Source organism: Streptomyces sp. NPDC048248, from assembly GCF_043201875.1.
Classification (GTDB): Bacteria; Actinomycetota; Actinomycetes; order Streptomycetales; family Streptomycetaceae; genus Streptomyces.
Genome location: NZ_JBICZL010000001.1, coordinates 337,516 through 392,661, shown reverse-complemented (window position 1 = coordinate 392,661; position 55,146 = coordinate 337,516). Strand labels below are relative to the sequence as shown.

General features: G+C 69.3%; 54 protein-coding genes and 2 pseudogenes (2 of these 56 cut by a window edge). 31 read left to right on the top strand and 25 right to left on the bottom strand.

The genetic code is table 11. From position 1 onward, the window contains the following. From ACGFZW_RS01900 to ACGFZW_RS01885, 4 genes are all read right to left on the bottom strand, one after another. Positions 1-543, bottom strand: partial view of a 3-oxoacyl-ACP reductase family protein gene (locus ACGFZW_RS01900; protein WP_393891005.1) — the 5' portion only. Its footprint begins 213 nt before the window's first position; 543 of the gene's 756 nt are visible here — the first part of the coding sequence; its start codon is at positions 541-543; the stop codon falls past the left edge of the window. Further along, positions 540-1,520, bottom strand: coding sequence for an ACP S-malonyltransferase (locus tag ACGFZW_RS01895; RefSeq protein WP_393891004.1), 981 nt, complete (start codon positions 1,518-1,520; stop codon positions 540-542). Before ACGFZW_RS01895 ends, ACGFZW_RS01900 begins: the two co-directional genes overlap by 4 nt. 687 nt (positions 1,521-2,207) lie before the next feature. Next, complete coding sequence (gene helR, locus ACGFZW_RS01890; protein ID WP_393891003.1) at positions 2,208-4,373, bottom strand: RNA polymerase recycling motor ATPase HelR; 2,166 nt, start codon at positions 4,371-4,373, stop codon at positions 2,208-2,210. Between the two features lies 1 nt (position 4,374). Continuing rightward, on the bottom strand, positions 4,375-4,518 hold the full coding sequence (locus tag ACGFZW_RS01885; RefSeq protein ID WP_393891002.1) for a hypothetical protein: 144 nt from the start codon (positions 4,516-4,518) through the stop codon (positions 4,375-4,377). 329 nt (positions 4,519-4,847) lie between these two features. Between ACGFZW_RS01885 and ACGFZW_RS01880 the strand changes: the two genes are divergently transcribed. Continuing rightward, complete coding sequence (locus tag ACGFZW_RS01880) at positions 4,848-6,281, top strand: MFS transporter (RefSeq protein ID WP_393891001.1); 1,434 nt, start codon at positions 4,848-4,850, stop codon at positions 6,279-6,281. Between the two features lie 242 nt (positions 6,282-6,523). Here the strand turns inward: ACGFZW_RS01880 and ACGFZW_RS01875 are convergent, their stop codons facing one another. The 3 genes from ACGFZW_RS01875 to dctA form a co-directional block, all read right to left on the bottom strand. Next, positions 6,524-7,606, bottom strand: coding sequence for a tartrate dehydrogenase (locus ACGFZW_RS01875; RefSeq protein ID WP_393891000.1), 1,083 nt, complete (start codon positions 7,604-7,606; stop codon positions 6,524-6,526). 135 nt (positions 7,607-7,741) lie between these two features. Next, positions 7,742-8,659 (bottom strand): LysR family transcriptional regulator, encoded by a 918-nt coding sequence (locus ACGFZW_RS01870; protein WP_393890999.1) that lies wholly within the window; start codon positions 8,657-8,659, stop codon positions 7,742-7,744. 101 nt (positions 8,660-8,760) lie between these two features. Then, positions 8,761-10,179, bottom strand: coding sequence for a C4-dicarboxylate transporter DctA (gene dctA / locus ACGFZW_RS01865; RefSeq protein WP_393890998.1), 1,419 nt, complete (start codon positions 10,177-10,179; stop codon positions 8,761-8,763). Positions 10,180-10,510: 331 nt separating this feature from the next. Between dctA and ACGFZW_RS01860 the strand changes: the two are divergent. From ACGFZW_RS01860 to ACGFZW_RS01845, 4 genes and pseudogenes are all read left to right on the top strand, one after another. After that, positions 10,511-10,983, top strand: a pseudogene (locus ACGFZW_RS01860) (iron chelate uptake ABC transporter family permease subunit); the annotation flags it as partial. An 89-nt stretch (positions 10,984-11,072) separates the two neighbouring features. Then, positions 11,073-11,786, top strand: a complete 714-nt coding sequence (locus ACGFZW_RS01855; RefSeq protein ID WP_393890997.1) for a DUF2470 domain-containing protein — start codon at positions 11,073-11,075, stop codon at positions 11,784-11,786. 410 nt (positions 11,787-12,196) lie between these two features. Further along, positions 12,197-12,823: a hypothetical protein gene (locus ACGFZW_RS01850; protein WP_393890996.1), complete on the top strand. Its 627-nt coding sequence runs from the start codon at positions 12,197-12,199 to the stop codon at positions 12,821-12,823. A gap of 126 nt (positions 12,824-12,949) precedes the next feature. Beyond that, positions 12,950-13,846, top strand: a complete 897-nt coding sequence (locus tag ACGFZW_RS01845) for a hypothetical protein (RefSeq protein WP_393890995.1) — start codon at positions 12,950-12,952, stop codon at positions 13,844-13,846. Here the strand turns inward: ACGFZW_RS01845 and ACGFZW_RS01840 are convergent. Next, the gene (locus tag ACGFZW_RS01840) at positions 13,833-14,435 is read right to left on the bottom strand and encodes a hypothetical protein (protein WP_393891280.1); all 603 of its coding nucleotides are present in this window, start codon (positions 14,433-14,435) and stop codon (positions 13,833-13,835) included. The two genes, ACGFZW_RS01845 and ACGFZW_RS01840, sit on opposite strands and share 14 nt — an antisense overlap. 392 nt (positions 14,436-14,827) lie before the next feature. Here ACGFZW_RS01840 and rox point away from each other — a divergent pair, with 392 nt between their 5' ends. Both rox and ACGFZW_RS01830 read left to right on the top strand, forming a co-directional pair. Continuing rightward, entirely contained in the window at positions 14,828-16,255 is a 1,428-nt protein-coding gene (gene rox / locus ACGFZW_RS01835) for a rifampin monooxygenase (RefSeq protein ID WP_393890994.1), read from the top strand. A gap of 104 nt (positions 16,256-16,359) precedes the next feature. After that, complete coding sequence (locus tag ACGFZW_RS01830) at positions 16,360-17,940, top strand: TIGR03086 family metal-binding protein (RefSeq protein ID WP_393890993.1); 1,581 nt, start codon at positions 16,360-16,362, stop codon at positions 17,938-17,940. 157 nt (positions 17,941-18,097) lie between these two features. On the opposite strand, the gene ACGFZW_RS01825 is transcribed toward ACGFZW_RS01830, so the two are convergent. The 3 genes from ACGFZW_RS01825 to ACGFZW_RS01815 form a co-directional block, all read right to left on the bottom strand. Continuing rightward, on the bottom strand, positions 18,098-19,348 hold the full coding sequence (locus tag ACGFZW_RS01825) for a cation:proton antiporter (RefSeq protein ID WP_393890992.1): 1,251 nt from the start codon (positions 19,346-19,348) through the stop codon (positions 18,098-18,100). A 5-nt stretch (positions 19,349-19,353) separates the two neighbouring features. Beyond that, positions 19,354-19,839 carry a cation:proton antiporter regulatory subunit gene (locus tag ACGFZW_RS01820; protein WP_393890991.1) on the bottom strand — a complete coding sequence of 162 codons (486 nt, stop codon included), beginning with the start codon at positions 19,837-19,839 and terminating at the stop codon, positions 19,354-19,356. Between the two features lie 195 nt (positions 19,840-20,034). Beyond that, a complete protein-coding gene (locus ACGFZW_RS01815) occupies positions 20,035-21,297 on the bottom strand; it encodes a mannosyltransferase family protein (protein ID WP_393891279.1) in 1,263 nt (420 codons plus the stop codon). A gap of 136 nt (positions 21,298-21,433) precedes the next feature. Between ACGFZW_RS01815 and ACGFZW_RS01810 the strand changes: the two genes are divergently transcribed. Then, on the top strand, positions 21,434-21,757 hold the full coding sequence (locus ACGFZW_RS01810; RefSeq protein WP_393890990.1) for a hypothetical protein: 324 nt from the start codon (positions 21,434-21,436) through the stop codon (positions 21,755-21,757). A gap of 54 nt (positions 21,758-21,811) precedes the next feature. Here the strand turns inward: ACGFZW_RS01810 and ACGFZW_RS01805 are convergent, their stop codons facing one another. Next, entirely contained in the window at positions 21,812-22,309 is a 498-nt protein-coding gene (locus ACGFZW_RS01805; protein WP_393891278.1) for a SigE family RNA polymerase sigma factor, read from the bottom strand. 367 nt (positions 22,310-22,676) lie between these two features. On the opposite strand from ACGFZW_RS01805, the gene ACGFZW_RS01800 reads away from it, so the two are divergent. Then, positions 22,677-23,153 carry a GNAT family N-acetyltransferase gene (locus ACGFZW_RS01800; protein WP_393890989.1) on the top strand — a complete coding sequence of 159 codons (477 nt, stop codon included), beginning with the start codon at positions 22,677-22,679 and terminating at the stop codon, positions 23,151-23,153. A gap of 75 nt (positions 23,154-23,228) precedes the next feature. On the opposite strand, the gene ACGFZW_RS01795 is transcribed toward ACGFZW_RS01800, so the two are convergent. The 3 genes from ACGFZW_RS01795 to ACGFZW_RS01785 form a co-directional block, all read right to left on the bottom strand. Next, on the bottom strand, positions 23,229-23,966 hold the full coding sequence (locus ACGFZW_RS01795; RefSeq protein ID WP_393890988.1) for an SOS response-associated peptidase: 738 nt from the start codon (positions 23,964-23,966) through the stop codon (positions 23,229-23,231). Positions 23,967-24,131: 165 nt separating this feature from the next. Further along, positions 24,132-24,467: a hypothetical protein gene (locus ACGFZW_RS01790; protein ID WP_393890987.1), complete on the bottom strand. Its 336-nt coding sequence runs from the start codon at positions 24,465-24,467 to the stop codon at positions 24,132-24,134. A 199-nt stretch (positions 24,468-24,666) separates the two neighbouring features. Then, positions 24,667-26,910 carry an FUSC family protein gene (locus tag ACGFZW_RS01785; RefSeq protein ID WP_393890986.1) on the bottom strand — a complete coding sequence of 748 codons (2,244 nt, stop codon included), beginning with the start codon at positions 26,908-26,910 and terminating at the stop codon, positions 24,667-24,669. Between the two features lie 342 nt (positions 26,911-27,252). Here ACGFZW_RS01785 and ACGFZW_RS01780 point away from each other — a divergent pair, with 342 nt between their 5' ends. Further along, positions 27,253-27,699: a PaaI family thioesterase gene (locus ACGFZW_RS01780; RefSeq protein ID WP_393890985.1), complete on the top strand. Its 447-nt coding sequence runs from the start codon at positions 27,253-27,255 to the stop codon at positions 27,697-27,699. Between the two features lie 121 nt (positions 27,700-27,820). Here ACGFZW_RS01780 and ACGFZW_RS01775 read toward each other — a convergent pair whose 3' ends face one another. From ACGFZW_RS01775 to ACGFZW_RS01765, 3 genes are all read right to left on the bottom strand, one after another. Then, on the bottom strand, positions 27,821-28,282 hold the full coding sequence (locus ACGFZW_RS01775) for an SRPBCC family protein (RefSeq protein ID WP_393890984.1): 462 nt from the start codon (positions 28,280-28,282) through the stop codon (positions 27,821-27,823). Next, positions 28,270-29,166: an RNA polymerase sigma-70 factor gene (locus ACGFZW_RS01770; RefSeq protein ID WP_393890983.1), complete on the bottom strand. Its 897-nt coding sequence runs from the start codon at positions 29,164-29,166 to the stop codon at positions 28,270-28,272. The genes ACGFZW_RS01775 and ACGFZW_RS01770 overlap by 13 nt, the downstream gene beginning before the upstream one ends. 178 nt (positions 29,167-29,344) lie before the next feature. Then, complete coding sequence (locus ACGFZW_RS01765) at positions 29,345-30,811, bottom strand: membrane-associated oxidoreductase (protein WP_393890982.1); 1,467 nt, start codon at positions 30,809-30,811, stop codon at positions 29,345-29,347. 220 nt (positions 30,812-31,031) lie between these two features. Here ACGFZW_RS01765 and ACGFZW_RS01760 point away from each other — a divergent pair, with 220 nt between their 5' ends. From ACGFZW_RS01760 to ACGFZW_RS01745, 4 genes are all read left to right on the top strand, one after another. Beyond that, positions 31,032-31,523, top strand: coding sequence for a DUF3995 domain-containing protein (locus tag ACGFZW_RS01760; RefSeq protein ID WP_393890981.1), 492 nt, complete (start codon positions 31,032-31,034; stop codon positions 31,521-31,523). A gap of 220 nt (positions 31,524-31,743) precedes the next feature. Then, positions 31,744-32,343 carry a DUF998 domain-containing protein gene (locus ACGFZW_RS01755; RefSeq protein WP_393890980.1) on the top strand — a complete coding sequence of 200 codons (600 nt, stop codon included), beginning with the start codon at positions 31,744-31,746 and terminating at the stop codon, positions 32,341-32,343. Positions 32,344-32,569: 226 nt separating this feature from the next. Then, on the top strand, positions 32,570-33,385 hold the full coding sequence (locus ACGFZW_RS01750; protein WP_393890979.1) for a nucleotidyltransferase domain-containing protein: 816 nt from the start codon (positions 32,570-32,572) through the stop codon (positions 33,383-33,385). 202 nt (positions 33,386-33,587) lie between these two features. Beyond that, positions 33,588-33,971, top strand: coding sequence for a hypothetical protein (locus ACGFZW_RS01745; protein ID WP_393890978.1), 384 nt, complete (start codon positions 33,588-33,590; stop codon positions 33,969-33,971). A gap of 239 nt (positions 33,972-34,210) precedes the next feature. Here the strand turns inward: ACGFZW_RS01745 and ACGFZW_RS01740 are convergent, their stop codons facing one another. From ACGFZW_RS01740 to ACGFZW_RS01730, 3 genes are all read right to left on the bottom strand, one after another. Further along, a complete protein-coding gene (locus tag ACGFZW_RS01740; protein ID WP_393890977.1) occupies positions 34,211-34,603 on the bottom strand; it encodes a VOC family protein in 393 nt (130 codons plus the stop codon). Next, positions 34,600-34,902: an ArsR/SmtB family transcription factor gene (locus ACGFZW_RS01735; protein ID WP_393890976.1), complete on the bottom strand. Its 303-nt coding sequence runs from the start codon at positions 34,900-34,902 to the stop codon at positions 34,600-34,602. The genes ACGFZW_RS01740 and ACGFZW_RS01735 overlap by 4 nt, the downstream gene beginning before the upstream one ends. 174 nt (positions 34,903-35,076) lie before the next feature. Beyond that, entirely contained in the window at positions 35,077-36,012 is a 936-nt protein-coding gene (locus tag ACGFZW_RS01730) for a LysR family transcriptional regulator (protein ID WP_393890975.1), read from the bottom strand. A 237-nt stretch (positions 36,013-36,249) separates the two neighbouring features. Here ACGFZW_RS01730 and ACGFZW_RS01725 point away from each other — a divergent pair, with 237 nt between their 5' ends. The 4 genes from ACGFZW_RS01725 (at position 36,250) to ACGFZW_RS01710 (ending at position 40,251) form a co-directional block, all read left to right on the top strand. Then, complete coding sequence (locus ACGFZW_RS01725) at positions 36,250-37,182, top strand: ABC transporter substrate-binding protein (RefSeq protein WP_393890974.1); 933 nt, start codon at positions 36,250-36,252, stop codon at positions 37,180-37,182. Further along, positions 37,179-38,132 (top strand): amino acid ABC transporter permease, encoded by a 954-nt coding sequence (locus ACGFZW_RS01720; RefSeq protein ID WP_393890973.1) that lies wholly within the window; start codon positions 37,179-37,181, stop codon positions 38,130-38,132. Before ACGFZW_RS01725 ends, ACGFZW_RS01720 begins: the two co-directional genes overlap by 4 nt. 59 nt (positions 38,133-38,191) lie before the next feature. Then, positions 38,192-38,953 carry an amino acid ABC transporter ATP-binding protein gene (locus ACGFZW_RS01715; RefSeq protein ID WP_393891277.1) on the top strand — a complete coding sequence of 254 codons (762 nt, stop codon included), beginning with the start codon at positions 38,192-38,194 and terminating at the stop codon, positions 38,951-38,953. Between the two features lie 113 nt (positions 38,954-39,066). Beyond that, complete coding sequence (locus ACGFZW_RS01710; protein ID WP_393890972.1) at positions 39,067-40,251, top strand: NAD(P)/FAD-dependent oxidoreductase; 1,185 nt, start codon at positions 39,067-39,069, stop codon at positions 40,249-40,251. 91 nt (positions 40,252-40,342) lie between these two features. On the opposite strand, the gene ACGFZW_RS01705 is transcribed toward ACGFZW_RS01710, so the two are convergent. Beyond that, the gene (locus tag ACGFZW_RS01705; RefSeq protein WP_393890971.1) at positions 40,343-40,816 is read right to left on the bottom strand and encodes a hypothetical protein; all 474 of its coding nucleotides are present in this window, start codon (positions 40,814-40,816) and stop codon (positions 40,343-40,345) included. A gap of 55 nt (positions 40,817-40,871) precedes the next feature. Continuing rightward, positions 40,872-42,119, bottom strand: a complete 1,248-nt coding sequence (locus tag ACGFZW_RS01700) for a DUF6745 domain-containing protein (protein WP_393890970.1) — start codon at positions 42,117-42,119, stop codon at positions 40,872-40,874. A gap of 400 nt (positions 42,120-42,519) precedes the next feature. On the opposite strand from ACGFZW_RS01700, the gene ACGFZW_RS01695 reads away from it, so the two are divergent. The 5 genes and pseudogenes from ACGFZW_RS01695 (at position 42,520) to ACGFZW_RS01675 (ending at position 47,262) form a co-directional block, all read left to right on the top strand. After that, positions 42,520-43,941: a hypothetical protein gene (locus ACGFZW_RS01695; RefSeq protein WP_393890969.1), complete on the top strand. Its 1,422-nt coding sequence runs from the start codon at positions 42,520-42,522 to the stop codon at positions 43,939-43,941. Positions 43,942-44,196: 255 nt separating this feature from the next. Then, a complete protein-coding gene (locus ACGFZW_RS01690) occupies positions 44,197-44,592 on the top strand; it encodes a molybdopterin-binding protein (RefSeq protein ID WP_393890968.1) in 396 nt (131 codons plus the stop codon). A gap of 382 nt (positions 44,593-44,974) precedes the next feature. After that, positions 44,975-45,195, top strand: a pseudogene (locus ACGFZW_RS01685) (hypothetical protein); the annotation flags it as partial. Between the two features lie 161 nt (positions 45,196-45,356). Next, complete coding sequence (locus ACGFZW_RS01680) at positions 45,357-46,031, top strand: TetR/AcrR family transcriptional regulator (protein WP_393890967.1); 675 nt, start codon at positions 45,357-45,359, stop codon at positions 46,029-46,031. Positions 46,032-46,056: 25 nt separating this feature from the next. Beyond that, positions 46,057-47,262, top strand: coding sequence for an acyltransferase family protein (locus tag ACGFZW_RS01675; protein ID WP_393890966.1), 1,206 nt, complete (start codon positions 46,057-46,059; stop codon positions 47,260-47,262). 220 nt (positions 47,263-47,482) lie between these two features. On the opposite strand, the gene ACGFZW_RS01670 is transcribed toward ACGFZW_RS01675, so the two are convergent. Beyond that, positions 47,483-48,112 carry a hypothetical protein gene (locus ACGFZW_RS01670; RefSeq protein ID WP_393890965.1) on the bottom strand — a complete coding sequence of 210 codons (630 nt, stop codon included), beginning with the start codon at positions 48,110-48,112 and terminating at the stop codon, positions 47,483-47,485. A 309-nt stretch (positions 48,113-48,421) separates the two neighbouring features. On the opposite strand from ACGFZW_RS01670, the gene ACGFZW_RS01665 reads away from it, so the two are divergent. From ACGFZW_RS01665 to ACGFZW_RS01655, 3 genes are all read left to right on the top strand, one after another. After that, a complete protein-coding gene (locus ACGFZW_RS01665) occupies positions 48,422-48,712 on the top strand; it encodes a hypothetical protein (RefSeq protein WP_393890964.1) in 291 nt (96 codons plus the stop codon). Positions 48,713-49,453: 741 nt separating this feature from the next. Beyond that, positions 49,454-50,083, top strand: a complete 630-nt coding sequence (locus ACGFZW_RS01660) for a dihydrofolate reductase family protein (protein WP_393890963.1) — start codon at positions 49,454-49,456, stop codon at positions 50,081-50,083. A 121-nt stretch (positions 50,084-50,204) separates the two neighbouring features. Further along, positions 50,205-50,810 (top strand): dihydrofolate reductase family protein, encoded by a 606-nt coding sequence (locus ACGFZW_RS01655; RefSeq protein WP_393890962.1) that lies wholly within the window; start codon positions 50,205-50,207, stop codon positions 50,808-50,810. Positions 50,811-50,908: 98 nt separating this feature from the next. Here ACGFZW_RS01655 and ACGFZW_RS01650 read toward each other — a convergent pair whose 3' ends face one another. Beyond that, positions 50,909-51,361 carry an Lrp/AsnC family transcriptional regulator gene (locus ACGFZW_RS01650; RefSeq protein WP_393890961.1) on the bottom strand — a complete coding sequence of 151 codons (453 nt, stop codon included), beginning with the start codon at positions 51,359-51,361 and terminating at the stop codon, positions 50,909-50,911. Between the two features lie 112 nt (positions 51,362-51,473). Between ACGFZW_RS01650 and ACGFZW_RS01645 the strand changes: the two genes are divergently transcribed. The 5 genes from ACGFZW_RS01645 to ACGFZW_RS01625 all read left to right on the top strand — a co-directional run. Beyond that, entirely contained in the window at positions 51,474-52,100 is a 627-nt protein-coding gene (locus ACGFZW_RS01645) for a LysE family translocator (RefSeq protein WP_393890960.1), read from the top strand. A gap of 32 nt (positions 52,101-52,132) precedes the next feature. Next, complete coding sequence (locus tag ACGFZW_RS01640) at positions 52,133-52,591, top strand: PaaI family thioesterase (protein ID WP_393890959.1); 459 nt, start codon at positions 52,133-52,135, stop codon at positions 52,589-52,591. 210 nt (positions 52,592-52,801) lie between these two features. Continuing rightward, positions 52,802-53,203, top strand: a complete 402-nt coding sequence (locus ACGFZW_RS01635) for a PPOX class F420-dependent oxidoreductase (RefSeq protein WP_393890958.1) — start codon at positions 52,802-52,804, stop codon at positions 53,201-53,203. A gap of 303 nt (positions 53,204-53,506) precedes the next feature. Beyond that, positions 53,507-54,187, top strand: a complete 681-nt coding sequence (locus ACGFZW_RS01630) for a DUF899 family protein (protein WP_393890957.1) — start codon at positions 53,507-53,509, stop codon at positions 54,185-54,187. Between the two features lie 401 nt (positions 54,188-54,588). Beyond that, positions 54,589-55,146, top strand: the 5' portion of a protein-coding gene (locus ACGFZW_RS01625; RefSeq protein WP_393891276.1) for a dihydrofolate reductase family protein. 21 nt of this gene lie beyond the right edge of the window; 558 of the gene's 579 nt are visible here — the first part of the coding sequence; the start codon lies at positions 54,589-54,591; its stop codon lies beyond the right edge, outside the window.

The window sequence follows — 55,146 nt, the reverse complement described above, 5'->3', positions numbered from 1 at the left end:
CCCGCGGCCTGCCACTTCGCGCGCGAGTCCCCGGCCCAGCGCCGCGACACCGGCTTTGCTCGCGCTGTAGTTCAACTGACCGGGAGCTCCCGACACACCGCTCGTCGAGCCGATCAGGACGACGGTCCCGCCCTCGCGGTACATGCACTTCACGGCCTCCCGGCAGGTCAGAAAGGCCCCTGTCAGGTTCGTCCGCACGACGTGCTCCCACTTCTGCACGCTCATGGTGGCGAGGTAACCGTCGTCCGTGATGCCGCTGTTGGCCACCGCGACGTCGACCTTCCCCCACCGGGAACGCACCGTGTGGAACATCGCCCGCACATCCGCTTCCTCGGCAACATCGCCGCGTACGACGATGGCCCGCCGGCCCATCGAGGAGATCTCCGCCGCGACCGCCTCGGCCGCGTCCGTGCGGGTGTGGTGGTGGACCGCGACGTCATGACCGGCTCGCGCCAGGGCGAGCGCGCACGCACGGCCTATACCGCGGGACGCACCGGTGACCAGGGCCACAGGAGCGTCGGAGGAGTGGGATCGTGCCGTCATGATTCCACCGCCCGAGCGCCCCGCGAGGGCGCGGGCCGGTTGCCGGGCGAACCGGCCAGCCGGCGGGTCAGTGCGGCCAGGGACGCGGGGGAGTCCACCACCGGCACCTGCGGCGTCCCCGGCATCTGACGGGCCAGTCCCACGAGGACCCGCCCGGGGCCGATGGCCACCACCGGCTCCGGCCTGTCCAGAAGGGCGCCGGTCACCTCCCGCCAGCGCACCGGTTCGCACAGGCCCCGCACCAGGTCGGCACGGATCTCGGAGACCTCGCAGGACGGGCGCCCCCGGGAAGGCAGCCCCACCGGAACCCGCGGGTCGTGGACGGTGACCGCTGCGACGGCTTCGCTCCACCGCTCCCGCACCGGCTCCATCAGCCTGCTGTGAAAGGCGTGCGAGACGTCCAATGCCTTGGCGCGACGGCCGACCAGGTCGGTGAACTCCTCCACGCGGCGCCGGTCACCGGACACGACGAACTGCCGGGGAGAGTTGTCCGCGGCCACATTGAGCCCCATCCGGACGGACCGGGCCATGAGGGCCACCCGTTCCCCGCCGCCCGCTGTGACGGCGCACATCGCTCCGTCCCCGGGAGCCGAAGCCATCAGCAGCCCGCGCTGCCGGGCCAGTGCCACGGCGCAGGCGAAGGTGAGGCTGCCGGCGGCGACGCAGGCACTGAGGGTGCCCACGCTGTGCCCGGCCACGGCGGACGGCGCCAGGCCCTCGGCCTCCAGCCCCCTCCAGATGGCCACCGATGCGGTCACCAGTGCCGGTTGCGCGTTCTCGGTGGCCCGCAGTTCCTCCGGGCTGCTGTTCCAGCACAGCCGACGCATGGGTATACCGAGTACGTCACTCGCCTCGTCGAAACAAGCGGCGGATTCGGGGTACGCGGCGGCCATCCCTCTGCCCATCCGGACGGCTTGGCTGCCCTGCCCGGGAAACAACGGGGATACCGCGAAGTCCGGTTCTCGTTCCTGGTTCATGGCGCATCGCGCCCTTCCCGCGCCTGCCGACACAGTCGCCTCGTCGCTCGGCCGAAGAATTACCTGCGCCGACTCCGTTGGTGGAGCCGGCGGCCTGTTCGGCCACGCTAGGAAGGCAAATGCCAAACGCGGGATAGAAGGGTATTAACGCTCGCCAATCACGGAATTGATCTTGCGCCGGGTCCTCGTACGGCGGGTTCGCAGCCCTTTGGATCAACACTTTCGGCAGGTCGGTGCGGCCCGGGAAAGAAGAGGCGCGAAGGAATGCTTACCCGGCTGCACGAAGAAGGGGGAGGGCCGCGGCGGCCGAAGGGGCTCCCTCGCCGGAGGCGGGAGCCTGCATGACCCAGAACCGCTGCAAGGGCTCGCCGCCCCTCTTCCCGAACCGGATGGAGGAGGGGCGGTGGGCACCTCGCGGAATGCGAGCACGGCCGTGATCAAGCGGCCCCCGGCTGCCGGCACGTCGATGACAGCGGCTTCATTCACCAGCTGTGGGGAATGTGGCCCGGGCATCGGGGTGTGCCTGTCATTCAGCAGGCGAAAATTTCTCAAACCGAAGGTGATATTGCGTGGCTCGTCCCCCGGATCAGAAGATCGCCGACGTCCTTGCGGCAATCCCCGGGAGTCCTTCGGCGTGCCACCGAATACGCTCGCGGGCAAGGTATCCCGTTAACTCACGGCGGGAGCTCAGGAGCTGGTGAGGATGACGAGTTGCCGGGTCGCCCGGGTCATCGCGACATAGCGGTCCACCGCGCCTTCGGTGCCCTCGCCGAGCGACTCGGGGTCGACGAGGACGACCAGGTCGAATTCCAGCCCCTTCGACAACTCCGGGGTCAACGACCGGACGCGGGACGTCGCACGGAGCGCTCCGGCCTGCATGTCACCGTTTCCGATGACGCAGGCGGTCCCGTCGGCATGCGCGGCGAGCCAGTCGTCGAGGATCGAGTCCAGATCCGAGAGGGATCCATGGATGACGGGGGAGTCGCTGCTGCGAACGGAGGTCGGCACATTGGCGTCCGGGAGCACCGCCCGGATGACCGGCTCGGCCTCCGTCATGATCTCTTCCGGCGTCCGGTAATTGATGCTCAGCGAGGCCACGTTGATCCGGTCGAGCCCGACCCGCTCCAGCCGTTCCTCCCACGACTCGGTGAACCCGTGCCTGGCCTGGGCGCGGTCCCCGACGATGGTGAAGCTCCGGGAGGGGCAGCGGAGCAGCAGCATCTGCCACTCCGCGTCGGTCAGTTCCTGCGCCTCGTCCACGACGACGTGCGCGAACGGGCCCGCGAGCAGGTCCGGTTCGGCAGCGGGCAGTGCGCTCTCGTCGATGAGGCTGTCCTGCAGGTCCCGTCCGCGCAGCATCGTCACCGCGCCTTCGCCGTCGGCGTCGGCTGCGACCACGTCGTCGATGACGCGGGCCATGCGCTCGCGTTCCGCGGCGACCGAGGCCTCGTGCCGGCGCTTGCGCCGGGACGTCTCCGGGTCACCGAGCCGCTGGCGTGCCGCGTCCAGGAGCGGCAGGTCGGACACCGTCCAGGCCTGGGCGTCCGCGCGCTGCAGCTTCCGGACGTCCTCGCGGCTGAGCCAGGGAGCACACAGTCGCAGGTAGGCGGGTACCGTCCACAGGTCTCCGACGAGGTCGGCCGCTTCGAGCATCGGCCACGCGCGGTTGAGGGTCGTGACCAGCTCTTCGTCGTGCAGGAGCGACCGCCGGAACAGATCGGGCGACACGTCGTCACCGTCGTGCTTGTCCAGCAGTATCGTGACCAGCTCCGCCCAGATCTGCTCGCGCGCTTCGTTGTGCGGAGTGCCTGGTTCCGCTGCTTTGAACGCCTCGACCCAGTCGTCGGCGCTGAGCCAGATGTCGGACCAGGAGGTCGTGACCGTCATCCCCTGGGTGGGCGGCTCCTCGTAGATGCTGACTGCCTTCTCGATCGCCTTCACCATGTTCGCGGACGACTTCAGGAGTGCGACGTCCGGGTCCGGCTCGATTCCCGCTCCGGCTCCCTCGGCGACGAGGTCCCGCACCGTGCAGGTCTGCACCCCCTCCTCTCCGAGGCTGGGGAGGACGTCGGCGACGTAGGCCAGGTAGGGCTGGTGCGGACCGACGAACAGCACCCCGCCCCGCCGGTGGCCCAGGCGAGGGTCGGAGTAGAGCAGGTAGGCGGAGCGGTGCAGGGCGACCACGGTCTTTCCCGTACCGGGACCGCCGTCGACGACGAGAGCACCGCGGGAGCCCGCCCGCACGATGGCGTCTTGATCGGCCTGGATGGTGGCGAGCACGTCTCGCATCCGGTCCGACCGGTTGCCGCCGAGACCGGCGATGAAGGCGGACTGGTCGTCGAGCGCGGCGTGCCCTTCGAGCCCGTCGGCGGTGAACACCTCGTCCCAGTAGTCGCTGATCCGGCCGCGAGTCCAGCGATACCTGCGGCGGCTTGCCAGACCCATCGGGTTGGCGTGGGTCGCCGCGAAGAACGGCTCGGCCGCGGGCGAGCGCCAGTCGACCAGCAGCCGACGGCCCGCGCTGTCGGTGAGGCCAAGTCGTCCGATGTACATGAGTTCGGAGCCGTCCGCGCTGACGATGTGTCCGAGGCACAGGTCCAAACCGAAGCGACGCAGGGCGCGCAGACGACCGGTCAGCCGATGGATCTCCAGGTCCCGCTCCATGGCCTCCCGGCCGATGCCGCCCGGCGCCCTGCGCTCGGCGTCGAGGCGGTCGGACAGCTCGGCGATCGTCTGGTCGAGGCTCTCCGCGATGGCTGCGAAGTGCCGTTCGTCGTCTGCGATCAGGATCGGGTCGGCCTTGGGGGAGAGGCGGTCGGGAAGGTCGAACGCGCTGGTGATCACGGGGTTCATGTCAGCGGCTCCGATCTGACGTGACGCCTGCGAAGTCCGTCGCGCGGCCCGGCACCTCGGCGGCGAGTGCCTGCGGCCCCAGCGCCGCCGCCACCAGCGGTTCGACGCCACCGCACAACTCAAAAATCGACAACAGCACACGCACTTCGTGAATCTCCGATTTCCGCAGGTTCTGGCTTTGGCCAGCGATTCTGCAGCACGACCAGGGCCTTGCCACAAGCCCCCCTGTGCGCTATACGTTGAGAGTGGAAAGGAGTGGGTACTCCTCTTTCCCTCACCGTCCGGTCCGGACGGACACCCTCCTCAATCTCCTGCTCACGAAGCGGCAGCGCGTGCCATGTACGGCGAACCCACCGCGCACGCGTACGGGGGAAACGCCCCCGAGCCGCGGCTGCCTGCCCGTTCCGGCAGCACCGCCCCGCCAACCGGCCCACACGGCTCGCAGCCCGGCCGCATCGGGGATGTGCTGGGTGGATGGGAGCGAAGACCGCCGATGCGCCACCGGGGGCCGCCGAACGGGCCGGGGTCTTTATCGCGGCCTCCATCGCGCTGTTCTGCATTCAGCTCGACTTCTTCGCGCTGAACCTGGCGATCCCCGGTATCGCCGCCGAACTGCGGGTGACCGTCTCCGCCGCCCAGTGGGCACTGTCCGCCTACATGCTCGCCATCGGCTGCCTGTTCATCGTCGGAGGGCGTCTGGGTGACCTCCTCGGCCGCCGCCCGGTCCTGCTCACCGGTACCGCGCTGTTCGCGGCGGCCTCCGTGGGCTGCGCCCTCGCCGGCACCCTCGGCGTGCTCGTGGTGGCCCGCGTCGTCCAGGGCATCGGTGCGGCGCTGATCTTCCCGGGCTCCGTCTCCGTGATCACCAACGCCTTTCCCGACGCCACCAGGGCCCGCGCGCTCGGAGCCATGTTCGCCATCGCCAACGTGGGTACCGCGCTCGGGCCGTTCGTCGGCGGAGGCTTCACCGACGGCCCCGGCTGGCGGTGGATCTTCTGGCTGCTGGCGCCCCTGAGCGCCCTCGCGCTGCTGCTCGCCCTGCTGTACGTGCCCGACTCCCGCGACGACACCGCTTCCCGCCAGGTCGATCTGCCCGGCTGCCTGGCCGTCGTGACCGGCCTCGCCGCCCTGACGCTCGCCGTCGAACGCGGCAGCGCCTGGGGCTGGGACCACGCCCGCACCCTCACTCTGCTCGCCGTCGCGGTCGTCAGCGGCGCCCTCTTCGTGCTGCGCGAGCGCACCTGCCGCCACCCGCTGGTCGACTTCCGGCTCTTGCGCAACATCCCCTTCGACCTGATCACGCTCATGGGATCGGTCGCCAACATGGGGTACGCCGTCACCGTCTTCCTCGCCACCCTGCAACTCCAGCAGGAGCGCGGTCTGTCCGCCCTGCTCGCCGGGACCGTCTTCCTCGCCCCGGCGCTCATGGTGGCCTGCTCAGGCCCCCTGGGGCCCTGGCTCGCGACCCGGTTGCGCCCCACCACCGTCATGGTCCTCGCCGGGGCCGTCGCAGGCTCCGGCATGATCGGCATGAGCCTGGTGTGGGCCTGGTGGCTCTATATTCCGGTCTTCACCTGGTGCGCCCTCGGCCTCGGCCTCGGCTGGACCTTCGCCAGCGTCGCCACCCAGCAGGTCATCGCGCCCGCCCGCGCCGGGGAAGCCTCCGGTGTCGTGCTCACCGCCCTCGTCGTCCTCGGGGCGATCGCGCTGGCCGCGACCGCGGCCGCGATCACCGCGCTCACCCCGGAAACCGGACCGGAGGAGGCCTACGACGCCATCCTGCGCACCGGCGGGGTGCTCAGCCTCGCGGCCGCAGCCGCAGTGCTGCTGCTCAGCCGCCGCTTCGGCACCCGAGGCGCACACCAGGACGAACCCGTTGCCGGCCGCCCTGGGGAAGGTCCTCCGTGAGGGGGGCGCGTTCCGAAGGGCAGCAGGAAATCGCCGTGGCCCTCTTCAGCCGGTGCCGCTCGTCCGTCGCCGAACGCGGCATGCCCGGTCGTTGCCCGGGCTCGAAGCGCACCTCGCGCGGAACGAGAGGTCGGGCCCTGCATCCGGCAGGACCCGACCTCTCGTTGTCGTACGCATCGATCCGTACGACGGTCCCGAGCCGCTGGCGCGAACAGGAAACGGCTCAGGAGGCTCGGCGGACGTCAGCTGTGCAGCGCGTCGACGAGTGCCTTGGTCACGTCCTCGGTGGACGCGGTTCCGCCCACGTCGCGGGTCAGTACGCCGGCAGCGGTCGTGGCTTCGATGGCCTTGTGCAGCCGGGCGGCCTGCTCGGCAAGCCCGAAGTGCTCAAGCATCAGGGCCGCGCTGCCCACAGCTCCGATCGGGTTGGCCAGGCCCTGACCGGCGATGTCGGGTGCGGAGCCGTGCACGGGTTCGAACATGCTGGGGAAGCGGCGCTCGGGGTTGAGGTTGGCGCTCGCGGCGAGGCCGAGACTGCCGGCCAGGGCACTGCCGAGGTCGGAGAGGATGTCGGCGTTGAGGTTGGAGGCGACGACGACGGAGAGGTCCTCGGGGCGGAGGACGAACTTCGCCGACATGGCATCGACGAGGACGCTCTCGGTCTCCACGTCGGGATAGTCCGCGGCGACGCGCTTGAAGACGTCGTCCCACAGGACCATGCCGTACTGCTGCGCGTTGCTCTTGGTGACACTGGAGACCTTGCGCCGGTCGCGGGTCCGGGCGAGTTCGAAGGCGAAGCGCATGATGCGCTCGCAGCCGACTTCGGTGAACAGGGCCGACTGGACGGCGACTTCGCCGCCGGGGCCGCGGCCGGAGAGGTTGCGTCCGCCCAGGCCGGCGTATTCGCCCTCGCTGTTCTCGCGCACCACGACCCAGTCGAGGTGGGTGTCGTCGGCCTTGCGCAGGGGGCTCCGGACCCCGGGTAGGAAGTTGACGGGGCGGACGTTGGCCCACTGGTCGAAGCTCTGGCAGATCTTCAGCCGCAGCCCCCACAGGCTGATGTGGTCGGGAACGGTGGGCCAGCCGACGGCGCCGAAGTAGATGGCGTCGAAGTCCTTGAGGCGCTCCAGACCGTCGTCGTCGATCATCTTGCCGGTCCTGGTGTAGTACTCGCAGCCCCAGGGGAACTCTTCCCAGTCGAAGGAGAAGGCGCCGCCGGAGTCCTGGGCAAGCGCGTCCAGAACAGTGCGTCCTGCGGTGACGACTTCGGCGCCGACGCCGTCCGCGGGGACGGCGGCGATCCTGAAGGTCTGGGGTGCGGTCACAAGGGGCCTCCGGAAATGAGCGGGTGCGGCGGGTACTTCGTTCGACACACACGAGTCAACACGGGGGTCCTGCGAGGCGTCCAAGACCTGCTTCCGATACGACCCATAGGCGGTGTCGATCGGTATGGCGGCAGGTCAGGAAGTGTTCCTGGCCCGGCTTTCGGCGCTGCGCTGCCTGGCCAGGGAGCGGGTCAGGTCAAGGAAGGAACGGGCAGCGGGGGCCAGGTGCGCGGGCAGGCTGATCATGGCGACGTGCAGATGTGCCGTGGGCTCGATGGGCGCGACGGCGGCTCCGCACCGGTGTGCCAGCCGCGTCCAGGACGCCGGGAGTACGGCGATCCCCACGCCGGTCATCACGAGGGGCAGGATGGAAGTGCGGTGGTCGACGATGGCGACGATGTCGGTGTCCGTGCCGGCTGCGGTGATGTCGTCGACGATGGTGCGCATCAGGCTCCCGGGGCGGGAGGCGATGAGTTTGTGCCCCGCGAGATCCTCCGGGCGCAGAGCGACCCCGTCCTGGATGTCGCCACCGGGCGCGGAGACCACGACGAAGGGCTGGGCCTCGATGGACAGGACATCGATCCCGGGGGCGTCGACCGGGGTGGCCGCCCCCAGCAGCCCGAGTTCGCAGGCGCCACTTCGGACCAGGGCGACGACCTCTTCCGGTGTGAAGGCGGCCCGGGTGCTGACCGTCAGCGAAGGGTGCAGTTCGGCGAAGCGCTGGATCAGGGTCGTCAGAGGCTCGATGCCGGGTGAGGGCATCACGGCGACCTCGACACTTCCGCCGTGCAGGCCGGACATCGCTGCCGCCTTCTCCCGTACGGCGTTCAGATCGCGCAGCACACGTCGGCTGGGTTCCAGGAGTTCGGTCCCGGCCTCGCTGAGCACCACACCGCGGCCCAGCCGGTGGAAGAGGGGGACGCCGAGGTCGGACTCCAGGTTCGCCATCGCCTGTGAGAGCGACGGCTGAGCGACGTGAAGAGCGGCTGCCGCCTTGCTGAAGCCGCCGTGCTCCACGATGGCGAGGAAGTATTCGAGCTGCCGGGCGTCCATGGCGCCTCCCGAACCGCGAGGAGAAAATAGATAGCCGCAGCCTATCGATGCAGGCTGCGGCAGTGGAACCGGGTACGGCCGCAGCCGTACCCGAGACACCGTCAGGCGCGGGGCGAGGCCGCCTCCGAGGTCGAGTGGCGAGCGGACTCCTCGGTGTCCGCCACCGGCGAGGAGCGCACAGGACTTTCCGCTGCGTGTGTCGCGGGCGCCGCTGCGGTGACATGGCCTGCCAGCACCTGCCGAGCGCGCGCGAGGTCGACGCCGTTCTCCCACTTGGCGATGACGAGCGTCGCCACGGCGTTGCCGTAGAAGTTGACCAGGGCGCGGCACTCGGACATGAACTTGTCGATGCCGAAGATGAGCATGATGCCCGCGGCCGGGACATGGCCGACGGTCGACAGGGTGGCGGTCAGTGCGATGAAGCCGCCGCCCGCGACTCCGGCCGCCCCCTTGGAGGTGAGCAGCATGACGGCGAGCAGTCCGAGCTGCTGTCCCACCGAGAGCGCGGTGTCGGTGGCCTGGGCGATGTAGAGGGTGGCGAGGGACAGGTAGATGGCGGCGCCGTCGAGATTGAAGCTGTAGCCGGTCGGCACCACGAGACCCACCGTCGAGCGCTCCACTCCCATGAACTGGAGCTTGCGCATCAGGCCGGGCAGGGCGGGTTCGGCCGTCGAGGTGCCCAGCACCAGGAAGAACTCCTCCTTGAAGTAGCGGAAGAGCTGGAAGATGTTCAGCTTCACGTAGGCGGCCAGTACCGACCCGAGTACCACGACGACGAAGAGAACCGACGTGACGTAGAACAGCAGGATCAAGGAGCCCAGGCTCGTCAGGGTGGACAGGCCGAACTTCCCGATGGCGTAGGCCATCGCGCCGAAGGCTCCCAGCGGAGCCGCCTTCATCACGAAGGACAGCACCTTGAACACCACTTCGGTCAGACGATTGACGCCGGCGATGAGCGGTTCACCGATCCTGCCGACCGACTTGATGGCGATGCCGAAGATCACCGCGAGGAAGATGACCTGAAGGATGTCGCCCTCGACGAAGGCACCGAAGAAGCTGTGGGGCACCAGGTTGGTGAGGAACTCCCACCACTGCTGGTGCTCGCCCTTCTCGATGTACTGGCCCACGTCACCGGAGGTTGCCAGCCGGGAGGTATCCGCGTGGACCCCGTCACCGAGACGGAAGACATTGATGGCGACCAGGCCGGTGGCCAGGGCCGCGATCGTGCCCACCTGAAAGTAGGTGAGGGCCTTCAGACCGGTGAGCCCGACCTTCTTCAGGTCGGCCACTCCGGCGATACCGCCGATGATGGTCAGAAAGACGATCGGCCCGATCAGCATCTTCATCGCGGCGATGAAGGTCGTACCGATCGGCTCCATCGAGGTGGCCAGATCAGGCCACCGCCACCCCAGCACGATGCCGACGACGATCGCGGCCAACACCTGGATGTACAACTGCCCGTACCAGGGCTTCGCCTTCGTCGCTGCGCTCGTCGCGGCGTCGTGCGGGGTGTGCGTCATTGCAACCTCCATCCGGGGGGAGTGGTCCCGCCTGCACGCGCTGCGGGCACGGCGAAGCTGCCGTGCTGCGCGGTACCTTCGCGGATGCCGGCTCGGCGGAGACCGTGCGACGCCGAGCCCGTTCGACGTCCCACTCACTAGCAGGACAGTGAAGCCGGTCACACGACATGGGGTCCACGACCAAAAATCGATGCCCCGCATAGGACTCGCCTATGGAAGGTGCCGCCAGGCTCCGGCGGATCGCCGACGTACTCGGCTGCCGCGAGGTCACCAGCACGGGCGGAAGGGGAGGCGGTTCGTCATCGCCCAGGGCGCCGGCCTGCGACGGAGCGCCCGCCCCCTGTCCGCACTCGGCCTGGGCGACGACAGCGCCCGCTCTTTGAGTCATCGCCCCGGCCTGGTCCGCGTGGTCGTCGCGGCGGTCGTCTCGCTGCTGTCCGGCTGCGCGGTCGCGGGTGGCCGGCCCCATCGCCTTCCTCGGGCTGCTCGCCCCCTATGTCGCACGGACACTGGCCGGGGCACACATGACGGCCCAACTCGCCCTCTCCGCGGTCCTCGAACTCGTCCGCGAAGTCGTCGCGAGCGGCCGCACGGTCGTCATGGTCCAGCACGACCTGGCCGCAGCTGCCCGCTACTCCGACACCGTGATCGCCATGAAGGACGGCCGCATCATCGCCCAAGCCCCCCGCACGACACCGTTGACGAGGCTCTGCTCAAGGAGCTCTACGCCCTGGACGCCGACATTCTCCGTGACCCTGCGACGCCTCGCCGGTGGTCGTCCCGCGCGCCCGCACGGTGATCTGACGCCGCGCCGTACCGATGGCACGACGGGCTGGCCCTCACGGCGTCAGGCCAGTAAGGTAAGGCTTACCTAATGAAGGGGAGCGCTTCTGATGAAGGTGAGCCGTCGCACGGAACCCACCACCGCGGAGCGTGCCCGCTCGATACTGGCGGCGGCTTCTTCGCTCACGGTCACCACGGAGGGCGGGCGCAACAAGCTGGTCGACGCGCACACGGTGCAGTCCTCGGGCCTGCTGACGCTGGATGAACCCCGGGCGAGCCACTGGCGATCCGATCTCGCGCAAGCGTCCCGGGGGGAGCTCGCAGCGGACCTGGAGTTCACCGATGTCGCACCGATTGCCGTCCGCCGGCGTGTTCGTGCGCGGCTGACGCTGCGGGGACACCTCGCCGCACGCGGACCTGCCGGCAGTTGGCAATTTCGACCCTTTCGCGGCGCACTCGCCCTGGGCGGCGACATCACGCGCATCGATCCGGAAGAGCTGGCCGCTGCCAAGCCCGATCCGCTGGCGCCGTATGAGGCGGACCTGCTCGCCCACCTGGACGCGGCGCGCACCGACACCGCGACACGGCTGGCAGCCCTGCTCCCCGCCGGACTCCTTCTCGGCGTCACCCGGATCCGTCCGGTGCGACTCGACCGCTACGGCCTGGTGCTGCGGCTCGAACACACCCGCGGGGGAACCGATGCCCGACTGCCCTTCTCGGCGCCGGTGAGCCATTGCGGCCAGGTGAGGCGGGAGCTCCGCGCCCTGCTCGCGCGCGCCGCCGCCCCGGGCCGCCCCGGCCGGCGGCTCCGCGCATGCTCATGACTGCGCGCCCCGGCCGGTCGCCCGCGACGCGGGCCCACGCCGCACTCACCGGACAGGTGGCGGCGATCATCGCCGCCACTCCGGCTGCGATCGCCCTCTACACGCCTCCCTCACCTCCCCACCCCGAACCGGATCGGCAGGGCGACCCGCGCCGACGGTCCGCGGGTGAGGAGGCGGAGTCCGCCGCCGACGAACCCAGGGCCCCAGCCGGTCCCTCCGGTGGCGCGGAAGGGGAGTGGCGCAGAGCCGGTGGTCCCGGCGAGCGGGAAGCGCGGGACCGTGCGGGCGACCGCGGTCGTCCATGACGGCGGCGGCGGTCCGTTCAACTGCCCGTCGACATGCGGCCAATGGCACCGGCTCGTTCCCGAAAAGCACCATCGTCCGCAGCGCGGCTGGTCCAGAATCGAGGCATGGACGTCCCCGAGCTGTTGGAAGCCGCGTCCCTCCTGGTTCCCGAGGAGAGCGCCACCGAGAACGACATCACGGTGAGCGACGTCTGGGAGTACCTCACCCAGGACGAGTGGGAAGTGGCACTCGGGCTGCTGGAGGAACTCGGAGACGTCGAGCCGCTTCCGCTCAGCTTCTGGGAGAACCTGGCCACCGCCGCCGGACAAATGCAGCTGAAGAAGAGTGCGGCCTGGTGCCGTTGGCGCTGCTACGAGGCCCGTTGCGGCGTCATTCGAGCTGACCTCACCCTCCGCCCCGCCGCCGAGGCCCGACGACAGACGCCCCTTGCCGGCGCCGGCGTCCTGCGACCGATGTGGGACATCGGAAACCGGACGTCCACCGGCGCACCGGCTCTCGACATCGGCGCGCTCCGGGTGGAGTTCATCCCTGCCCTGGAGCCCGGCGAGCGCGCCTCGGTGCGCCTTGCCCCCCACGATCCTTCGCAATGGCAGCACCTGCAGGTCGGCCAAGTGATCACCATGCACGAGGACCGTTCCGTGGCCGGAACAGCGGTCGTCCTCGAGATTCAGCGACCTGCGCCCAGTGCCGCGGCACAACTGCGGGGCAGTTCTCTCCGCCACCCGCCGTGACCGATGCCGGGCATTGTTCACGGCCGCGGAACGGGTGGCAGAACAATCCGTGCCGCGTTGAACTGGACCCACGGTGCCGCCCGGCCCGCGAGGATGAACGGGTCACCACACGGAGAGAGGTCTTTGATGTTCAAGAGGGGGAGCGTCGCCGTGGTGGCCGCCGGCCTTGTACTGGCCGTCGGCGGCTGCGGGGGAGGGTCGGACGAGAAGGCCGGCGCGTCGGACAAGGAGCCGGCCGAGCCGGCGCGGACACGGCCGCCGTCCGCGGAACTGGTGGAGTGGGCAGGGGACATCTGCGCGTCGGCCACCGTGCTGAAGAACGTCCGGACGGAGAGCGCAGCGGACCTGAAGGAGATCCGCAACCCGGACGAGGTCGGCCCCTCCGCCGAACAGCTCGCCGTCGGCTACATTGCCCGCACACCGCTGTCGGTGGATGACGTGGAACGCGACCTGAAGGACCTCGATGCGTCGGGTGTGCCCGCTGCCGACCGCATGCTCCACGCCTGGCTGAAGAAGCTGCACAAGGTCGTGTCCGAGCTCGACAAGGTGTCCCCGTCCGCTGCCTTCGACGACGCCGAGGGCAGTGCCGCGGGCGTCGACGAACTCGTCCAGTCCCTCACCCCGCCGAAGCCGGACCTGCCGGCGCTGACGAAGAAGGAGCCACAGCTCGCGGCCGCGTACAAGCGCGCAAGGCAATGTGCCCCGGGCTGGAAGCCCGCAGCGGAGACGGCCTCACCTGCGCCCGACCCCTCAGGCCCGTTGCCAGAGGCCGCGGACGGCAAGAACACCGGCGCCTGCGCGGACGGTGAGTGCGAGGTCCTGGTGACCTCGCCGGTGAGGATCACGGCGAACGGGCTGACCGTGAACGTCGCCGTGACGAACGAATCCGTCACCTTCCGGACGCCGGGCACAGTGATGCGGCTGGGCGGCTCGGGCGGTGTGGCCAAGTTCGGCGACGACCTCACCGTGACCGTCGTCGCGCAGAACGAGGACGGTGCCGTGCTGAAGTTCACCGCCCCCTGAGTCGCTGCCCCGCCCGGACCCCGCCCAACTCGCCAGCGCGCTTCGCACGCTTCCCGGTAGCCGAGTTGCGGTATGCGCTCCTTCCATACGGCGCGGGTGAGGACACAGCCGGTGCGGTCGCAGATGTATCGCGCGGCGTGGTCCGCGTCCAGGGTGTCCACACCCGGGCTGTCAGGTCGTAGCCGGCGGAGGCGAGGGAGCGGCCATCCGGGCTGAGCGCCACGGAGGTGACGGTGTCGAGGTGGCCCGTGAGCTCCCCGCCGAGCGGCTCGGCGTGGACCGGGTCGGCCACGTCCCACAGACGGACCGTGCTGTCGCACTGCCGGTCGCCGGCGTCTCCCCGCCCGGGGGCGAAGGCCACGTCGTTGACCGGCTCTTCGTGCCCGGTGAGGGGCTCACCGGCCGACCGTGCCCGCGCCGGATCGCGTACCTGCCACAGCCGTGCCGTGCCGTGCCGTGCCGTGCCGTGTCGTCCTCGCTGCCGCTGACCAGCGTGCGGCCGTCCGGCGCGAAGGCCACGGAGCTGATGGCGTCCATCCGGCCCGCCCGGCCCAGAGGGTCCGAGTGGCGCGTCAGGGACGGCGAGCATGTTCGTCTGCGTCGTACTGGCTCGCAAGCGCCGCACCTGGGTCCGCGTGGTGCTCGTCGTGTGCCTGGCCTTCATGGCGTTGCGCCGACCGACAAAAGAAAAAGGGCCGGGAGTTCGCCACTCCCTGCCACTCTCAACCTATAGCACGTAGGGGGTCTTGTGGCAAGGCCCCCTACGTGCTGCAGAATCGTCGGCCCAGGCCAGAATCTGCGCAAATACGTGACGAGCGAAGTCCGTGTCCTGTTGTCCCCAAGGGGGCGCGCGGGACGTCGAACCACGGGTGGGACTCGTGGTGCGACTGCGTTGCGGGGTTATGGGCGCGGGGGCGCTGGTAGGGGGCCGACGGATTCACGGGCGGCCGGCTGAATTCAGCTCGTTGACAAGGGATATTCATGATTGACGTGATCATTGCCGGCGGCGGTCCGACCGGCTTGATGCTGGCCGGCGAGCTGCGGCTGCACGGTGTGCACGTGGTCGTGCTGGAAAGGGAGACGGAGCCGACCCGGGTCGTGCGCTCGCTCGGCCTGCATGCGCGCAGCATCGAGGTGATGGACCAGCGAGGTCTGCTGGAGCGGTTCCTCGCGCTCGGCAAGCAGCACCCGGTCGGCAGCCTCTTCGCCGGTATCGCCAAGCCTGCGCCGGACCAGCTGGACACCGCGCATCCGTACATCCTCGGTATCCCGCAGCCCCTCACCGATCGGCTGCTGGCCGAGCACGCCGCCGAGGTCGGCGTCGAGATCCGGCGCGGCCGCGAACTGGTCGGGCTGAGTCAGGACGAGCACGGGGTGATCGCCGAGCTGGCCGACGGCACCGAGTTGCGCTCGCGCTACCTCGTCGGTTGTGACGGCGGCCGGAGCACGGTGCGCAAGCTGCTCGGCGTCGGCTTCCCCGGCGAGCCCGCCAGGATCGAGACGCTGCTGGGCGAGATGCAGGTGGCAGCGACCCCGGAGACGCTCACCGCCGTGATGGCCGAGGTCCGCAAGACCCAGATTCGCTTCGGTGCCATGCCCCTGGGGGAGGAGGTGTACCGCGTTGTCGTGCCTGCCGCGGGGGTGGCCGAGGACCGCTCGGTCCCGCCGACCTTCGAGGAGTTCAAGGAGCAGCTGCAGGTGACTGCCGGCACCGACTTCGGCGTGCACTCACCGCGTTGGCTGTCCCGTTTCGGCGACGCCACCCGGCAGGCCGAGCGTTACCGGGTCGGCCGTGTGCTGCTGGCCGGCGACGCGGCGCACATCCACCCGCCGGTCGGCGGCCAGGGGCTCAACCTCGGTGTCCAGGACGCGTTCAACCTCGGCTGGAAGCTGGCCGCCGAGATCGGCGGCTGGGCGCCGGAGGGGTTGCTGGACAGCTATCACACCGAACGGCACCCGGTGGCAGCCGACGTGCTGGAGAACACCCGCGCGCAAATGGAGTTGATGTCCACCGAGCCGGGCCCCCGGTCGGTGCGGCGTCTGCTGTCGGAACTGATGGACTTCGAGGGGGTGAACCGTCACCTCATCGAGAAGATCATCGCGATCGGGGTCCGCTACGACTTCGGTGAGGGGCACGAACTGCTCGGCCGACGACTGCGGGACGTGCAACTGAAACGCGGTCGCCTCTACGGGCTGATGCACGGCGGCCGCGGCCTGCTGCTCGACCAGACCGGCAGCCTCTCGGTTGCGGGCTGGGCGGACCGGGTCGACCACGTTGTCGATGCCAGTGAGGAACTGGACGTGCCCGCGGTGCTGCTGCGGCCGGATGGGCACGTGGCATGGGTCGGTGAGGACCAGCAGGATCTGCTCGGGTCGCTGCCCCAGTGGTTCGGCGCCGCCACCGCCTGAGCGGTTCACCTGACGCGCCGGAATCGCTCCGTCGGTTCGGCGCAGGTCAGGTGGGTGGCCGGGTGATTGACTCTCCCACCGTGGGAGAGTCGAGGGTGGGGCACATGTGCGTCCAGGACGAGGTGCTGTGGAGCATCGGTGAGGTTGCTCGGAAGACCGGGCTTTCGGTGAAGCTCATCCGGCACTGGTCCGAAATGGGGCTGGTGCCGCCGGCCGGGCGGACCGCGGCCGGATACCGCGTGTTCGCACCTGAGTCCCTGGCCAGACTGGAGCTGGCGCGGACCCTGCGGGACCTCGGGCTCGGACTCCAGGCGATCCGTGACGTTCTCGACCGCGAGCACACCTTGGCGGAGGTGGCCGCGGCTCACGCCGACGCGCTGGAGGAACAGATCCGCACGCTGCGCTCGCAGCAGGCGGTGCTGCGCTCCGTCACCCGCCGCGGAACCACTGCGGAAGGACTCGCCTTCATGAACCGAACTGCCCGCCTGACCGCGGTCGAACGCCGCACGATCATCCACGAGTTCGTGGCGGAGACGCTCGGGGACCTGGATGTACCGACCTACCGCCGCGGCCTGCTGGCCGCCACCCCCGAACTTCCCGATCACCCCACCGACGAGCAGGTCGATGCCTGGATCGAACTGAGCGAGCTGGTGACCGACACCGGTCTGCGCTCCGCAATGCGCCGCATGGCGCAGTACGCCGCCGAGCACGCCCCGGGCGAGCACGACGACGACGCGCTCCGGGCCGCGCAGCAGGTCACCGACGACTGGACGGAGCGGGTGCACGGAGCGATGCGTGAGGGTATCGCCCCGGATTCACCGGCGGCCGACGCGGTGGTTGCGGCCATCGTCGCGGTCTGGCTCCCCACACAGACACAGATCCGGACCCGTGACGAGGTGCACGCCGACGGCGGACCGGCACGGCGCCTGCTCCTGGAACAGCTCGAAGTCGCCTCCGATGTACGCGTCGAGCGTTACTGGCAGCTGCTGTGCTTCATCAACGGCGCTCCTGTGCGGCCGAGTTTGGCAGCGGCAGGCAACTGGTTGATGACTGCGCTGCGTACCAATCCCGAGCCCGGAGCCCGCAGCACGGAACTCGGCGCGCTGTACGACGCCGGGGCCGACGCCTGGGAACCGGAGGGCCTGCTGGACGCCTGCGAGCGCGTACTGCGCACGGTGGGCGGCCTCGTCTCCGTCGTGGACCCAGGCATGTTCGCCCGGCCGACGCCATGCGCCGACTGGGACGTTCGCACGCTGCTCGACCACCTGGTGTGGGAGAACCTGTTGTGGTCCGGCATGGCCAACGGCTCCCCGCCCTCCGACTTCGCCGCCGACCACCTCGGCGAGGACCACGTCGCGGCCTTCCACGCCGCCGCGCACAGCGCACTCACCGCCTTCCGCCGCCCGGGAATGCTCGAAGAGCGGTACGGCCCGGCCCCCGGTCGGCGTCTCGTCGAGCAACTGGTCATCGAGATGCTGGTCCACGGCTGGGACCTGGCCACGGCCATCGGACATCCGCGCGACCTCGTGCCGGACCTCGCGGAGGCCGCGCTCCCGGTGGTACAGCAGATCTACGGCAGCCTGCCCCGTACCGCAGGCGGCTCCTTCGCCCCGCCCCAGCCGGTTCGCTCCGACGCGACCGCACTCGACCGTCTGGCCGGCTGCCTCGGCCGAACGGTCACCTGAGCCCGACCACCTCGGGAATTCTCCTGGGTATCTCCTGCGCGGGGTTCGCCGCAGTCATGCCGGTCGTCCCCAAGTGGCCGGGCTCTTTGACGCCACCCGCGGCCGCATTGCCTGGGTCGCGTGTCACTCTTGCTGACGGCTGCTCAGGCGCCGTCGCTCACGACCGGCCGACGGAGCCGTCGTCCACCGGCTCCAGAGCCTCCTGCGTGGGCGCCTGGACCTGGCTCGATCGAACAGCGCGAGCCCGCCGGCGGCGCCCGGTGAGGTAGGAGGCAACCGGCTGGGTGTAGCGGGCGGTGAGCGGCCCGATGACGACCAGCACGAGCACGTAGGCGGTGGCCAGGGGTCCGAGGGCCGGTTCGATGCCGGCAGTGACGGCGAGGCCGGCGATGACGATGGAGAACTCGCCCCGGGCGACGAGTGTGCCGCCGGCCCGCCAGCGGCCCTTGACGGAGATTCCGGCTCGGCGCGCGGCCCAATAGCCGGTGGCGATCTTCGTCGCGGCCGTGACGAGCGCCAGGGCGAGGGCGGGCAGGATGACCGGCGGGATGCTGGCGGGATCGGTGTGCAGGCCGAAGAAGACGAAGAACACGGCGGCGAACAGGTCACGCAGCGGACTCAGGAGGTTGTGCGCGCCCTCGGCGACCTCCCCGGACAAGGCGATGCCGACCAGGAACGCGCCCACGGCGGCGGAGACCTGAAGCTGCTGAGCGATGCCGGCGACCAGCAGGGTCAGTCCGAGCACGACCAGGAGGAGCTTCTCGGGGTCGTCGCTGGAGACGAAGCGGGAGATGACCCGGCCGAAACGCACAGCGAGGAAGAGGACCAGGCCCGCGACGCCAAGGGCGATGGCGAGGGTGAGGCTGCCTGCTGCCAGGCTCACCCCGGCCAGCAAGGCGGTGATGATGGGAAGGTAGACGGCCATGGCCAGGTCCTCCAGCACCAGCACGCTGAGGATGACCGGGGTCTCCCGGTTGCCGAGGCGGCCCAGATCGCCCATCACCTTGGCGATGACACCGGAGGAGGAGATCCAGGTGACGCCCGCCAGGACGACGGCTGCGACCGGACCCCAGCCCAGGAGCAGGGCCATCCCCGCGCCGGGCAGGGCGTTGAGGGTGAAGTCGACAAGGCCGGCCGGGTACTGGGTTTTCAGGTTGGAGACCAGGTCACTTGCCGTGTACTCAAGGCCGAGCATCAGCAGGAGCAGGATGACGCCGATCTCGGCACCGATGGCGACGAACTCCTCGCTCGCCCCCAGCGGCAGCAGCCCTCCCTCGCCGAAGGCGAGACCGGCGAGCAGGTAGAGGGGTATCGGGGAGAACTGGAAGCGTCCGGCGAACCGGCCCAGCAGCCCCAGCGCCAGGATGATCGCACCGAATTCGATCAGGAATATCGCGGAGGAGTGCACGCCGTTCACTCCCGGCCGAGGATCGTTGCAGCGGTCTCGACACCTTCACGAGTGCCGATCACGATGAGGGTGTCCCCACCGGCGAGGCGAAAGTCCGGTGCCGGTGACGGGATCGCCTCGGCGCGCCTGAGGACGGCCACGATGGACGCCCCGGTCTCCGTCCGCATCCGCGTCTCTCCCAGCACCCGCCCGTTCCAGTACGAGGTGGACGAGAGCTCGATCCGCTCCGCGACCAGCCCCAGGTCCGTCGTCGAGAGCAGGTTCGGGCTGTGGTGGGACGGCATCAGCGCGTCGATCAGCGCGGCGGCCTCCGACGCGCTGAGCTTCGCCGACAGGGCGCACTCGTCGGGGTCGTCCCTGTGGTAGGTGTTCAGCGTCCGGTTGCCGTCGCGGTGCGCAATCACCGACAGGCGACGGTGCTCACGGGTGGTCAGGTCGTAGCGGACCCCGATTCCCGGTAGCGGAGTGCTGCTCAGACGTGGAACGGGCATGGGAAACCCCCAAAGGTGTGCTGTCACGAACCAAAGGCGGGAACGCGAGTTCTGCCTCCAGCAGCCACCCTATCGACACGTAATTCACTGTGATTTGCGGTGAATTGTTCACCGCGGCGGCACATCACTTCAGTGGCGCGGCACGAGCCGGGCGGAGCCTGAAGGCCGCGCCCGGCCGCCGCCCTCGCACATCGGTCAGCCCGCCCAGCGCCCCGTCAGGAAGGTCAGGGCGAAGACGGTGCTCAACGGCGTGACCAGGCAGAGGTAGGCGGTCTTGATGCGGGGGCTGCGCAGGCTCCAGGCTGCCAGGGCGATCCACAGCGGCCACCACAGGAGGGCGGCGCGGGGGACCGAGGTGTACCAGTAGGACGTTCCCAGCGCCCAGAGGCTGAGGGCGACGTAGACGACCTCGGGCCAGCGGCGCTTGCGTGCCAGCACGATGAGCAGAACCAGGCCGGTGACCATGGCCGCGAGTTCCGCCTGGAACATGAAGGCGTACCCCGTGCTCTGGGCGTGGTCGAAGGCGTTGTGCCAGGTGTTGGCCCAGGCTTCCCACGGGGCGTGGAAGGTGCGGTACCAACCACGCTCCTGCGCGTGCTTCCAGGCCATCCAGTCACCGGTGTGGGCGTGCAGATACCAGCTGAAGAGGGCGAGGGGGAGCGCGGGCAGGGCCAGCCACGGCAGCCGGCGCAGATCCCGGGTGCTGCGGGCGGTGAGGAGGAAGTGGGTGACGAGTGCCGCGGCGAGGAACAGTCCGCTGACGCGTACGGCTGTGGCCGCAGCGGCCAGTGTCATGGCCAGGGGCCAGTTGCGGCGTTGAGCGGCGAGCCACGCGGGCAACGCAAGAGCCAGGAAGAGTGCCTCGGTGTAGCCGACGGCCAGAAAGACGGCGCACGGGGAGAGCAGGAAGAACAGGACGGTGCGCCGTCCTGCCCCGGTGTCGGGCAGGTGGTGTCGGGTGATGCGGGCCAGGGCCAGCACGGCGACCGCTCCGGAAAGGAGGGAGATCAGCAGTCCGGCCAACGTCCAGTGCGGCACGATGAGGTGGACCGCGCGCAGCACGAGCGGGAAGCCGGGGAAGAAGGCCTCCCGGTTGTCCCAGCCGGGCTGCCATGGCCCGGCCCGGCCGGGAAAGTAGCCGTCGCGGGCGACATTGAGGAAGTGGTCCCAGTCCCAGTGCTGAAAGGGCGCGAGCGGTGGGCCGGGGTCGTGGGCGGCGGGGTCGGAGGGGAACAGCAAGCGGGCGCAGTAGGCCGTGATCCAGATCGCTATTCGGGTCAGCAGATACAGCCACAGGATGTCGCGGTCGGCCGGGCTGAGGCGCCATGACGCCGGGCCGCGCACCTTCCAGCGCACTCGGCCGGTGTGTGGGGCAGGCCCAAGAAGACGCGGTAGGCGGCGGGGTGGCGCCGGAGGGTGGGGGGAGGTGTGGGGGCGCTCGCGCACCTCGAAGCGCATAGCGGGCATAACGGACTCCTGTGGGTGTGCGCAGGCACGCCGGATCGCCCGGTGACGGTCCGTCGGGGTGGGGGAGAGCGAGCTGGATCAGGGCGGCGACGTGGCCGTTCCTTGAGCAGTGCTGGAAGGCGGTGCCGTGGCCGTCCTCGATGCAGTGCTCGAAGGTGGTGCCGTACCCGTTCCCGGAGCGGCGTCCGAAGGAGAGACGCTGCCCGTGGACCCCGGGGTGGGCGACGTCGAGGAGCCGGGCTCGGTGGGTACGGGAGACGGCAACCGGTCGGGAGACGGCCTGGGAGTGACAGCCGGGCCCACAGGGGCTGACGATCCGGGGAGGAGCGCCACAGCGGCGACGCCGCCGCCGAAGGCCAGGCACGCCACGGTCACCAGCGCGCCGATGCGTCGCCGTCGCGCCCGCCGCCCGCGCGCGGCGATCCGGCTCACCGGCGCGGTCACGGCGTGATCCTGCCCGGTGCCGGCCGCTTGCCGGAACAGGGACCGCAACGGGTCCTGGAACTCAGACACCTGGCGCCTCCTCGATGCGCGGGTCGTGCAAGCGGTGAGCGAGTGCCTTGCGGCCACGGCTCAGATGCGTCTTGACCGTGCTCGACGACAGCCCCGTCTCGCCGGTGATCTGCTCGACGGTGAGATCGCACAGGTAGTGCAGGGTCAGCGTGCGGCGCTGCTGGACGGGTAGTTCACGCAGCGCCTCGACCAGCGCGACCTGCGCCGGTTCCGGCCCTTCGACGTGCGGCGGCGCACCACTGCGCCGCCACGCGTCGGCACTGCGGCGCACGTACCGCCACCGGCTCACCGCCAGTCGCCAGGCGACCGTGCGGATCCACGCCTCCGGCTGTCCGTCCCGGTCGAGCTGCCGACGCCGGCTCCAGCCCTTGACGAACGCCTCCTGCACCACGTCCTGCGCCTCATGAAGGTCGCCGAGCATCACGTACAGCTGTCCCGTGAGCCGCGCGACCGTCTGGGCGTAGAACTCCTCGAACTCCTCGACGGTCAACTGCCTCTCCCGGATCTCTCGCTTCACCTGCTATACGCCCCGCGGGAGGCATCCGGTCGACACGCAAGGCGAGGAAAATGCGTGAGCGTTGTCACGGAACGAAACCGTCCCGGCGTGCATCAGCGGGAGTGTTCGCTTCGAACTTCGAGGTGAGCGAAGCGCTTTACACCGCCACCCTCGGCCGGCTGGGAATCACCGTCGGATCGGGCCGACGGTGTCGCCGAGTACGGGGATCCGGAGCGCGACACACCCTCGCTGTCCCTTGAACGTGCCGAGAAGGAGCTCGGGTGCCGTCCTCGCCGCGAGACGGATTGGCATCGCCGGGTGGCCACATAACTCACTTGATCCACCGGCTTATCGTTCCTGCATGACGAGCGCACCCCGCCTGGAGAAGATCACCCCGGACAACCTCGACCTCGCTGTCGACCTGAGAGTCCGTCCGGACCAAGGGCACCTGGTGGCACCGGTCGTGAAGTCTCTGGCCGAGGCGTACGTCCATCCCGGCACAGCCTGGCCCCGCCTCATCCTTGACCAGGACCGGGCCGTCGGCTTCCTCATGGCCTTTTTCGACATCGACTGGGCCGGCGACGGCACGACCACCGACCTGCGCTCCGGCCTCTGGCGTCTCAACATCGCAGCCGGCGAACAGGGGCGGGGTTACGGCCGCTTCGCGGTCGAGTCCGTCGCAGCCGAGATCCGACGCCGAGGCGGCGGCCGTCTCACCACGACCTGGCATCCGGGCGAGGACGGCCCCGAGGGCTTCTACCTCGGGCTCGGGTTCCGGCCGACGGGCGAGACGAGTGGAAGCCAAATGGTCGGTGAGTTGAACCTGCGCCAGGAGTAGCGCCTTCGGACAGCCACTGGGCGGGCCCCGAGCCGTCGCGATTCTCGTAGCCGCTGATACTCGCGGCCAGAGCGATCACCCTGCGTCCGCGGCGTCCAGGAGGTGTTCGCCGTTGTTACGGACGTCGTTGACCGCTGTGGAGACGGCGCGGGCGTCGAGATGCCCGTGTGCGGGGGTGGTCAGGAGCGCACGTAGTTCGTCGGGGTCGTGATGGGTCGGGTCGAGCCACTCGTCGTAGTGGTCGGACGCGATGGCCAGGGGCATGCGCGGATGGATCCGGCCGGCGGCGTCCCGGGCCTCGGTGGTGATGATGGTGCACGACACGCACCAAGCGGCCGGATCGTCGTCCGCGGCGACCGCGGGGTCGCGCCAGAACTCGTACAGTCCCGCCATCGCCATGACCTGGCCGCTCTCGGGGCTGATGAAGTACGGCTGCTTGCGGGGCTTCGCCTTTCCTTCCGCGGGCAGCTGCTGCCACTCGTAGAAGCCGTCCGCGGGCAACAGGCAGCGTCGCTTGGCGAAGGCGCGACGGTAGGCCGGCTTCTCGTGGACCGTCTCCACCCGCGCATTGATCATCTTCGCGCCCACGCCGATGCTCTTCGCCCAGGAGGGCACCAGCCCCCAGCGCAGCGGCCTCAGCCGCCGCTCGATCTCGCCTGTCCCGCGGTCGGGTCGCTCCAGCACCGCCCATACGTTGTCGGTGGGGGCGACATTCCAGCTCGGAGCGAGGAGTTCTTCCGGGTTCCACCGGCTGACGTGGAAGAGGCCGGCCAGATCCTGTGGACTACGGGTGGCAACGTATCGACCGCACATGAATCCACCCTGCCACTGCGGAGGCGGAATGGTGGATCAGTCGGCGCCCGAAGTGCTTCGGCGTCGCGCAGGAGGCGGTTGCCCAGGCACGGCGCACCGTCTCCGTGCCAGGTATCTCGGCAGAGGGGCGCCGGGCCTCATGAGCGCGAGGCCGGTCCTTCGACATCAGCCCACAGCGTTCGCCGTCTCGTGGGCGTGCTTGAGGGCGGATCGCGCCGCGACGACGCCCCCCGGGCACGCAGCCCAGTAGTCGTGGCACGACACCGTGACCACCAGGTCCAGCTGCCGGGCTCGTAGTGCTGCGACCTCGGCCTTTTCCTCCGCCGAGTAGCCGGGGGAGTCCGCGCGCAGGCCGGGACGCCAGAAATCGGCGCCGTGGCCGGCCAATGGTTCGGCCGACCAGGGAAGCTGCTCGTACAACGCGTGCAGGTCGGCCTGGACCTGGTGCAGCTCCTGTTGGGCATCCAGCAGATCCTGAGGGAAATCGAAGGTGTCGGGCACACCCGGAGAATGCGCTCACCCGTTCGAGTTCGGCGGATTGCGCCCCGCGCGTCGGACCGGCTTCACCCGTCCAGCCGTTGAACGCGGTGGGTGCGGCAGCTCTGCCGCGATCGCTGGTGCGACGCGTCAGCTGCTCCCGTCCACCACGGAAGGCATGACAATTGCTGATGACCGGCTGTCCCGCTCGGCGGCGGGTGCGTCACAGCTCCTGGTGGATGCGGTTCAGGTCGGCGGTGAGCGCATCGAGCCAGATGACCGAGTCGATGAGGAGCGCGGCGGCGACCGCACGCGGGTCGTGGTCCGAGCCGTCACGCGGAATGGGTGGGGCGACTTCCAACAGGCCCCGGATGTCGAGGTGTTGGGGGCGTTCGTGTGGTGAGCCCTGGTGTCTGCGCAGGTGCTGGGCCAGGGCGCGGTAGTCGGCTGCCGTGTTGCCGGCCGCGTGCCGTAGCCAGGTGCCGACCTCGTGATGGGTGATCCTTCCCGGGCGGCCGGGCAGCAGACGCTCGCCGCGCCGGGCGTCCGCCGCGGCGACCAGGACCGCCGGCCAGTCCGGCTGCCCGGCCACGTCGTGCCTCGGCTCGCATTGGTACTGGGCCAGGCTCTCCCGAGCGAGGCCCAGGGCGCGATTGACCATGAGGACGGTGGTGTCGGGCGTCCCGACGACGTCACTGTGCTCGACGACCCGCGTGGTGGTCTGTCCGATGGCGTCGGCGATGGCCGAACACAGGGCCGCCATGCTTCTGCGCACCTCGCTCCCCGCGCCCCGTGGCCAGGCCAGCAGGCCGCAGGTCAGTCCGATGACGCTGCCGACCAGAACGTCCAAAAGCCGTACCGGGGCGAGCTGCCAGGTGACGGGGGCGACCTGCGCGAACAGCGTCGCCACGACCAGGGTGAATCCGCCCTGTGCCCAGGCCAGCCCGCGCAGCGGCCCCGCGGTGAAGGCCGTCAGCATCACGACCGGAAGCACCAGCGCGTACACCGTGATCCGGTCGTGGACCAGTGCCAGCAGCCCGCCGGCCAGCACCGCGCCGACCAGCGTCCCGATGAGCGCCTGCCGGACCGCGGACCAGGTCTCCAGGCTGGTCGTACGGGTGAGCGTGAGCGTGGCGAGCAGCACCCAGAAGCCGTGCTGGAGGTCGAGGAGCCCCGCGATCGCACGGGCCGCGGCCAGGCCCAGCGCGAACCGGCAGGCGTTCTGGAAGATCACCGAGCGGGGGGTGAGATGGGCGCTGAGCCGATGCCACCACAGTTCGAGGACGTGTGTCCGCGCATAGGTGAAGGCGTGCCCGGCAGGGTTCCGGTCCACGGAACGGTCACCGAGCAACAGCCGGGTGGCCAGGGCGAGGACGACGGCGCTGTCGGCGGCCTGCACCACCAGTGACCTGCGGCGTAGATAGGCCAGCCGGTCGTCGGAATTCAGCCGCACCAGGGTGTCCACGGCCCGGTGGGTGCGGGCCGGAGCCAGCAGGCTCTGCAGGGCCGCGGTGGACGGCCCTTCTCCGGGCTCCAGACGCTTCCCCTCCCGTAGCGCCCCGGCCGTCTCGCGCGCGGTGGCACTGATGCCCTGGAGCAGTGCCACCGTCTCCGGTCGGTAGGTGTGCGGACCGGCCGAGGCGTGCAGGGCCTCCAGCCGGGCCAGCAGGGTGCGGGCCGTCTCGGCGGCATGACCCATGGCCTTGTGACGGAGGCCGGGGGAGGCGGGCCGATCGGCCGGGGGGACCTGGGACGGGCGCAGCGCGTCTCCGGCCGCGTGTGCGCGAGCGAGCTCCGCCATGGGGGCGGGCCCGCCGTGGCGATCGGCCAGCACTGCGGCGGCGTCGGCCGCGTCGGCCAGCAGCCCGCGGTAGGGCGGAGTGTCCGGCTCCGGCAGCACGAAGCGCTGGGCCAACGCGAGCAGTGCCGCGCCCAGCAGGAAGCCGGACAGCCGCTGGCCCAGGGCATCCGGGGCGTAGGGCGGGAAGCACGGCAGGATGTAGAGCAATTGCATCCCAGGCGCTGCACCGGCGATCCGCGGCCCCGTGGTGCCGGCGTAGGCGACCATGAACCCGATGACGAGCATGCCCAGGACGGCTGCCCAGGTCTGTACGGCGAGCAGCGTGCCCAGCGTGATGAGTGCGAGCCCCGCGGGTAGTGCGGTGAGTGTGGTTGCCGTGCGCTGCCGCCCGGAGCCCGGGATGCGGGCAAGTACACCGAGCGATACGACGGTGAAGGTGGCGTACACGGACATGACGGTCCGGTCGAAGCCGTAGCGGCAGAGGTAGAAGGCGATGCAGGCGGCGGCCGTCACGCGGACCGCGGTGCCGACGACCGTGCGCTGCCCCCGCAGGCCCTGCCTGCCGTGCTTCAGCACGTAGCGCAGCCTGCGCTGTGCCGCCCGCACCGGCCCGCCGGCCGCATGCCGCGAGCCGGAGCGCGGGGGCTGTCCCTGCTGCGGGCTCACCCTTCCACTATTGGCCAGCTGCTCGGGGTCCGCACCGCGTCGTCACCGGCCGCTGCCTGTCGCGCAGCAGCAGGAGTCTGCCGGGGAGGCACGACGCCGACGGCTGCGGCAGAGGCGCTGCCCGCAGAGCGCCCGTACCGCCGGTGACTGTGTCGGCCTCCAGGGCCCCACCCGGCTCGGCTGCGAGAACACGGCGTGCGCGCGGGAGTCCTCGTCGAGGAGAACGACGGTCCGCGCCCTTCGGTGGCGTTCGGGTGAGTCGTGGTCCCACCCGGCATCCGACACGGCGCGAGGAGGAAGACAGGGGACGGCAGTGGAAACCTCGACCTTGAGGACGGTGTGGTGAGCGGACGGTCCGGGCCGTTTTGGGAGGGCGCGGAGGGGCGCGCGCCGCTGCCTCGGGCGGCGGCCACTCTGGGGCTGGAATTCCTCGACGCGGACGTCGAGAACGGCACCATCGAGCTGGCCTTCACCGCGACCGAGGACTTCACCAACCCGGCGGGCAACGTACTGGGCGCCTTCCTCGCCGCAATGCTCTATGACACCGTCGGCCCCGCCCTCCTCGCGACCCTCGCACCGGACCGGTTCCAGTCCACCCTGGAACTCCACACCCACTTCCTGAGACCCGTCCGCCCCGGCCGGATCCTCGGAAAGGGGCGCGTGGTGCACCGGGTCGACGACATCGCCTTCCTGGAAGCCACCCTCACCACCCCCGACGGGATGACCATCGCGACCGCCGGAGCCACCGCCCGTGTCATCCCCCTCGACCAGGCACCGACCTCGGCGTGATGCCCGCGGCGATCGGACGCGCCGCTGGGCCCCGAAGCTCTGTTCCGGTCCGCATACCAAGGCGCCCGCTCCGGCGAAGAGCTCGGCAGCCGAGACCGGGGGAGCGGGCGTCCTGTCGAGGTCAGGCAGTGGACGAGCCCTGTGGGGCCAGCGCGGTGTCGGCGGCGTCGAGGATGTTGCGGAAGGTACGGGTGATGATCGGCCGCGCGAGGTGCCGGGTGAGGAGGGGGCCGACCAACGGGACGGGGATCTCGGCCCGGGTGGTCCAGCACACGCGGGTACCGCCGTCGACCTCGGTGAACGTCATGCGCCCGAGTTCGTGCCTGGACGGCGGCAGACTGCGCTCGACGACGTACTCGGTGGCGTGCGGCGGCTCGTAGTGGGTGATGCGTTCCCGGATCCAGCCGATCAACCAGAGGTGACTGCGCAGCGCACCGACGCCGTACGGTGCGGACTCGCCGCGCCGGGTCAGGCGGCAGCGCAGCACCAGGGGCGAGCTCGTGTAGTTGGTGGTCGTGGTCAGCCAGGCGAAGACATCCTCGATCGGTGCGGCGATGACGCGTTCAACGGTCATGGTTTCCACGGCTGGTGACCTCCTCGATCGAGCGGACGCACCACATCGGCACGATGCAGCTTGTCCGGATTGCGGATGCCGTACAGGCCGGTGATCCTTCCGTCGTGGATCTCGAACGCGACCAGCCAGTCGAGTTCACCGGCGGTGAGGAACCGTGCCGCGGGCATGCCGTTGTAGGTGGCGTGCTCGACCTGGGTCGCCGCGCCGCTGTTGCGGATCACACGGAGAACGAACCGGGCGACATCGCAGCGTCCGGTGATCGGGCGGCGGGCCGCGACCGCCTTGCCTCCGCCGTCGGAGATCTGCACGACATCGGGCGCCAGCAGATCCATCAATGCCTGGACCTCGCCGGTCGCCGCCGCGTGCAGGAACCGCTCGACGATCTCCCGGGTCGCGTCCGAGCGAGGCTCGAAACGGCGTCGCCGCGCATGGACGTGACGGCGTGCGCGATGGGCGATCTGACGGACGGTGGACTCGGCCTTGCCGACGGAGGCGGCGATCTCACCATGGGTGTAGCCGAACACGTCGTGCAGCACGAACACCGCGCGCTCGGTCGCGCTGAGCTTTTCCAGGACGAGCATCATGGCCATCGACACCGACTCCGCCAGGATGACGTCATCGCTCACCTCGGGTGCGGTACGGATCGGCTCGGGCAGCCACGCCCCGACGTACTCCTCGCGTCGTGCCCTGACCGCACGCAGGTGGTTGAGGGCCTGCCGGGTCACGATGCGGACCAGGTAGGCGTGTGGATGCTCCACCACTGCCGGATCGACCGCGCTCCACCGCAGGTAGCTCTCCTGCAGCACGTCCTCGGCGTCGGTGGAGCTGCCCAGCATCTCGTAGGCGATGGTGAACAGCAGCGGACGGTGTTCGGTGAAGGCATCCTCAGCCACGGCCTGCCCCCACCACGCACATACGTCGGTGCTCCGGCATCACACTCGGCTCCTCTCGTCGGATGCCATCGAGACACCTCGCACCGGCAAACCGTGACAGCCCATCACCGTGATTCACTTCACAGTCTGTGATCTCCACGCGACCACATACCGTCAGCCCCCGCCCCGCGGTGGTGAGTCACTGGCGATTGACGCTGCGGGTCACACCCGCGACGATCGTCGTCGCCAGGACCCAACCGGTGATGATCAGGGCGTACGACAGCCACTGGTGCCAGCCGGCAGGGGCGAACGCCGACTCCTGACCGAAGTTGATGATCGGCAGAAGCAGATCGAGAGTGTAGAAGACGGGATTGAACTCAGGAGCCTCATCGACCTTCGTGGGCCGCGGGTGATCCAGACCGTAGGCGATCGATCCGATGGCCATGAGGGACAGCAGCCAGACGGCCGCGCGCAGCGGCCGGAAACCGTAGCCGACCGTGGCGTCCTGGACGTACCCCCACAGCCGGCCGTACCAGGTGAGGGTGGTGCGTCGACGGCGTTGCTTCGCGAGTTGTACGAGGCGGGCCGCGTCGTCGTCACCGACGTGGCGGTAGGCCGCCGTCAACTGCTCGTAGCCGTACGGCTCGTACCCCTCGCCCTCCCGCTCCAGCATCGGCAGACGGCTCTCGGCCGGCTCGTGCGGGGCGAGCACGGTGTAGCTGAGATTGCTGAGATACACCTGGTCCGGCAGCATCTGCGGTTCAAGGGTAAGGATCTCTATGTGGGAACGCCGCAGATTCAGTGCGCCCTCGATGCGATCGCCCCTGCGCAGCCAGAGCTCACCGATGACACAACTGCTCGCCCTCAGTGCCGTGTCACTCGGGTGGGACAAGTGGGCGTGGAGCAGGTCGAGACGGCCGGTTATGCGTGAGCCTCGGAGCTCGACCCGCCCCCGCGCACGCAGGCACCGCGCCCGCACATGGGCTCCCACGTTGAGGTTCTGCGCGTCCAGCGCGATGCCGTCGGGTTTGTGGAAGACGGCGTCCTGAATGTTGATCCGCCCGGTGACGGTCGCGCCGGTGAGACGTACCTGTCCGTGCGCGCGCATCTCCGGCGCCCACAAGTCGGCCTCGATCGCCGCTTGGTTGAGCTGCAGCACCGGCTCGGAGTCGTTCGCCGCCCTGAACTCCGCCCGCTCCATGAACAGCGCCCCCGAAACCTGCGCCCCGCCGAGCCGCACCGGCCCCCGCGCACGGCAGCCCGTCAACCGCAGCGCCCCCTGGATCCGCACGCCCTCCGCGGTGAGGCCCGGCAAGGCTGACTCGCTCAGATCGAGCCGGCGAAGCTGGGCACCGTTCAGGTCGGAAACACCGTCGAACAGGCAGTGGGTCAGCTCGATTGCGGCGTCGATCGTGGCGTGATCGAGGTTCAGCACGCCTGTGATCCGCGCGCCCGTGATCTTGAGTGCGGCGACCTCTCCCTCCTCCTGCGGAGCCTTGATCAGCAGGGTGCGCAGCACACTCGCCCGTACGGTCCGCTCGGCGCCCCAGGTGTTGCCGAGCGCTGGATCCTCGTCATCTGCGGCACGGAAGTCCACCGACTCGCCCCGCGGGAAAGCCCGCCATACCCGCACCTCGGCGGGTGTCAGATCATTTGTCTCGCTCACGCCGGGACTCTGACCTGCTGCGTTCGAGCTGTCAAATACCTTGGGAGCAGGCCATGTTGACCGAATCCCGGAGCCGTCCCGATCTCCTAGCTCAGTGGCAATCGTGCTTGCAGCCACCACAGACTCACCGCCCCAAAGGTGACCGGCCGGAGGACGGGCGTGCTGGTCCCCGGCTGTGCAGGGCGGGAGCGTCACAGCAGTGGCATGCTCCCCCCTATGTATGAGGATCCGAGGGGTAGGTCGACGCCGGGATTGTGGGGGGCGTACTGCGTGTGCCTGGGCCATTGCCTTCGCCGCGCTTCATTTCTACTGGGCACTGGGCGGCAGCTGGGGGTTGAGCGTTTCGGCCGGGCCCCTGGCCGAGGAACGCCCCGGGTGGTTCGTGGTGGTGGGCCTGTGGGGTGTGGGATTGCTGTGCCTGGTCGGCGGTGGGCTGGGGTGGCTCCTCTCCATGTCTCTGTCTCGTGGCCTGGTGGGGCGAGTGGTGAGGGCCCTGGGCTGGTGTGCTTGCGCACTGTTGTTGATGCGCGGGGTCGCGGTCGAGGTGCTGCTGCTGACGGACGCAGGGGGCCGGGGGATGGACGTGAGCCCGGAGCAGCGACTGTGGACGCTGACCCTGTGGAATCCCTGGTTCCTGGTCGGAGGGCTTGTCTTCGGGCTGGCCGCCCGTGCGTCCGGGCGGGCGAAGACCCCTAAAAGCGGTCTCGCCTGACAGTGCCTCGGGAGGCCGACAGTCGACGGCGAAGGTGCGCCTCGGCGCACGTACTGGAATTGATCGGCGCGGGCCTCGTCCGCCGCGACAACACCGGCAGCCCGTCGCTCCCTCGCACTCCTCGGTCTGAGGCTCCTCGGCGATACCGTCCATCGCCCGAGCAGCCGGTCGTCCGCGTGTGCGCGGGAGGGCGACGGAAGGGATGCTTTACGGTGGCTTGATGCGACTTGTTCCCTGGTGGACCCTGGTGTCGTCGGGGTGCGCGCCCGTCGTCCTGGTCGGTGCCTGGGTGATCGCCGCGCTGCTCCAAGGGCCGAGCTACGAGCCGGTCACTCAGACGATCAGCATCCTGGGGGCGGACGGCGCGTCCGGAAGGTGGGTGTTGAACGGCGCGCTGATCGCCCTCGGGATCTGTCATCTGCTCACCGCCTGGGGGCTGCGGGCAGCTTCGCTCGCCGGACGTGTGGCGTTGGGTGCCGGTGGGGTGGTGGCGATCGTGGTGGCGCAGACCCCGGCGCCCAGCCGCGGTGGTTCCCTCGGGCACGGTTTCGCTGTCGCCATCGGCTTCATACTCCTGGCGGTATGGCCGGTACTGGCCGTCAACCGCAGCAAGTCGGCGCCATGGGCGCTCCGGCCATCAGTGTCGATCACGGTGACTGCGCTGATGGCGGTCGGCGCGGTCTGTTTCCTGATCGAACTGCAAGGCAACGGTGCCGCTGGTGTCGCCGAGCGCGCCTTGACGACCATGCAGTCCCTGTGGCCGTTCGTGGTCGTCGTTTCCTGCCTGCGTCACCCCCGCCCGTCATCAACATCCGGCTAGGGAATCCAGGCCCGAACACGACGCGGTGACGGAACCCACCCGCTGACGGTCGCCGGTCGCGTAAGACGCTTGCACACACGGTCGGGAGCTGGGACGGGAGCGGCTCTGAGCGGGCATCCGATCCGCCCCGTGGACCATTCGCCCTGACAACACACGGCGGCGCCGAGACGGAGGAGTGCTCAAAAAGCGGTCGCCGTGGGTGATCCGGTTCTGCAGACTCTGGACCGTGGATCGCTTGAGGGAGATTGCGGATCGGCTGACCGAAGTCGGCGGAGTGGTCGGTGTGTGTCTGGGCGGCAGCCGAGCGAGAGGAACACACCGTCCTGACTCCGACTTCGACCTCGGCTTGTACTACCGGCCCCCACTGGACACCGCTGCCCTGCGCCTCCTGGCGGCCGAGCTGACCGGAGGGCCGGTGGAGGTGACGGAACCGGGCGGCTGGGGACCGTGGGTGGACGGTGGGGCCTGGCTGACCATCGACGGCTGCCACGTCGACTGGATCTACCGCGACCTGGACCGCGTGCACCGGATCTGGGAAGAGTGCCGGGCCGGCCGCTTCGAGGTGGGCATCCAGGCCGGTCATCCACTCGGGGTGTACTCCCCTGCGTATGTCGGTGAGGTGGCCCTTGGGCGAGTGCTCGCCGACCCCGATGGCGAGCTGCGGCCTCTGCAGCAGAAGGCTCGCCGTTATCCGGAGCAGTTGAGTGCGGCGCTGATCGCCAACGCGCTGTGGGAGGCTCCGTTCACCTTGGCCAATGCCCGCAAGGGAGCCGCGCGCGGCGACGCCTATCACGTCGCCGGCTGCCTCTTCCGCGCGATCGGGCTTCTCGTGCAGGGCCTGCATGCTCACGCGGGTTGCTGGGTGTTGAACGAAAAGGGGGCTGTTCAGGCCGCAGGAGAGCTTCCGGCCGCTCCCGCTGATTTCGCCGCGCGGTCTCATGAGTTGCTCGGCGCGCTCGGCATGGCACCGGACGTGCTCTCCACCACGCTTGACGTCGCTGACGCGCTCGCCGCCGAAGTATGCGAGCAGCTCACGTCCTGATGGCCGAGGGGCGAGCTGGGACGACTTCTCATCATGAGCGCGACCACGAGGACGAGCGAGCGCCCGAGGTGGTGACGGCGTAGGCGCCTTTCACTCCGAGGTGGACCGCCCGCTCAGGCCGATCGACCGGGGGCTGTGGGCTCGTGCTGCGCGGGTGGCTGACCATGCGTGACAGGGGCTCGGCGCGGTCGTTGATCAAGGTATGAGTGCACTGAGAAAGATCGTCACAGGTATGGGTGCGACGGCTGCGGCCGTTGGTCTCGTCTTCGCCGTCGGCCCGCCGGCGGCGGCCGCCGGCAAGTGGTGCAACCACTCCGTCTGCATCGAGACCTACGACTCGGGGACCTACCTCGGCCGGGTGGAAGTCTCGGTCGTCAACACCAATCAGCCCCACAGGATTTCCGCGCGGGTGTGGACCACCAACGGGTGGAGCGCCAAGACGAAGGTCGAGGACGTCGCCAAATTCCGGACCTACCGCGACCAGGCATACCCCCAGCGCCACTTCCCCGCGGGCACTCGGCTGTGTGCGGAGGGCTTCCGCGGTGGTGAAAGCGTTGGCCTGCCCTGTGTGACGATCACCAACTGACCGCCGCGCGCGGCCGGTGGACCTGAGGCGGCTGAGGATTTCGGGCGCGGTCCGCGTCGTGGCGTGGGTGTGGAAGAGATGGACGGGCTTGCGCCGTCGATCGAGGGCGTGACGGTGCGGGTGCCTGTCGATCGGGTTTCGGGGACTCCGGCGTCACGCCCACGCCGCCGGTCCAACTCAGGGCGAGGCGGCGAGGGCCCGGTCACCGCTACGGGCCGGCCCCGCACCCGGTCGGCTGCCTACTGGGGCTGTGTCGCGATCTGGATCAGGTTGCCGCAGGTGTCGTCGAAGACGGCGGTGGTGACGGGGCCCATCTCCAGGGGCTCCTGGGTGAAGCGGACACCGAGGTCCCGCAGGCGCTCGTACTCCGCCTGTACATCGTCGACGGCGAACTGGGCGAGCGGGATGCCGTCCCCCACGAGCGTGTCCCGGTAGGTCTTGACGGCCGGGTGGCCGGCGGGCTCCAGGAGGAGCTCGGTGCCGCCGGGCTCGTCGGGTGAGACGACGGTCAGCCACCGGTCCTGCTCGCCCACCGGGACGTCGTACTTCTTCACGAAGCCGAGGATCTCGGTGTAGAAGTGCAGGGCCTTGGCCTGGTCGTCGACGAAGACGCTGGTCAGGTGAATCTTCATGGGGTGTTCTCCTCCGGTGCGGAAGTGTCGGGCACGAGCCATCGCTCGGCTATCTGCCGCAGCGGGGCCGTATTGAGGTCGTGGAACTTGTAGCGGCCCTCCCGCCTGGTCTCGACGAGTCCGGCGGCCTCCAGCACGGCGAGGTGCTGGGAGATCCCCTGGCGCGAGATGCCGAGCTGATGCTTCATGCTCAGCCGCGAGCAGATCTCGAACAGTGTCTGTCCGGACTTTTCGGTGAGCTCATCGAGGATGGTGCGGCGGGTGGGGTCGGCCAAGGCTTTGAACAGGTCATCGGCCACAACCACAATGATAGGCAACTACTCACTTGCCTATCAAGTCGAGGCACGCCACATTCCGAGCTGCATGGGGACGAGCTGCCGGTCGAGGGCCTGGTTGGTCGCTTTTGCGCTGAACGACATCGAGCCCCCTCCCGTGCCCTGGAGCCTCGACACCTTGGACGCGGGGTCGGTGCGTCAGACCGCTGTGGGCAGATCCGTTCGGGCGAGCCCGTCGGTGATGGAGGCGGCCGCGGTGCGCAGCATGCCGATCGCCTGCTCCAGCAGCGGATTCGGGTCGGCCGCGCGGTGCAGGGCGAAGACCCGGCGCACGTGCGAGGGGTCGGCGAGCCGGATCGCCTGTACCTCGGGTGACTCGATCATCGCCAGTTCGGGGACCATCGCGACGCCCAGCCCCTTGCGGACGAGCTCGTACGGCAGGTTGTAGTCGTTGGTGCGGAAGAGGACCTCGGGGCGAAAGCCGCCCTCCGCGCAGATGTGGAAGAGCGAACGGGCGGCGTCCGTCCCCTCGCGGTAGCAGATCCACCGCTCGTCGCTCAGGTCCCCGATCCGGATGCGCCGGCGCCCGGCGAGCCGGTGGGCGATCGGGACCAGGACGTACAGGGGCTCCTCCAGGATCAGCGTCATCGCCAGGTCGGTCGGCCACTTGTGGGGGACCGTGCCGTACTCGAAGACCACCGCGAGATCCAGCCGGCCGTCTCCCACGGCGGGTGTGACGGTCTGCGGATCGCCCTCCTCGTAGCGGACGTCGACCTGGGGGCGGTCCCGCAGGAAGGCGGCCAGCACCTCCGGCACCAGCCGGAAGCCCGCCGACCAGAAGCTGCCCAGATGCAGCCGGCCGCGCTCGGCGGTGGCGAAGGAGCGCGTCTCGTCCTCCGCGGCCTCCAGTTCCGCGAGCAACCGCGCCGCCCTGCGGGCCAGCTGGGCGCCGGCCGCTGTGGGGCGCACACTGCGGGGTGAACGTTCGAAGAGCGTGACGCCCAGGGCCCGTTCCACCGAGGTGATCTGCTGCGACACGGCGGACGGCGTATAGCCGAGCCGCTTGGCGGTGGCGCGAAGCGAACCGGTCGCCACGACATCGCGGATCGCCTGAAGCTGGATCGGGGTCAGCATCAGCAGAACTCCATCGGTATCAGCATCAGCGGAACTTAACAGCCTCATGCCCCGGGCGACCAGAGATCCGAACGGTCCGGGCGCAGGCAGCGGACCGGGGAAAGCTGACGTCGAGCATCAGCTCACCTGCACAACACGTGCGCAAACACTCACTCTGCTTCATCTTGTTTCGCCGCGCCGGGTGGCGCAGATTGTGCGGTCAGAAGCCCAGCAGATCGATGCGCGAAGGACGACTCCATGGACATACGGCCCGCGGAACGGTGCGTCCGCGTACGCAGGAGGCGCCGTGGCACCGCCGCCGCGCTCGTCCTCGCCGGGCTGCTGCCGCTGGTGGGCGGCTGCGCCGCCGCGGGGGCCGTGGAACGGTCGCCGGTACGGGCACAGCCCAAGGATCCCGCCCTGCACGCGCTGCTACCGGAGAAGATCCGCAAGGCCGGGAGCCTGAAGGTGGCCGAGGGGGACGACTACCCGCCCCTCGTCCAACTCGGGCTGGACAACGAGACGCTGGTGGGCATGGAGCCCGAGCTGATGAAGGCTATCGGGCAAGTGCTCGGTGTCGACGTCGAGTTCTCCAAGTCCAGTTTCGACAGCATCATCGGAGGGGTCCGGTCCCACCGCTACGACCTGGCGATCCAGGCGATGCTGGACAAACCGGAGCGCCAGGAGCACGTCACCTTCGTCGACTACTTCCGTACCAGCAGCTCGATCCTCGTCGGGCAGGACGACAGGAAGTCGATCGGCTCCCTCGCCGACCTCTGTGGCCGCGCCTCCGCCGTGGAGCAGGGCACTTCCCAGGTCGACGACGTCGTCGAGCAGAGCAAGAAGTGCACCCGGGCAGGGAAACCTGCGATCGAAGTGCTGGTCTTCCCCGACTCGGTGGGCTGCTTCCAGGCCCTGTCCACGGGCCGCACCGACGCCTTCGTCGGCGGCTCGCCCACCGTCACCTACCAGGCCGAGCAGTCCGGTGGACGGCTCTTCGAGGTCGGCGAGCCCTACCGCTTCCTGCCCTACGGAATCTTGGTGAACAAGGATGACAAGGCCCTTGCACGGACCGTCCGGAAGGCCCTGCAGAAGCTCATCGACAACGGCGCATACCGCCAGATCCTGAAGTACTGGAAGGTCGAATCCGGCGCCCTTCGTCGCGCCACGGTGAACGGAGGCACGGCATGACCGCGCAGATGAAGTCCGCCACCCCGCCCACGAGCGGCAAGGAGGCTCCCGCAGGGAGCGCTGCGATAGAGGCCGTACCACTGCGCCGGCCCGGTCGGCTGATCTTGTGCGCGGCGCTGCTCTTCCTGCTGTTCTTCCTGGTGGAGGGCTGGGCCACCAACCCACGGATGCAGTGGCACACCGTCGGGGAGTTCCTCTTCGCACCCGTTGTCATCGAGGGGCTGGGGACCACTCTGCTGCTCACGGTCGTCGCGATGCTCATCGGCGTCGTCGGAGGCATCGTGCTGGCTGTCCTGCGGATGTCGGACAACACCCTCCTGGCGAGGATCAGCGGCCTCTACATATGGGTGTTCCGGGGCACGCCGCTCCTGGTCCAACTGCTCTTCTGGTACTTCCTCTCCGCCATCGTCCCCAGGATCGGTCTGGGCATACCGTGGGGCCCGACGTTCGTGGAGTTCGACACGAACCTGCTGATCACGCAGCTCACCGCGGCCTTCCTCGGCCTCGGTCTGCACGAGGCCGCGTACATGGGGGAGATCGTGCGCGCCGGCATCACCTCCGTCGACGGCGGGCAGACGGAGGCAGCACACGCCTTGGGGATGACCCGTCGTCAGACACTGCGGCGCATCGTCCTCCCGCAGGCTCTGCGCGTGATCACCCCGCCCACCGGCAATCAGGCGATCTCCATGCTCAAGACCACGTCTCTGGTGTTCGCCATCGCCGTGCCGGAGCTGCTCACATCCGTCCAGGGCATCTACTCACGGACGTTCCAGCAGGTCCCGCTGCTCACCGTCGCCTGCATCTGGTACCTCGTCGCGACCTCCGTCCTGAACGTCGGCCAGTACTACCTCGAACGCCGCTTCACCCGCGGCTCCCTCCGGGACCTGCCGCCCACCGCCCTGCAGCGACTGCGCGCCGCCCTCGCCACGAAGCAGGAGCCCCGGACATGACCGCAGACATGACCCCCGAGACAACCGGAGAGACGGACGCAGACATGACGACCACCGGCATGGAATCCGTTGTCAGAGCCGAGGGCGTGCACAAGAGCTTCGGCGAGGCCCAGGTGCTCAGGGGCATCGACCTGGAGGTCGCTCCCGGCGAGGTGATGTGCCTCGTCGGCCCGTCCGGCTCCGGTAAGTCCACGTTCCTGCGATGCATCAACCACTTGGAGCCGATCGATGCCGGGCGCCTCTGGGTGCGCGGGCAACTCGTCGGCTACGAGGAGCGCGAAGGAAAGCTGTACGAGCTGAAGGAGACCGCCGTCGCCCGACAGCGCCGCGATATCGGCATGGTCTTCCAGCGCTTCAACCTCTTTCCGCACATGACTGCCCTGGAGAACGTCATGGAGGCGCCCCTTCGCGTTAAGCGCGAGCCCGGCGCCGAGGTCAGGAAGCGGGCGGAGGCACTGCTCGACCGGGTGGGGCTTGCGGACAAGCGGCACAGCTATCCCGCCCAGCTCTCCGGTGGCCAGCAACAGCGCGTCGCCATTGCCCGCGCCCTGGCGATGCGACCCGCACTGATGCTCTTCGACGAGCCGACCTCAGCCCTCGACCCCGAACTCGTGGGGGAGGTACTTGATGTCATGCGGGGCCTCGCCGACGACGGGATGACCATGATCGTCGTCACTCACGAGATGGCCTTCGCCAAGGAGGTGGGCGACTCGCTCGTGTTCATGGACGGGGGAGTGGTGGTCGAATCGGGCACTCCCGCAGCCGTCCTGGACACCCCGAGCCAGGACCGCACCCGGGAATTCCTGAGCAAGGTCCTCTGACGCCTCCCGCAGGCCACCGCGCCCCGGACGGGCGGGACCAGCGCCGGCAGCCGGTCACCACGCCCCCCGCACCTCGACCGCATCATCCTCGACCGCGCCATCTGGGAATCCCTATGACTCGTGCAATCGTTCTCGGCGCCGGAGTGCTCGGCGCTTCCGTCGCCCATCGGCTCGCAGCCGCCGGCGCCGACGTCACCGTCATCGAGTCCGGCGGGCCCGCCGCCGGGACCTCCGGTGCGACGTTCTCCGTGGACGTCACTCACCTGAAGACACCGCACTCGTACTACGAACTCAATCGCCTCAGCTCCGCGGAACACATAGCCCTGGGCGAGGAACTCGACGGCCCCGCCTGGCGCCATCCCATGCCTCTCGTTCAGTGGGGCAACACCCCTGCCGAAAGGCACACGCTGCGCGAGCGTGCCGAGCGCCTGCAGTCCTGGGGACACCCTTGCCGTTTCGTCGACCCGAAGGACCTGCGCGAGCTGGCTCCCGGTGTCGACCCCGCCGCCTGCACCGGGGACGAACTCGTCGTCCACGACCATGCCTCCTGGTACGACGCACCGCGCCTGGTGCGCAACCTCCTGGACCGGGCCGCCCTGCAGGGCGCGGTGATCCATTACGGTGTGCACGCCACCGGCCTGCTGCGCAGTGGTGACCGCGTCACCGGTGTCGTGGCGGGCGCCCGCAGCTGGACCGCCGACTGGGTCGTCAACTGCACTGGCCCACACGCCGGCAGCGTCGCAGAACTCGCCGGTTCATCCCTGCCGATGACCCTCTTCCCCGGCCTCGTCGGCGAGAGCACTCCGGTGCCCGAAGCGGCGCTCGGAGCCATACTCGCCGCACCCGGAGTGGACCTGCGCCCCGCGCCGGACGACCGGGTGCTGTCCATCTCCTGGGAGATCGACGCGCTGTTGCCCGACGCATCCGACGCAGCGGCGGCCCGCCCCGACCTGGAACTGGATCTGCACCGGCGCGGCCAGGCCGTACTCGCCGCGCTGCGCTCCGCGCCCCGGCTCGCCGGCGTGCGAATCGGCGTACGTCCCGTACCGTTCGACGGACTGCCGCTGGCCGGGGTCCTGCCCAGCGCTCCCGGCCTCTACCACCTCGTCTCGCACAGCGCGGTGAACCTCGCACCGCTGTTGGGCCGTCTCGCCGCCGAGGAGATCATGGCCGGCGGCCCGGATGCGGCGGGTGCCGGCGCCCTGGCGGCGTACCGGGCCGACCGCTCGACGGCCGCCGACGTCCAGGACGAGAGCCTCCGGACGATGAGCAACCAGTCCGCACCGGCCGCTCGCTGACCGGCCATCGGCTGACCCGGCGGGGCCGCCTGCTCGGCAGCCCCCCGGGGCACCCGCCGGCCGGAGACGAGGGGACCGTTCCGTCGGACGCTCAGTCGGCGACCAGGCGATAGCCGTAACCGGTGCCGAACCGGATCGTCCCCTCGTCGTTCTCACGCTGGCGCCGTACGACGTAACTGCCGGGCGCCATACCGGTGCCGCCGTGCTCGGGGTGGACCAGGTAGGCGACCGCCGTGGTCTCGATGAGGCCGAGAGCCAGTCCGTCGCGGTCGCGGACCCCGGCCGTCCACCAGCAGGTGCCGGCGTCGGCCACCAGGGTGTGCGGATTGCCGCCCGCGGCGCTGCGCAGCAGTTCGACCCCGGCAGGGGGCACCTCCCGCCGTTCGGCGAACGGCGGCACGCTGATGCTGTCGGCGAGGAACGCGCGCGGGACGACGATGAGGTCGCCCTGGGCCTGGAGACCGTCGATGACCGGGATGGTCACCTCGCGCTCCAGATGGCCGAGGACGTCGAGACCGGTGCGCGTGGTGAGTTCGGCGAGGGTCAGCTGTGTGTGCTGTGGCATGAGTGCATCACCTTTGAACGTTGTGGGGAGTGGTGGAAGGGGAAATTGGCGGCTGTCAGGTGCGCCGCAGAAGCCGGGAGTACTGGTCGCCGGTCAGGCCGTAGGACCAGCCGGCGGCGGCGACGGGGTCGCCGATGTGGGCGGGGACGCCCAGTCCGTAGCGGCGGCGCCGTCCGTCCGGTTCGACGGAGCCGTTGACGACGAGCAGTACGCGCGCGGGGCGGCCCCAGACCTGCCGCGGTACGTGGTAGAGGTGCAGGTCGGAGCCGGGGTTTCCGGGGTCGGCGGCGCTGCCGACGAGCTGCAGCCCGGCCTGTTCGATGTAGGAGTCCCAGCCGATGCGTTCGATGGCGCAGCGGCGTACTTCGACGTTGGTCTCGCGGTGGATCCGTTCGACGGTGGGGTCCGTGATCACCCAGGCCGGCACCCGGGTGCCGCTCAGGGCGTACAGCTCGGCGCCGTCCGCGAACCGCACCGCGGGGCTGTCCGGATGATGCAGCCGCACTTCGCCGTGCCGTCCGCCGGGTGCCGGTTCCGTGTGCACCTCGGCCGGCCGTTCGGCCATGACGCATCGACCGTGGCCTGGCCACCACCAGCCGGTCGAGCGCGCCAGGGTCGCCCAGAGGGCGAGTTGGCGGGTGTCGCTGTCGCGGTAGCGGGCCAAGCCGACGCGTGCCTGGATGTCGAGGTGAGCGATCCAGTGCGCGTCGTGCTGGCCGTACCAGGTCAGCGCGGACGAGTCGCCGGAAGCGGGCAGCAGTCCCGTACGCACCGGCGCCCGCACCGCGTCGCGCACCGAGGCGGCCAGCGCGTCGCGCACGGTGGCTGCGAGCACATGGCCCAGTGGCACCCCGGCGTCGACGGCCTCCTCGGGGCTCAGTGTCCTGGCCGGTGCAAGACCGCTCGGGTACCACTGCCAGGGTGGAGCGGCGCGGCTGATCTGTGCGTCCATACGGGTCCGCAGATCCGACTGCAGTGAAGCGAGCCGTGCGGCGAGCGGCCAGTCGGCGCCGTGTGCCGGCGTGGTGTCCGACCGCAGCCGCGCGGGCCGGAAGACCTGCGGGTCGTCGCGCAGTTCTGACCGGGCGGCCGCCGGCGAAGGAACCCAGACGAACCGCGGCCGTGGGGCGCCGATCCGGCGGTAGAGCTCGGTGACGGCGTCCTCGGCTTGGGCACGGTCGGCCGGTTGTGTGGAGAGGGCGTGGGCGAGCCAGTCATCCCGCAGGGCGCGCGCCAGGGACAGGCGTTCGAGGCTGGGGAGTTGGCGCGCATCGGGGAGCGGGAGCAGGCTGCGGGAAGACACCCCGCGCGAAGAGAGCACCGGGCTCACCGGAGAGTGGCGGAGTCCGCCTTTCCATGGGTCATGGACGGGATCGTGGCAGGTGCCGGTGTCCTTCGGCAAGGGATTATCGGCCGGGTGCTGAGTGTCGTTGCGCGGGCAAGTGGGCAACTACATCGACGGCGTGGACGCAATGCGCTCAGAGGGGTTGGGATCGGCATGCCCTCGTCGACCAGGGCACTGGGCCGTGGCGCGGCAGTTGCAGTTCAGGTGTCTTCGGATACGGCTTCGACGGCCACCACAGCACACCTCATCCAGGCCACTCACACACCTCGGACTCAGGAATGCGTGGGCCGTATTTCGCGCGCCTTGTGCGCGCCCCGCCCCTACGATCACTGGTGCGACTGCTGGGGAGGGCGGGGGAATGGGTGACGACACCAGGGGCGGGGCAAGGGCAGCGGTGCGGCTCGCAGGAGGCGCGCCGCTTCGGAGCACGCTCAATGCTGCCGACCCCGACGACTGGCTTGCGCTGGACTCAGGTGTGCGGGAGGTGGTCTGGTACCGCTCGCCGTCCCTGCCGGAGTGGGAGCACTCCGCACCGCTGCCGGCCGATCTGACTCAGGCCGATGAGTCCGGGCTCGCACTTGCCCTCTGTCACCGCGACGGGCGGATTCGCCAGGAGGCAGTGCGTCGGTCGATCCGATACCCCGGTCTTCTGCCGTTGATTGTGATCCGTTGCGCCGACTGGGTAGGCCCGGTCCGTGAGAGCGCCCGTCGGCTGCTACGCGAGGTCCTGGATGTGGATTGTGCCGTCGACCTCGCGCCGCTGATCCTGCGCGTCGGCCGCCGCGAGAGAGGTGCCTTCGGCGTCGAGGCGCTCGGGGAGGCCCTGGGCAGGGCATCGCACGGGAGGCTTACGGCTCTCTTCGCTGCCCCCGACCGCGTCGTTCGACGGTTCGCCTACCGGCTGGCCGTCGACAGCCGGTTGCTCCGCCCCGTCGAGCTGGCCCGCGTTGCCGCCCAGGACGAGGACACCGTGGTCCAGGACCTGTGTGCCACCGCAGCGCTCACAGCTCTGTGCGACGAGGAGGCGCACGAGGATGTGCTGTCGCTGCTTTTGGCCGCGCGCAATCCGCGGACCCGTTCGGCAGGCGTCACCGCGCTGCGGCGGGCGGGGCGTTCGGTGGAGGCGGAGTCGTTCCTCAGCGACCGGTCCGCGCTGGTGCGCGCTTGCGCCCGGTATGTCGTACGACAGCTGGGAGGAAACCCTGCAGCCTGGTACCGGGAGCGGTGCAAGGCACCGGACGACCTCGAATTGCCACCCGGCGCAGTCATCGGGCTGGCCGAGTGCGGGGACCGTGCGGATGCCGAGTTCCTGTGGCCGCTGCTCCCGCACCCGGCGGCCGGGGTACGGGCGCGGGCGGTGGCCGGGCTTCGGGCACTGGACTGCGCGGACGCGAAGCAGTTGCGGCCACTGCTCGACGACCCTGCTGCCGCTGTCGTGCGTGAGACGGCCCTCGCCCTGCTGCCATCGGCAAAGGAACTGGCCGCCGGCTGGCTGTTGGAACGCACCAGCTCCGAACGGCAGCGGCACGTCAGGCTCGCCGCTTTCCGGCTGCTCGACGCGCGCGGCGGAGTCGTGGCACTGCGGGCTGCGGTCGGGCTTTTGGAGGACCCGGATGTGAAACTGCGCACCTGGGCAGGGCAGTCCGTGCAGCGCTGGCATCCGCCGGCGGGCGTGCGGCGCTGCGACGCGGAGGTGGGGGAGCTGCTCGACCGGAGCCGGCACCTCTTCAGCGACTACGTGCTGCGGCGGCGCAAGTGGGAGGCCGGAGTGGACGGCTGAGTTCGCTTTGTAGTCCTACGGTTTCTCATGAAGTCCCAAGGCCCCTGAAGGCCCTGAGGCACTGGGGGATGACCGTCCTTGAGGAGGGCGAGGTCAACGCGAAGAGGGCCGCCGTCTTCCTGCGGCTGCCCACAGGCACCGGCCGGCGCTCGTATTGCTCGTGGCCCCTGGGCCCGCAGGGATGAGAATCCCCGCGGGCCTCGTGCCCGGAGGGCCCTCCCGGCCAGGCGTGGGGCCCTGGCTTAGAGTTCGGGTGTGCCGTCATACAGCATTGGTCAGGCAGCGGGGCTGCTGGGCGTCAGTTCGGAGACCGTTCGCCGGTGGGCGGACAGCGGGCGGCTCGGCATGGACCGGGACGGCTCGGGGAACCGGGTGATCGACGGGGTGAGCCTGGCGGCGTTCGCGAAGGAGCGGGCCACCGGCATGCATCCGGTGCCGGACTCAGTGCCCACCTCCGTACGCAACTCCTTCGTCGGGATCGTCACCGCGGTGCGCGCCGACGAGGTGGCCGCGCACGTCGAGATCCAGTCCGGTCCGCACCGGCTGGTCTCCCTGGTGACCCGGGAGTCCGTCGACGAACTCGGGATCGTCGTCGGAGTCACCGTCACGGCGAGGGCGAAGTCCACGAACGTCCACATCGACCTTTCGTGACGCGCGGGACGCATCAGCGGCGGACAAGGTGTCACCCAGGGTTGGTCTTGTGGCCTGCAAGGGCCGCGGCAGGCGTGTAGGGGAAGTGACTCAACGCCTCGCTGTGGGCCGCGCCGCCCCACGGCACCTGCCCACCACGCGAGACAGCTGCGGGCGGCACGTCGTCGCGCGGAATCGGTCCGATCCATATCTCACATTCACAAGGCAAGTGCGAGCGACGCCCTCGCAGATACTAAGAATTTCTCCCTGAACCCTCCTGGTTGATCACCCAGTCCAAGGGTGGCCGTGGCGGGTGTTTTCCGTGCTCCGCTCCAGTCGTTTTCCGTCCCCCTGCGGGATTCACTTGCGATGAAGCAGTGGCCGGAAGGCGTGGGGAGACATGGACCTGAACACCATGGAGACCGCGGATGCCATCGGTCCGCTCGGGGCCAAATCGATGAGTGAAAGCCCTTCAACCCCGTCGCTCCGGCATTCGCGAACGCTCTGCGCGACGCGACCGGTATCCGCTTCACCGAACTGCCCGTCACCCGGGACCGCGTCTGGCTCGCTTTGGACCGCCACGCGCGTGGCTCGGCCGCCGAGGGCCCGGCCGTTGGCGCATGAACCCGGAGAACGCCCGGGCGCACCGATGCGGTGAAGGCGCCGGCCACAGACGTGGTGAGGGCACCGCCCCAGGCCTGCTGAAGACCGACCACCGAGGTGTCGGGAGCAGTCCCAAAAGCGTGACATGGACAGCAGTTGGCTGTGCAGCTAACATTTTGGCCATGCGGTCAAAAAATGATCCGGGCGGCCAACTCCGCGCCGGTAGTGGCAAACAGGGGTCGCCGGAGCCGGAACGCTCGTTCATCGAGAAGGCGCGGCGCGCCCAGATCATCGACGCCGCCGTCGACACCATCGCGGTACGGGGGTTCGCGAAGGCGTCGCTGGCGCAGATCGCCGAGCGGGCGGGGATCAGCAAGGGCGTGATCTCGTATCACTTCTCCGGCAAGGACGAGTTGATCGAGCAGGTCGTCGAGCAGGTCTACGAGGAGATCGGCGTCTTCGTCGGGGCCCGGCTGGAGGAGCAGGTCGGGGCGACCGTGTGGCTGCGCGTCTACATCGAGTCCGTCGCCGAGTACATGCACGGCCACCGGACCCAGCTCGCCGCGCTCGGCGAGATCTTCAGCCACTTCCGCACAGCCGACGGAGCCCCGCGCTACGGCGTCGCCTCCAGCGAACCGCTCTACACCGCGTTGGAAAAGGTCTTCCTGAAGGGACAGGAAGACGGCGAGTTCCGCACGTTCGACGTGCGTGTCATGGCCGTCAGCCTCCAGGCCGGTATCGACAACATGTTCGCGTACTGGAGCGCCCACCCCGGACATGAACTGGGCTCCTACGCCCGTGAACTCGCCGGGATCTTCGAGCGCGCCACACGCGCGGAGCGCACCGACCAACACTGAACTGCACCGAACGGGGAGAACATCAATGACAGACGATCTGGATCGCGCGGCCGTGAGGGCTGCGCCCGAGCCTGCGACTGAGCAGCCGAAGCGCGCCCGGCTGCTCTATATCGACAATCTGCGTATTGCGCTGACGGCGCTCGTGGTGCTGCATCACACCGCCGTCACCTACGGCAATATCCCCGCCTGGTACTACACCGAGCCCGCCAAGGACGGCTCCGGTCTGCTCCTGGACGTCTTCGTCATGTTCAACCAGGCGTTCTTCATGGGCTTCTTCTTCATGATCGCCGGCTACTTCACGCCGGCCTCCTACGACCGCAAGGGCGCACGGCCGTTCGTCCGCGACCGCCTCAAGCGGCTCGGCATACCCCTCCTGGCCTTCCTCCTGCTGATACGCCCCCTCACGGGCCTCAGCGGGTACGCCGACCTGCGGGCCACCTTCGCCGAGCGCGGCGAGTCCCTTCCCTACTGGCTGTACTACGTGCTGAGTTGGGACGCGGGCCCGATGTGGTTCGTCGAGGTCCTCCTCGTGTTCGCCGTCATCTACGCCCTCGTTCGCCGCAGTCGTGCACGCCGCCACCCCGACCGCTTGACGCAGGACGGCCGTGAGCCGGTACAGGCCGCGCGCCCCCTGCGGCCGCTGGCCATCGTCCTCTTCACCATCGCTCTCGGGCTCGCCACGTACCTGTGGCGCTTCGTCGTACCCACCAGCACCTACGTCCCCTTCGTCGGCCTCCCCACCCCCAGCTTCATGCCGCAGTACGCAAGCTTCTTCGTCATCGGGGTGCTCGCCCACCGCCATGGCTGGCCGCAATCCCTCTCGCGCGTCGCGGGCCGTGTGGGCTTCGCCGTCGCCACCACCGCGACGCTCGCGTACCTTCCCGTCGTCATCACCGCCGAGGAGAGCACGCTCGACGGGCACGGCACCTGGCAGTCGCTGGCCTCGGTCGCATGGGAATCGACGTTCGCCATCGGTATGGTCCTCGGCCTGACCGTCCTCTTCCGTGAGCGTCTCAACCGGCAGGGGCCCGCCGCCGGATTCCTCTCCCGTCACGCCTTCGCGGTCTACCTCACCCACGCGGCCGTGCTCGTCGGGCTCGGATTCGCCTTCCGCTGGCTGCACGCCCCGGCGGCCGCCAAATTCGCCCTGGTCGCCGCGGTGGCCCTGCCGTTGTGCTGGGCCGTCGCCTACGTCGTCCGCTCCCTTCCCCGCGCCGACCGGGTGCTGTAACACCCCGCACTCCAACCAGCCCCTGCCCCGACCTCAGCCGGGGCAGGGGCCGACGACGGAGACCGGGGCACGCCGGCCATCACCCACGCGGAGAAGCGGGTATGGCGTCCCCGTCGCCCCAGATGGGCAGAACGCCCATCACCCTCATGCTCACCAACGCACCAACTCGGACCACCGGGGTGTCATCGGACGATCGAAAACCCCGGGATCGCTGCTGCTCTCAGGCCTCGGCCTTCGCCAACTCCTGCGGCTGCGCGTCATCGTTCGATCCTGCCGAGGGCTCCGAGTAGAAGACGGACCGACGCTGCTTCGTCCGCAGGGCCTGTCCCTTGGCCACGAGTCCCTCAAGGGTGTTGCGCACCACCGTGACGGAGAACTCCCGGTCCGCATGTGCCTGCGCAAGGTCCGAGGTGACCTCAGCGGCGGAGCGGGCCTCGTGTTGCTCGGCGAGGCGCTGGGCCACGAGTTCCCGGAGTGTGGGCGAGCCCGGCCCACGGGCCGTTTTCGCACGGCCCTTGCTCGGCTTTGTCTGCTTCCCCTTCCCGCCGGAAGACTCCTCCGCGTCCTTCGGCTTTCGGGAGCGGGGCAGCCGGCCCGTCTTCGCCGGACGGGGTGTGACTGCTGTTACGTGACCAGCGTCCGCCTCCGGGGCGCCGGCCTCCGTCGCAAGCGCCTGCTCGATACTCACCAACAGCACGCGGTCCTCCTCCAGCTTCAGGAGCTGACGCTGAAGGGATTCCACCTCGGAGGCGATACGTTCCTGCTCCTTGACGTTTCTCTCCAGGTCGCCGGCGACCTGGGAGGCGTACTGCGACTTGAGGTTGGTCTGGTCAGGGAGAGTTTCCGACATCACAGGTCTCCAGTTCGGGGGTGCCCCCGGGTAGCTGTTCATGTGGAAGTCGGACGGGTCGTGCTGCGGCAACCGGACTTCACCTGGCTGAGTACAGACGCCCCGCCGACGTGTGCCAGCAAAGATGCCACAACTAGGTAGGTGCGCCTATCCCCGCGATGGTCTGCCAAACCCCACTCCTTCGTCCCGACCGAGACGGTAAGCACCGTCACCGCTCCGAGGTGATGGGTCGTTATGTCCCTTTAGGCCGGGTGGAGTGATCGAGGCGGGTGGGGTGAAACCCGGTGATGGTCGGATCGTTACCAGTCCATGATCAAGAGCACAGTACGTGTCCTGGCCCTCGCCGCCGCATCCCTCGTCATCTCTGCGGGAGCCGCGTCCGCCGCAGAACCGATGCCTCCCGCCCAGTACGACGCGGACGAAACCGCGCTCAGCAGCCACCGAAAGCCCAGCTCCGGGCACGACGAGAACGGCGGCTGGATGACTCCCGGAAATCCGGGTGACAGGCAGTTCCAGCCCGGTGGGCCGAGGAACGCGCCCGCAGATCAGCCGGAACAGCCCGTTCTCATGCGAGTGATGGAGGACGTCCTCGGTCTCTGAGGCAGAGACATCTCCAGGCATCGCCCGATGCCTTACCGGGGCCCGTAGGGTCCCCTCGCATTCACGTACGAGTGACTCATGTCCGCGTCCCGGACATGAGTCACTCGTACGGGCCTGCCCCGTGGCGCATCGGTGGTCAGCAAACGACGGGAGCAGCCGCCCCCTTCGACGGGCTCAGCGGGAAGGAGACATGCGTGCCGTCCGGACCCCGTGAACCGATCCGCCTCGCGTGAATGTCGGTCACTGGTGGGTGCGGGCGGGAGGTCGTACCGCCAGGTTCCTGGTCGCCCGAGAGCCGTGTCTCCTTGAGCCTCACTCAATGAGGGGACAGGACCCCGGGCGAGGATTGTCGGTGCTCGCCGGCTGGTCGGTGGCCGAACGATGAGTTTCTCCTGCCGTTGGGGTCTATCTCAGTGGAACAGCCCGTTGGGCTGGGCACGAAGGCGACAGGACTGGAGCGCATCCATCGTCATCGTGCAGGACAGGGATCGCAGCTGAGCCGCGGCCGCGTGAGCCCACCTCGCAGGCTGTGTGCGCATAGTCGAACAGACTCGCTGGGGCCTGGATGCCTTGAGGTCACGAACCGCGAGGATCTGGTTGTCCCTGGGGGTGTCAGGTTCTTCGAGCGCTGGGAGTCGCCGATGAATCGGCCGGACGGGCTCTGCCTCGACCGAGGAGATCGGAGCCGCGGCCCACTCGAATCGAACGACGACAAAACCCGGTGAGAAGGGAACTGCGACCATGAAGCTGACGACCCTCACGAACATCTCCGTCGACGGCGTGATGCAGGGACTCGGCGCGGCGGATGAGGACCGCAGGGGCGGATTCGAGCGCGGCGGATGGGCCCTCCCGCTGTTCGACGACGAGGCCGCGACATTCGTCAACCAGGTCTATCAGCGCGCCGACGCCTTCCTGTTCGGCCGTCGCACGTACGAGATCTTTGCCGGCTACTGGGGCGTGATGGCCGACTTGAGCAACCCCATCGCAGGGGCGTTGAACTCACGGCCCAAATACGTCGCATCGACCACGCTCACCGACCCTCAATGGGCGGATACGACCGTCCTCTCCGGCGACGTCGCGGCTGCCATCGGCGAGCTGAAATCCAAGCCAGGGGGTGAGCTGCAGGTGCACGGCAGCGGCAACCTGGTCCGCTGGTTGTTCGACAACCGGCTTGTCGACGAGATCACCCTGCTCACCTATCCGGTGGTCGTCGGCCAGGGCACGCGGCTGTTCCCCGACACCGGCCCGGACACGGCACTCGAACTGGTCGACTCCCAGTCCACTCCGAAGGGAGTGACGATCCAGGTCTACCGGCCAGCCGGCCGCCCGCAGTACCAAACGGCCACGCCGACCCCAGCACGTAGTGAATGAAGGTGCAGCACCAGACAGCCGACTGTGTCCAGGTTCCAGCGGTGGCCACCAGGGCCTCGGGAGTTCCGCCGATGAGTTTCCGGCGGTTGTGCGGTCTACCCGTCGACGAAGGGAGCGCACCATGCGCGAGATCATTGTTTGCACGTTCCTGACGCTGGACGGCGTCATGCAGGCGCCGGGCGGTCCGGACGAGGACGCTGAGAGCGGCTTCGAGCACGGCGGCTGGCAGAAACCCGTGGACGACGACGAGGTCGGCGCGGCCATCGCCGGTTGGTACGAGCGCTCCGACGCGATGCTGCTCGGCCGCAAGACATACGAAATCTTCGCGTCGTACTGGCCGACCGCCGATCCCGACAACCCCTTCACCAACCGGATGAACAACATGCACAAGTACGTGGCGTCTCGGACCCTGACGTCCGTCGAGTGGCACAACTCCACGCTGCTGGAGGGCGGCATCGTCGATGCCGTTCGCGAGCTGAAGGCGTCCGACGGCGGCAACATCAACGTCGTCGGCAGCGGCGACCTTGCCCAGACCCTCATGCAGCACGGCCTCGTCGACGAGTACCGGCTGACCATCCATCCGGTGATCATCGGCACCGGCAAGCGGCTGTTCGCCGACGGAGCGATCCCCGCTGCGCTGGAGACGGTCAGCGTCTCGACGACGAAGGGCGGGACCATCGTCGGCGTCTACCGGCCGAACGGTAAGCCCAGCTACGACAGCTACTGAAGTTCGCCCGCGATCGCCTGCGGAGCGCACCTGAGCCCAGGCAGCGGTCCGGCAGCTGGTCGTGAGCGGCCCAGAGGGGGCCCGTCCGGAGGGGACCTCTACTCGGGTAGCGGCCGGTCGTCGATGACGCTCTTCATGACGAGAGTGGAGGTCAGGCGCTGGACGCCCGGCAGCTTGGCCAGCTGCTGGTCGTAGAGCTGCTGGTAGGCGGTCAGGTCGGTGGTGGCGACGCGCAAGAGGTAGTCGGGTTCGCCGAAGAGGCGCTGGGCCTGGATGACGTGCGGAATGGCCGTCACGGCTTCTTCGAAGGCGGTGACGGTGTCACGGTCCTCCCAGCGCAGGGTGGCGAAGACGAGGGCTTCGAAGTTCAGACCGATGGCGGCCGGGTCGACGACGGCCCGATAGCCGCGAATCGCTCCCTCGCGCTCGAGGTCGCGCAGGCGGCGGTGGCAGGGCGAGACACTCAGCCGCACCCGCGCCGCCAGCTCGGTCACCGTCAGACGGCCGTCCAGCTGCAGCTCGGTAAGAATCTTCCGGTCCAGGGCATCCATGAGAAAGATTCTCCCCCAATACGCGCGATCATGGAGTAAATGTAGAAACATTTGCGGGCAGATCACGCCTAATCTTCCCTCTCGAAGCAACAAACGTGAGAGGGATCGATCGATGCACACGACGACGGTGGCGGCTTTCCTGGCAGTGGATCTGCTGCTGGTCTTCACCCCGGGCGCGGACTGGGCCTACGCGATCTCGGCCGGCCTACGGGACCGGTCGGTCGTCCCGGCCGTCGCCGGGCTGATAGCCGGGTACGCGGGATACACACTGCTCGCCGTGGCCGGGTTGGTGGTGATCGTGGCGAGCTCGGCAACCGTGCTCACCGCGCTGACCGCAGCCGGTGCCGTCTACCTCATATGGCTGGGCTGCGGGGTCCTGCGCCGGCCGGCGATCCTGGAGGCCTCGACGGAGGCAGTGTCCTCCTCGGCCTCCTCACCCGGGCAGATCATGCTCAAGGGCGCAGGGATCAGCGGGCTGAACCCCAAGGCGCTTCTGCTGTACTTCTCGCTGTTCCCGCAGTTCATCGACCCCGCGGGCGGCTGGCCGGTCGCCGCGCAGACCGGGCTGCTCAGCGCCCTTCACATGACGGCCTGCGCCCTTGTCTACCTCGCTGTCGGCGTGCTCGCCCGTACCGTGCTGAAGACCCGGCCGGCGGCGGCCCGGGCGGTCACTCGGGCCTCCGGTGCCATGATGATCGTCATCGGCGGGTTCTTGCTGGCGGAGCGCCTGGCCGGCTGACGAACACGCCTCACCCATGCGAAGGAGGGAACATGGAAGACCAGGCGGAGCCCGAGGTGGCAAGTCCCGAGGTGCGCAAGCGCATCCATGAGAGCTTCGACCGCCAAGGGCTGATGGCCCACCTCGGCGCACGGATAGCCCACATCGCGCCGGGCCGTGTGCGCATCGTGCTCCCGGCTCGCCCCGAAGTGACCCAGCAGCACGGCTATTTCCACGCCGGCGCCACCAGCGCCATCGCGGACAGCGCCGGCGGCTACGCCGCCTACACGCTGTTCCCCGAGGACACCGAAGTCCTCACGGTCGAATACAAGATCAACCTCCTCGCGCCGGCCGCCGGCGACCACATCGAGGCGATCGGGACGGTCCTGAAGCACGGACGCACTCTCACCGTGTGCGTGCTGGAGGTGTTCGCGGCGCAGAGTGACGCCAATCGGAAGCTCGTCGCCAATGGGCAACAGACGCTGATCCGCGTGAACAGGTCAGAGCAGTGAGCCGCAGCCGGCGTTGGCGTCTCGGCTGACCTGGTGGCAAGGGTGGCTCCTGGGCGGCTGCCGCAGCGCGGTGGATCGACCCTGCCGACCACGTTCGATCGGTTGCATGGCTGAACAGAGTGGAGCCGTCGTTCGGGGGTGGGGGAGGGGCCGGTTCCCTTCCGTGGCTACCGTGGCCCCAGCACCCACCGAACCACCCTGGAGAACCCCGTGCCCGTATCTCTCGGCGAGGACGTGGTGGCGCTGCTGCGCCGCCCCAGCACCTGCTACATCGCGACGACGATGCCCGATGGCTCGCCCCAACTCACTCAGACGTGGGTGGACACCGACGGCGAGCACGTCCTGATCAACAGCGTTGAGTCGCATCAAAAGACCCGAAACATCGCGCGTGACCCGCGGGTGGCCGTCGCGGTCGCGGACCCCTCGGAACCGGCCTCCTATGTCCAGATCCGCGGCCGTGTGGTGCGCGTGACCACTGAGGGAGCGGTCGACCACATCGAGACGCTCGCGCAGAAGTATCTCGGCGGGCCCTACCCGTGGTTCGGTGGCCGGGACCAAGTCCGGGTGATCTATGTGATCGAACCCGAACGAATCAGCAGCCCCCGCGGCTGACGAGGGCCGACCCGTATCGAGACCCACCACCCGGATCAGCGTCCGCGAGCAGGACCGCGGTGGTGTCCGGGCCGCGTTGCCTTCGTTGCCCGCCTCCACCCGCCGGCAGGTCGCCCCACGTCCGCGCTGCGACATCACCTGACTGCGCATACAGCGTGTTCGGTGAGCCCTGCTGATCGGCGATCCGTAAGAGTGCACTACCAGGGCCTCTTCGTTTCGCTGCCCGGCGAGCCGTGTGCGCAGGCATATGGTGCTGGACCAGAGCAGATGGTGGCCACCCACAGCATCTAGGCCGGGGAAGCGATGCGTCAGACCAATCTCACCGGGGAACCGGCCGAATACGTCAGCGCTCGCGAGGAGCTGCGGCAAGCCGAGATCGAGCTGATGCACCATCGCGAACGCGTCGCCGACCTGCGCCGCCGGTTGCCGATGGGCCCTGTCGTCGATGACTACGTGTTCGAGGAAGGCCCTGCAGATCTGCGGGCTGGTGACACGCCGACGCGGAACGTGCGCCTGGACGAACTGTTCACCCGCCCGGGGCGCGATCTGATCGTCTACCACCTCATGTATGGCAAGAAGCAGACGGATCCGTGCCCCATGTGCACCATGTGGCTGGATGGGTTGAACGGGGTGGCGCGCCACATCACGCAGAACGCCGACCTCGCGGTCGTCGCCGCGGCGGACCTGCCCTCCTTGCGCGCGCACGCCAGAAAGCGTGAGTGGACGAATCTGCGCCTGCTCAGCGCCGGTTCCAGCACCTTCAAGTACGACCTGGGCAGCGAGGACGCCGAGGGCGTTCAGGACGCGACGGTGTCCGTGTTCACCCGCGACGAGAGCGGGTCGGTGCGCCACTTCTACTCGGTGCACCCGCGGATGTCCGACGACATCGACCAGCGAGGCATCGATCTGTACAGCCCGGTTTGGCACCTCCTCGACCTCACCCGCTCGGGCCGAGGCAACTGGATCGCCGGACTCAGCTACTGATGGTCTGTCAGCAAACGGGGCGGCTGACGTCTGCCGGCCACGCCGTTGTCCTTGCTGTGTGGGATGCCCCTTGATCGACAATCAATGGGTGTCTCGCCGATCGGTGATGGGTTTCTCTGGTCATGCTCGCAGGGAGATATGACCGACAGACGGCGAACGGGCGATGCTGGAGCCGATGCTGGAGGAATGGTCAAGAGCTGCCGGATCGGCGTGCCACGCTCTTCGTCTCGCCCCCGCGGTGTCGCCGATCACACTGACCTTCCATCTTCTTCGCCGTGGTAAGCACCAAGGGCCCGGGGCGGCCGGACTTCAGGAGTCCATGGCCGATGAGTCCCGGCGTGGTTGCCAGTCTGTATCTCCAAATCTCCAACACGCGATCAACCGCACTCAAGGGGAGCACCATGGCCGCTACCTACACATTCGATGTCTTTTCCAGCCTCGACGGCTTCGGCGCCGCCAGCGACAACTGGACCGGTTACTGGGGCAAGCAGGGCCCTGAGCTTCTCGACCACCGCCTCGCCCTGTACGCCGAGGAGCAGCGGATGGTCATCGGGGCCAACACGTATCGGCTGTTCGCGCAGATGCTGGCGTCGAGCACCGAGGAGTCCGAGGTGCGTGACCCCTGGGTGACACGGATGCGAAACCTGCCGGCGACGGTGGTGTCGACCACGCTGGAAGGCCCCCTCGACTGGCCGGATGCGAACGTCGCGAGCGGCGATGCTGTTGATGTCGTCGCCCGGCTCAAGGAGGAGTCCGAGGTTCCGTTGCGCTCGCACGGCAGCCTGTCGATGAACCGCGCACTGATGGCCGCCGGTCTGGTCGACCGTGTCCAGGTGACTCTCTTCCCTGTGATCACCGGTCAGACCGGACTGGACCCGATCTTCAAGGGTGCGGCCGACTTCGACCTCGAACTGATCGAGCGCCGGACGCTCGACGGCCACATCCAAGAGCTCATCTAC

What these genes read in the sequence shown, in the direction of transcription:
- ACGFZW_RS01730 (WP_393890975.1), bottom strand. Translation starts at nt 36,012, where the DNA reads ATGCTGACCCCGATCCAGCTTCAGGCGATCCGCGATGTCGTGGCGACC.
- dctA (WP_393890998.1), bottom strand. Translation starts at nt 10,179, where the DNA reads ATGACGCACACCCCGCACGACGCCGCGACGAGCGCAGCGACGAAGGCG.
- helR (WP_393891003.1), bottom strand. Translation starts at nt 4,373, where the DNA reads ATGAACCCCGTGATCACCAGCGCGTTCGACCTTCCCGACCGCCTCTCC.
- ACGFZW_RS01655 (WP_393890962.1), top strand. Translation starts at nt 50,205, where the DNA reads ATGCGCGAGATCATTGTTTGCACGTTCCTGACGCTGGACGGCGTCATG.
- ACGFZW_RS01855 (WP_393890997.1), top strand. Translation starts at nt 11,073, where the DNA reads ATGAAGGTGAGCCGTCGCACGGAACCCACCACCGCGGAGCGTGCCCGC.
- ACGFZW_RS01870 (WP_393890999.1), bottom strand. Translation starts at nt 8,659, where the DNA reads ATGGACGCCCGGCAGCTCGAATACTTCCTCGCCATCGTGGAGCACGGC.
- ACGFZW_RS01845 (WP_393890995.1), top strand. Translation starts at nt 12,950, where the DNA reads ATGTTCAAGAGGGGGAGCGTCGCCGTGGTGGCCGCCGGCCTTGTACTG.
- ACGFZW_RS01815 (WP_393891279.1), bottom strand. Translation starts at nt 21,297, where the DNA reads ATGCGCTTCGAGGTGCGCGAGCGCCCCCACACCTCCCCCCACCCTCCG.
- ACGFZW_RS01645 (WP_393890960.1), top strand. Translation starts at nt 51,474, where the DNA reads ATGCACACGACGACGGTGGCGGCTTTCCTGGCAGTGGATCTGCTGCTG.
- ACGFZW_RS01630 (WP_393890957.1), top strand. Translation starts at nt 53,507, where the DNA reads ATGCGTCAGACCAATCTCACCGGGGAACCGGCCGAATACGTCAGCGCT.
- ACGFZW_RS01695 (WP_393890969.1), top strand. Translation starts at nt 42,520, where the DNA reads ATGGGTGACGACACCAGGGGCGGGGCAAGGGCAGCGGTGCGGCTCGCA.
- ACGFZW_RS01820 (WP_393890991.1), bottom strand. Translation starts at nt 19,839, where the DNA reads ATGCCCGTTCCACGTCTGAGCAGCACTCCGCTACCGGGAATCGGGGTC.
- ACGFZW_RS01640 (WP_393890959.1), top strand. Translation starts at nt 52,133, where the DNA reads ATGGAAGACCAGGCGGAGCCCGAGGTGGCAAGTCCCGAGGTGCGCAAG.
- ACGFZW_RS01795 (WP_393890988.1), bottom strand. Translation starts at nt 23,966, where the DNA reads ATGTGCGGTCGATACGTTGCCACCCGTAGTCCACAGGATCTGGCCGGC.
- ACGFZW_RS01755 (WP_393890980.1), top strand. Translation starts at nt 31,744, where the DNA reads ATGCGACTTGTTCCCTGGTGGACCCTGGTGTCGTCGGGGTGCGCGCCC.
- rox (WP_393890994.1), top strand. Translation starts at nt 14,828, where the DNA reads ATGATTGACGTGATCATTGCCGGCGGCGGTCCGACCGGCTTGATGCTG.
- ACGFZW_RS01880 (WP_393891001.1), top strand. Translation starts at nt 4,848, where the DNA reads ATGGGAGCGAAGACCGCCGATGCGCCACCGGGGGCCGCCGAACGGGCC.
- ACGFZW_RS01670 (WP_393890965.1), bottom strand. Translation starts at nt 48,112, where the DNA reads ATGTCGGAAACTCTCCCTGACCAGACCAACCTCAAGTCGCAGTACGCC.
- ACGFZW_RS01800 (WP_393890989.1), top strand. Translation starts at nt 22,677, where the DNA reads ATGACGAGCGCACCCCGCCTGGAGAAGATCACCCCGGACAACCTCGAC.
- ACGFZW_RS01760 (WP_393890981.1), top strand. Translation starts at nt 31,032, where the DNA reads ATGAGGATCCGAGGGGTAGGTCGACGCCGGGATTGTGGGGGGCGTACT.
- ACGFZW_RS01850 (WP_393890996.1), top strand. Translation starts at nt 12,197, where the DNA reads ATGGACGTCCCCGAGCTGTTGGAAGCCGCGTCCCTCCTGGTTCCCGAG.
- ACGFZW_RS01650 (WP_393890961.1), bottom strand. Translation starts at nt 51,361, where the DNA reads ATGGATGCCCTGGACCGGAAGATTCTTACCGAGCTGCAGCTGGACGGC.
- ACGFZW_RS01710 (WP_393890972.1), top strand. Translation starts at nt 39,067, where the DNA reads ATGACTCGTGCAATCGTTCTCGGCGCCGGAGTGCTCGGCGCTTCCGTC.
- ACGFZW_RS01840 (WP_393891280.1), bottom strand. Translation starts at nt 14,435, where the DNA reads ATGCTCGCCGTCCCTGACGCGCCACTCGGACCCTCTGGGCCGGGCGGG.
- ACGFZW_RS01745 (WP_393890978.1), top strand. Translation starts at nt 33,588, where the DNA reads ATGAGTGCACTGAGAAAGATCGTCACAGGTATGGGTGCGACGGCTGCG.
- ACGFZW_RS01725 (WP_393890974.1), top strand. Translation starts at nt 36,250, where the DNA reads ATGGACATACGGCCCGCGGAACGGTGCGTCCGCGTACGCAGGAGGCGC.
- ACGFZW_RS01720 (WP_393890973.1), top strand. Translation starts at nt 37,179, where the DNA reads ATGACCGCGCAGATGAAGTCCGCCACCCCGCCCACGAGCGGCAAGGAG.
- ACGFZW_RS01705 (WP_393890971.1), bottom strand. Translation starts at nt 40,816, where the DNA reads ATGCCACAGCACACACAGCTGACCCTCGCCGAACTCACCACGCGCACC.
- ACGFZW_RS01740 (WP_393890977.1), bottom strand. Translation starts at nt 34,603, where the DNA reads ATGAAGATTCACCTGACCAGCGTCTTCGTCGACGACCAGGCCAAGGCC.
- ACGFZW_RS01665 (WP_393890964.1), top strand. Translation starts at nt 48,422, where the DNA reads ATGATCAAGAGCACAGTACGTGTCCTGGCCCTCGCCGCCGCATCCCTC.
- ACGFZW_RS01680 (WP_393890967.1), top strand. Translation starts at nt 45,357, where the DNA reads ATGCGGTCAAAAAATGATCCGGGCGGCCAACTCCGCGCCGGTAGTGGC.
- ACGFZW_RS01895 (WP_393891004.1), bottom strand. Translation starts at nt 1,520, where the DNA reads ATGAACCAGGAACGAGAACCGGACTTCGCGGTATCCCCGTTGTTTCCC.
- ACGFZW_RS01660 (WP_393890963.1), top strand. Translation starts at nt 49,454, where the DNA reads ATGAAGCTGACGACCCTCACGAACATCTCCGTCGACGGCGTGATGCAG.
- ACGFZW_RS01830 (WP_393890993.1), top strand. Translation starts at nt 16,360, where the DNA reads ATGTGCGTCCAGGACGAGGTGCTGTGGAGCATCGGTGAGGTTGCTCGG.
- ACGFZW_RS01715 (WP_393891277.1), top strand. Translation starts at nt 38,192, where the DNA reads ATGGAATCCGTTGTCAGAGCCGAGGGCGTGCACAAGAGCTTCGGCGAG.
- ACGFZW_RS01675 (WP_393890966.1), top strand. Translation starts at nt 46,057, where the DNA reads ATGACAGACGATCTGGATCGCGCGGCCGTGAGGGCTGCGCCCGAGCCT.